This is a genomic window from Bradyrhizobium sp., from assembly GCF_036735945.1.
In the GTDB taxonomy this organism is placed as follows: Bacteria; Pseudomonadota; Alphaproteobacteria; order Rhizobiales; family Xanthobacteraceae; genus Bradyrhizobium.
The window spans coordinates 1-51,450 of record NZ_DAINNI010000031.1; the positions used below are offsets into that span (position 1 = coordinate 1).

General features: G+C 62.9%; 49 protein-coding genes, 1 tRNA gene, 1 pseudogene and 1 CRISPR repeat array. Of the genes and pseudogenes, 21 read left to right on the forward strand and 30 right to left on the reverse strand.

Features of this window, described 5'->3' with window-relative positions:
* Window positions 1-149: 149 nt before the first annotated feature.
* The gene (locus V7E26_RS13295) at window positions 150-1,127 is read right to left on the reverse strand and encodes a Bug family tripartite tricarboxylate transporter substrate binding protein (protein ID WP_324416559.1); all 978 of its coding nucleotides are present in this window, start codon (window positions 1,125-1,127) and stop codon (window positions 150-152) included.
* A gap of 192 nt (window positions 1,128-1,319) precedes the next feature.
* Here V7E26_RS13295 and V7E26_RS13300 point away from each other — a divergent pair, with 192 nt between their 5' ends.
* Window positions 1,320-1,781 carry a carboxymuconolactone decarboxylase family protein gene (locus V7E26_RS13300; protein ID WP_324416656.1) on the forward strand — a complete coding sequence of 154 codons (462 nt, stop codon included), beginning with the start codon at window positions 1,320-1,322 and terminating at the stop codon, window positions 1,779-1,781.
* Between the two features lie 22 nt (window positions 1,782-1,803).
* On the opposite strand, the gene V7E26_RS13305 is transcribed toward V7E26_RS13300, so the two are convergent.
* From V7E26_RS13305 to V7E26_RS13335, 7 genes are all read right to left on the reverse strand, one after another.
* Window positions 1,804-2,661: a D-amino-acid transaminase gene (locus V7E26_RS13305; protein WP_324416561.1), complete on the reverse strand. Its 858-nt coding sequence runs from the start codon at window positions 2,659-2,661 to the stop codon at window positions 1,804-1,806.
* Between the two features lie 147 nt (window positions 2,662-2,808).
* The gene (locus V7E26_RS13310; RefSeq protein WP_324416563.1) at window positions 2,809-3,540 is read right to left on the reverse strand and encodes an amino acid ABC transporter ATP-binding protein; all 732 of its coding nucleotides are present in this window, start codon (window positions 3,538-3,540) and stop codon (window positions 2,809-2,811) included.
* A gap of 6 nt (window positions 3,541-3,546) precedes the next feature.
* Window positions 3,547-4,239 (reverse strand): amino acid ABC transporter permease, encoded by a 693-nt coding sequence (locus V7E26_RS13315; RefSeq protein WP_324416565.1) that lies wholly within the window; start codon window positions 4,237-4,239, stop codon window positions 3,547-3,549.
* A gap of 2 nt (window positions 4,240-4,241) precedes the next feature.
* A complete protein-coding gene (locus V7E26_RS13320; protein ID WP_324416567.1) occupies window positions 4,242-4,973 on the reverse strand; it encodes an amino acid ABC transporter permease in 732 nt (243 codons plus the stop codon).
* Window positions 4,974-5,161: 188 nt separating this feature from the next.
* Window positions 5,162-6,073 (reverse strand): amino acid ABC transporter substrate-binding protein, encoded by a 912-nt coding sequence (locus tag V7E26_RS13325; protein WP_324416569.1) that lies wholly within the window; start codon window positions 6,071-6,073, stop codon window positions 5,162-5,164.
* A 14-nt stretch (window positions 6,074-6,087) separates the two neighbouring features.
* On the reverse strand, window positions 6,088-6,948 hold the full coding sequence (locus tag V7E26_RS13330; RefSeq protein WP_324416571.1) for an alpha/beta fold hydrolase: 861 nt from the start codon (window positions 6,946-6,948) through the stop codon (window positions 6,088-6,090).
* Entirely contained in the window at window positions 6,945-7,361 is a 417-nt protein-coding gene (locus V7E26_RS13335; protein WP_324416573.1) for a hypothetical protein, read from the reverse strand. Before V7E26_RS13335 ends, V7E26_RS13330 begins: the two co-directional genes overlap by 4 nt.
* A 354-nt stretch (window positions 7,362-7,715) precedes the next feature.
* Here V7E26_RS13335 and V7E26_RS13340 point away from each other — a divergent pair, with 354 nt between their 5' ends.
* From V7E26_RS13340 to V7E26_RS13350, 3 genes are all read left to right on the forward strand, one after another.
* Entirely contained in the window at window positions 7,716-8,687 is a 972-nt protein-coding gene (locus V7E26_RS13340; RefSeq protein ID WP_324416575.1) for a Bug family tripartite tricarboxylate transporter substrate binding protein, read from the forward strand.
* Between the two features lie 190 nt (window positions 8,688-8,877).
* On the forward strand, window positions 8,878-9,363 hold the full coding sequence (locus V7E26_RS13345; RefSeq protein ID WP_324416577.1) for a tripartite tricarboxylate transporter TctB family protein: 486 nt from the start codon (window positions 8,878-8,880) through the stop codon (window positions 9,361-9,363).
* Window positions 9,364-9,370: 7 nt separating this feature from the next.
* Window positions 9,371-10,879, forward strand: coding sequence for a tripartite tricarboxylate transporter permease (locus V7E26_RS13350; protein ID WP_324416579.1), 1,509 nt, complete (start codon window positions 9,371-9,373; stop codon window positions 10,877-10,879).
* 65 nt (window positions 10,880-10,944) lie between these two features.
* Here V7E26_RS13350 and V7E26_RS13355 read toward each other — a convergent pair whose 3' ends face one another.
* Entirely contained in the window at window positions 10,945-12,330 is a 1,386-nt protein-coding gene (locus V7E26_RS13355; protein WP_324416580.1) for a M20 family metallopeptidase, read from the reverse strand.
* Between the two features lie 186 nt (window positions 12,331-12,516).
* Here V7E26_RS13355 and V7E26_RS13360 point away from each other — a divergent pair, with 186 nt between their 5' ends.
* Entirely contained in the window at window positions 12,517-13,902 is a 1,386-nt protein-coding gene (locus V7E26_RS13360) for an LLM class flavin-dependent oxidoreductase (RefSeq protein WP_324416582.1), read from the forward strand.
* Between the two features lie 85 nt (window positions 13,903-13,987).
* Here the strand turns inward: V7E26_RS13360 and V7E26_RS13365 are convergent, their stop codons facing one another.
* The 4 genes from V7E26_RS13365 to V7E26_RS13380 form a co-directional block, all read right to left on the reverse strand.
* A complete protein-coding gene (locus V7E26_RS13365; RefSeq protein WP_324416585.1) occupies window positions 13,988-15,124 on the reverse strand; it encodes a mandelate racemase/muconate lactonizing enzyme family protein in 1,137 nt (378 codons plus the stop codon).
* A gap of 12 nt (window positions 15,125-15,136) precedes the next feature.
* Window positions 15,137-16,801, reverse strand: a complete 1,665-nt coding sequence (locus tag V7E26_RS13370; RefSeq protein ID WP_324416587.1) for a thiamine pyrophosphate-binding protein — start codon at window positions 16,799-16,801, stop codon at window positions 15,137-15,139.
* A gap of 168 nt (window positions 16,802-16,969) precedes the next feature.
* A complete protein-coding gene (locus V7E26_RS13375) occupies window positions 16,970-17,482 on the reverse strand; it encodes a GFA family protein (RefSeq protein WP_324416589.1) in 513 nt (170 codons plus the stop codon).
* Between the two features lie 116 nt (window positions 17,483-17,598).
* A complete protein-coding gene (locus tag V7E26_RS13380) occupies window positions 17,599-18,723 on the reverse strand; it encodes an alkene reductase (RefSeq protein ID WP_324416591.1) in 1,125 nt (374 codons plus the stop codon).
* A 106-nt stretch (window positions 18,724-18,829) separates the two neighbouring features.
* Here V7E26_RS13380 and V7E26_RS13385 point away from each other — a divergent pair, with 106 nt between their 5' ends.
* Entirely contained in the window at window positions 18,830-19,213 is a 384-nt protein-coding gene (locus tag V7E26_RS13385; protein ID WP_324416593.1) for a winged helix-turn-helix domain-containing protein, read from the forward strand.
* Window positions 19,214-19,275: 62 nt separating this feature from the next.
* Here the strand turns inward: V7E26_RS13385 and V7E26_RS13390 are convergent, their stop codons facing one another.
* A complete protein-coding gene (locus V7E26_RS13390; RefSeq protein ID WP_324416595.1) occupies window positions 19,276-20,772 on the reverse strand; it encodes an aldehyde dehydrogenase family protein in 1,497 nt (498 codons plus the stop codon).
* Between the two features lie 195 nt (window positions 20,773-20,967).
* Between V7E26_RS13390 and V7E26_RS13395 the strand changes: the two genes are divergently transcribed.
* From V7E26_RS13395 to V7E26_RS13405, 3 genes are all read left to right on the forward strand, one after another.
* On the forward strand, window positions 20,968-21,819 hold the full coding sequence (locus V7E26_RS13395) for an SDR family NAD(P)-dependent oxidoreductase (RefSeq protein WP_324416597.1): 852 nt from the start codon (window positions 20,968-20,970) through the stop codon (window positions 21,817-21,819).
* Between the two features lie 320 nt (window positions 21,820-22,139).
* Window positions 22,140-22,976, forward strand: a complete 837-nt coding sequence (locus V7E26_RS13400; RefSeq protein WP_324416599.1) for a hypothetical protein — start codon at window positions 22,140-22,142, stop codon at window positions 22,974-22,976.
* A gap of 7 nt (window positions 22,977-22,983) precedes the next feature.
* Window positions 22,984-23,505, forward strand: coding sequence for a hypothetical protein (locus tag V7E26_RS13405; protein WP_324416601.1), 522 nt, complete (start codon window positions 22,984-22,986; stop codon window positions 23,503-23,505).
* Between the two features lie 109 nt (window positions 23,506-23,614).
* Here the strand turns inward: V7E26_RS13405 and V7E26_RS13410 are convergent, their stop codons facing one another.
* The 7 genes and pseudogenes from V7E26_RS13410 to V7E26_RS13440 form a co-directional block, all read right to left on the reverse strand.
* Complete coding sequence (locus V7E26_RS13410; RefSeq protein ID WP_324416603.1) at window positions 23,615-23,821, reverse strand: hypothetical protein; 207 nt, start codon at window positions 23,819-23,821, stop codon at window positions 23,615-23,617.
* Window positions 23,822-23,913: 92 nt separating this feature from the next.
* Window positions 23,914-25,113 carry a hypothetical protein gene (locus V7E26_RS13415; RefSeq protein ID WP_324416605.1) on the reverse strand — a complete coding sequence of 400 codons (1,200 nt, stop codon included), beginning with the start codon at window positions 25,111-25,113 and terminating at the stop codon, window positions 23,914-23,916.
* A complete protein-coding gene (locus tag V7E26_RS13420) occupies window positions 25,110-26,159 on the reverse strand; it encodes a hypothetical protein (RefSeq protein WP_324416607.1) in 1,050 nt (349 codons plus the stop codon). Before V7E26_RS13420 ends, V7E26_RS13415 begins: the two co-directional genes overlap by 4 nt.
* Window positions 26,160-26,368: 209 nt before the next feature.
* Window positions 26,369-26,647: a YiaA/YiaB family inner membrane protein gene (locus V7E26_RS13425; protein WP_324416609.1), complete on the reverse strand. Its 279-nt coding sequence runs from the start codon at window positions 26,645-26,647 to the stop codon at window positions 26,369-26,371.
* Between the two features lie 211 nt (window positions 26,648-26,858).
* Window positions 26,859-27,257: a hypothetical protein gene (locus tag V7E26_RS13430; RefSeq protein ID WP_324416611.1), complete on the reverse strand. Its 399-nt coding sequence runs from the start codon at window positions 27,255-27,257 to the stop codon at window positions 26,859-26,861.
* Between the two features lie 130 nt (window positions 27,258-27,387).
* Window positions 27,388-27,664 (reverse strand): annotated as a pseudogene (locus V7E26_RS13435) (YiaA/YiaB family inner membrane protein).
* A gap of 42 nt (window positions 27,665-27,706) precedes the next feature.
* Window positions 27,707-28,402: a PspA/IM30 family protein gene (locus tag V7E26_RS13440; protein ID WP_324416613.1), complete on the reverse strand. Its 696-nt coding sequence runs from the start codon at window positions 28,400-28,402 to the stop codon at window positions 27,707-27,709.
* Window positions 28,403-28,505: 103 nt separating this feature from the next.
* On the opposite strand from V7E26_RS13440, the gene V7E26_RS13445 reads away from it, so the two are divergent.
* Complete coding sequence (locus tag V7E26_RS13445) at window positions 28,506-29,114, forward strand: TetR/AcrR family transcriptional regulator (RefSeq protein ID WP_324416615.1); 609 nt, start codon at window positions 28,506-28,508, stop codon at window positions 29,112-29,114.
* A gap of 8 nt (window positions 29,115-29,122) precedes the next feature.
* On the opposite strand, the gene V7E26_RS13450 is transcribed toward V7E26_RS13445, so the two are convergent.
* The 6 genes from V7E26_RS13450 to V7E26_RS13475 all read right to left on the reverse strand — a co-directional run bounded on the left by V7E26_RS13450 (window position 29,123) and on the right by V7E26_RS13475 (window position 33,599).
* Window positions 29,123-30,097, reverse strand: a complete 975-nt coding sequence (locus tag V7E26_RS13450; RefSeq protein WP_324416617.1) for a quinone oxidoreductase family protein — start codon at window positions 30,095-30,097, stop codon at window positions 29,123-29,125.
* A 45-nt stretch (window positions 30,098-30,142) separates the two neighbouring features.
* A complete protein-coding gene (locus tag V7E26_RS13455; protein ID WP_324416619.1) occupies window positions 30,143-30,556 on the reverse strand; it encodes a Rieske (2Fe-2S) protein in 414 nt (137 codons plus the stop codon).
* A gap of 37 nt (window positions 30,557-30,593) precedes the next feature.
* Window positions 30,594-30,821, reverse strand: coding sequence for a hexameric tyrosine-coordinated heme protein (locus tag V7E26_RS13460; protein WP_324416621.1), 228 nt, complete (start codon window positions 30,819-30,821; stop codon window positions 30,594-30,596).
* Between the two features lie 60 nt (window positions 30,822-30,881).
* Entirely contained in the window at window positions 30,882-31,994 is a 1,113-nt protein-coding gene (locus V7E26_RS13465; RefSeq protein ID WP_324416623.1) for an amidohydrolase family protein, read from the reverse strand.
* A 25-nt stretch (window positions 31,995-32,019) separates the two neighbouring features.
* Window positions 32,020-33,081 (reverse strand): amidohydrolase family protein, encoded by a 1,062-nt coding sequence (locus tag V7E26_RS13470; protein WP_324416625.1) that lies wholly within the window; start codon window positions 33,079-33,081, stop codon window positions 32,020-32,022.
* Between the two features lie 179 nt (window positions 33,082-33,260).
* Window positions 33,261-33,599, reverse strand: a complete 339-nt coding sequence (locus tag V7E26_RS13475; protein ID WP_324416627.1) for a DUF1330 domain-containing protein — start codon at window positions 33,597-33,599, stop codon at window positions 33,261-33,263.
* 205 nt (window positions 33,600-33,804) lie between these two features.
* Between V7E26_RS13475 and V7E26_RS13480 the strand changes: the two genes are divergently transcribed.
* Together V7E26_RS13480 and V7E26_RS13485 are read left to right on the forward strand one after the other, a co-directional pair.
* Window positions 33,805-34,212 carry a GFA family protein gene (locus V7E26_RS13480; protein ID WP_324416629.1) on the forward strand — a complete coding sequence of 136 codons (408 nt, stop codon included), beginning with the start codon at window positions 33,805-33,807 and terminating at the stop codon, window positions 34,210-34,212.
* Between the two features lie 210 nt (window positions 34,213-34,422).
* The gene (locus tag V7E26_RS13485) at window positions 34,423-34,914 is read left to right on the forward strand and encodes a hypothetical protein (protein ID WP_324416631.1); all 492 of its coding nucleotides are present in this window, start codon (window positions 34,423-34,425) and stop codon (window positions 34,912-34,914) included.
* Window positions 34,915-35,061: 147 nt separating this feature from the next.
* Here V7E26_RS13485 and V7E26_RS13490 read toward each other — a convergent pair whose 3' ends face one another.
* Window positions 35,062-35,541: a hypothetical protein gene (locus tag V7E26_RS13490; protein ID WP_324416633.1), complete on the reverse strand. Its 480-nt coding sequence runs from the start codon at window positions 35,539-35,541 to the stop codon at window positions 35,062-35,064.
* A gap of 182 nt (window positions 35,542-35,723) precedes the next feature.
* On the opposite strand from V7E26_RS13490, the gene V7E26_RS13495 reads away from it, so the two are divergent.
* The 5 genes from V7E26_RS13495 to V7E26_RS13515 all read left to right on the forward strand — a co-directional run bounded on the left by V7E26_RS13495 (window position 35,724) and on the right by V7E26_RS13515 (window position 42,323).
* Window positions 35,724-37,493, forward strand: coding sequence for an FAD-dependent oxidoreductase (locus V7E26_RS13495; RefSeq protein WP_324416635.1), 1,770 nt, complete (start codon window positions 35,724-35,726; stop codon window positions 37,491-37,493).
* Window positions 37,494-37,853: 360 nt separating this feature from the next.
* Complete coding sequence (locus V7E26_RS13500; RefSeq protein ID WP_324416636.1) at window positions 37,854-38,990, forward strand: patatin-like phospholipase family protein; 1,137 nt, start codon at window positions 37,854-37,856, stop codon at window positions 38,988-38,990.
* Between the two features lie 3 nt (window positions 38,991-38,993).
* Window positions 38,994-39,185, forward strand: coding sequence for a hypothetical protein (locus V7E26_RS13505; protein ID WP_324416638.1), 192 nt, complete (start codon window positions 38,994-38,996; stop codon window positions 39,183-39,185).
* Window positions 39,133-40,935: a S8 family peptidase gene (locus V7E26_RS13510; RefSeq protein WP_324416640.1), complete on the forward strand. Its 1,803-nt coding sequence runs from the start codon at window positions 39,133-39,135 to the stop codon at window positions 40,933-40,935. The genes V7E26_RS13505 and V7E26_RS13510 overlap by 53 nt, the downstream gene beginning before the upstream one ends.
* An 11-nt stretch (window positions 40,936-40,946) precedes the next feature.
* Window positions 40,947-42,323: an MBL fold metallo-hydrolase gene (locus V7E26_RS13515; protein WP_324416642.1), complete on the forward strand. Its 1,377-nt coding sequence runs from the start codon at window positions 40,947-40,949 to the stop codon at window positions 42,321-42,323.
* A 145-nt stretch (window positions 42,324-42,468) separates the two neighbouring features.
* On the opposite strand, the gene V7E26_RS13520 is transcribed toward V7E26_RS13515, so the two are convergent.
* Together V7E26_RS13520 and cpdR are read right to left on the reverse strand one after the other, a co-directional pair.
* Window positions 42,469-42,543, reverse strand: a tRNA-Val gene (locus tag V7E26_RS13520).
* 104 nt (window positions 42,544-42,647) lie between these two features.
* The gene (gene cpdR / locus V7E26_RS13525) at window positions 42,648-43,007 is read right to left on the reverse strand and encodes a cell cycle two-component system response regulator CpdR (protein ID WP_074823489.1); all 360 of its coding nucleotides are present in this window, start codon (window positions 43,005-43,007) and stop codon (window positions 42,648-42,650) included.
* 320 nt (window positions 43,008-43,327) lie between these two features.
* On the opposite strand from cpdR, the gene V7E26_RS13530 reads away from it, so the two are divergent.
* The 4 genes from V7E26_RS13530 (at window position 43,328) to cas2 (ending at window position 48,908) form a co-directional block, all read left to right on the forward strand.
* Window positions 43,328-44,215, forward strand: coding sequence for an N-formylglutamate amidohydrolase (locus V7E26_RS13530; RefSeq protein ID WP_324416648.1), 888 nt, complete (start codon window positions 43,328-43,330; stop codon window positions 44,213-44,215).
* Between the two features lie 354 nt (window positions 44,216-44,569).
* Window positions 44,570-47,707 (forward strand): type II CRISPR RNA-guided endonuclease Cas9, encoded by a 3,138-nt coding sequence (gene cas9 / locus V7E26_RS13535; protein WP_324416650.1) that lies wholly within the window; start codon window positions 44,570-44,572, stop codon window positions 47,705-47,707.
* The gene (gene cas1, locus V7E26_RS13540; RefSeq protein WP_324416652.1) at window positions 47,683-48,582 is read left to right on the forward strand and encodes a type II CRISPR-associated endonuclease Cas1; all 900 of its coding nucleotides are present in this window, start codon (window positions 47,683-47,685) and stop codon (window positions 48,580-48,582) included. The genes cas9 and cas1 overlap by 25 nt, the downstream gene beginning before the upstream one ends.
* On the forward strand, window positions 48,579-48,908 hold the full coding sequence (gene cas2 / locus V7E26_RS13545) for a CRISPR-associated endonuclease Cas2 (RefSeq protein WP_324416654.1): 330 nt from the start codon (window positions 48,579-48,581) through the stop codon (window positions 48,906-48,908). The genes cas1 and cas2 overlap by 4 nt, the downstream gene beginning before the upstream one ends.
* 58 nt (window positions 48,909-48,966) lie before the next feature.
* A CRISPR array of direct repeats spans window positions 48,967-51,379; the repeat unit is 36 nt; unit sequence AGCCTACCACGGGGAAATCGGTAGGGAAGCCACGGC.
* Window positions 51,380-51,450: the final 71 nt, after the last annotated feature.

The following is a 51,450-nucleotide window of genomic DNA, read 5'->3' on the forward strand; positions in this document are numbered from 1 at the left end:
TCGCGGCCGTGGCAAATGCTCGTTGCCGAAAGATTCTCACACTCTGAGGAGCGCGGAACGCGCGTCTCGAAGGATGAAGGCCCGGCTGGTGGCCTCACCCTTCGAGACGGCCGCTTCGCGGCCTCCTCAGAGTGAGGGGCAACGAGCCCCTACTCGCTCTTGATTCCGGCGTCCTGGATCACCTTGCGCCAGCGCTCTTCCTCGCTGGCAAAATAGCGATCGAGCGCGGCCGGTGGCTCTGCGATCATGACCAGGCCTTCATTGGTTCCCAGCTTCTTGAAGGCCTCGGATTGAACGGCTTTGGCGGCCGACTGGTTGAGGCGGTCGATGATCTCGAGCGGCGTCCTGGCGGGCGCATAGAGGCCGTACCAGGCTTCGGCGGCGTAGCCGGGAACGCCGGCTTCCGACACCGTGGGGAACTTGGGAAATGCCGGCGAACGTTCGGCTGACGTCACGGCGATGGCGCGCAGCTGGCCGCCTTCGACGAGCGGCGCGCAACTTGCCACCGTCGTGAAGATCACGTCGATCTGGCCGCCGATCAGGTCGGTGATCGCGGGCGCCGCGCCCCTGTAGGACACCGTCGTCAGGTTGACGCCGGCCATGTGCTTGAACAGTTCGCCAGCCAGATGCGCTGACGTGCCGATGCCATAGGTGCCGTAGGTGAGCTTGGCGGGAGTGGCCTTTGCCGCGGCGATCAGGTCCGCAATTGACTTGATCGGCGATGCCGGATTGACCACCACGATGTTGAAGGAGCGCGCCAGCAGCGCCACCGCGGCAAAATCCTTGTGCGCGTCGTACGGCAGCTTCGCATTCAGGCTCGGATTGACGGCATTGGCAAACGTTCCCATCAGCAGCGTGTAGCCGTCCGGCGCGCTGGCTGCGACCATCTGGGTGCCGAGAATGGTCCCCGCCCCCGGCTTGTTCTCGATGATGACGGACGTGCCGAGATCCTTTGCCATCTCCTGCGCCAGCACGCGGGCGACGGCGTCCGTGCCGCCGCCGGGTGCAAAGGGAACGACGAGCTTGATGACGCGGTCCGGATAGGCGGCGAGCGCCTGATGGCCCGAAAGCGACAGCGAGCATGCAGCAAGCGCGAACAGAAAAATGATATGTCGGCGATCGAACATCATGGCGCTCAGACCATTCTCACTGCACAAGCGCGCAGCCGTTTCAACGATGACATCCGTCGCCCTCCCATTTGGATCGTTGTTTCGGATCACTTTATTGTATCCGGCCGCGTCGATCCAGATGGTGACTATCGTCCGCCGCCGGCTAGACTGACGGCCGCCTCACCTGAAAACGCCCAGAGAGGAGGAGCCATGAAGCCCCGGATGAATTTCTACCAGGCCGCGCCCGAGACCATCAAAGCGCTCAGTGCGGTGGAAACCCAGATCGTCGCCTCCGGCCTTGAAAAGTCGCTGATCGAACTGGTGAAGACCCGCGCCTCCCAGATCAACGGCTGCGCTTTCTGCATCAACATGCACACCCAGGATGCCCGCAAGCTCGGCGAGACCGAACAGCGGCTCTATCTGCTGAGCGCCTGGCGCGAGTCGCCGCTCTATACCGATCGCGAACGCGCCGCGCTGGCGTGGACCGATGCGGTGACCTTGATCGCCGATACGCACGCGCCCGACGACGTCTACGAAGAGATGCGCGCCCACTTCTCGGAAGCCGAGGCGGTCAATCTGACCATGCTGATCGGGGCCATCAATGCCTGGAACAGGATCGCGATTTCGTTCCGCGCGATCCACCCGGTGAAGGCCAAAGCCGCGGCAGCATAGCCACCGCACAGAGATGGCGCAGCTACACCGCGGTCGCCTTGGCGAAATCGACGTAGATTTCGCGCAGGCGGTTGGTCATCGGTCCGGGCTTGCCGTCGGCGACCTGCTTGCCGTCGATCGACACCACGGCCTGGACGAACACGCTGGCGCTGGTGACGAAGGCCTCCTTCGCAGCCAGCGCCTCCTCGACCGAAAACGCCCGCTCCTCGACGCGAAGCTGCCGCTCTTCGGCCAGCGCGACCACGGCCTTGCGGGTGCAGCCGGGCAGGATCTCGCTGCCGTTCTGCCGTGTCACGATCACATCGTCCTGCGTCAGGATGAAGCACGAGGACGAGCCGCCCTCGGTGACCTTGCCGTCCTCGATCATCCAGGCTTCGCCGGCGCCGGCCACCGCCGCGGCCTGCTTGGCCAGCACCTGCGCGAGCAGCGCCACGCTCTTGATGTCGCGCCGGGTCCAGCGCAGGTCGGGCACCGTGATCACCTTGATGCCGGTCCTGGCCGAAGGCGCGTTGATGATGTCCTTTGTCGACGTGAACATGATCAGCGTCGGCTTGACGCCCTTGGGGAACGCGAAATCGCGCCCGGTATCGGCGCCGCGCGTCACTTCCAGATAGACCATGCCGTTGTCGAGATTGTTGCGGGCGACCAGTTCCTTCTGGATCTCCTGGATGCGCGCCGTCGTTTCCGGCAGCGCCAGCTCGATTTCGCCGACCGAGCGCTCCAGCCGCGCCAGATGCGAGGCGTTGTCGATCAGCTTGCCGTCGAGCACGGCGGCGACCTCATAGATGCCGTCGGCGAACAGGAATCCGCGGTCGAGGATCGAGACCTTCGCCTCTGAGAGGGGGACGAACGAGCCGTTGACGTAAGCGATCTGTTCCAAAGTAGTTCTCCTGGTAGCTATGCCGCCGTGGCGGCGTTGTAGGTTCCGTCATTGCGAGCGAAGCGAAGCAATCCATGCCGCAGCAAAGAAAGAATGGATTGCTTCGTCGCTGCGCTCCTCGCAATGACGCGGATAGGTTGACGCTCCCTAATGCGACAAAATCTTCGACAGGAACTTCTGCGCGCGCTCGCTGCGCGGACTGCCGAAGAAATCGGTCTTCTCCGCGTCCTCGACGATCTCGCCCTTGTCCATGAAGATCACGCGATTCGCGACCTTGCTGGCAAAGCCCATCTCATGGGTGACGACCATCATGGTCATGCCTTCATGGGCAAGATCGACCATGACGTCGAGCACCTCGCTGATCATCTCGGGATCGAGCGCGGACGTCGGCTCATCGAACAGCATCGCGATCGGATCCATGGCGAGCGCCCGTGCGATCGCGACGCGCTGCTGCTGGCCGCCGGATAGCTCGGCCGGATATTTGTTCGCATGCGCCGTCAACCCGACACGCTCGAGCAGCTTGTTGCCCTTGGCGACGGCCTCGGCATGCGAGCGGCCCAACACCTTCTCCTGCGCCAGGCACAAATTCTCGATGATGCGCAGATGCGGGAACAGCTCGAAATGCTGGAACACCATGCCGACGCGGGCACGCAGCTTCGGTAAGTCGGTCCTGGGATCGTTGACCTTGACGCCGTCGAGGATGATCTGGCCTTCCTGAAACGGCTCCAGCGCGTTGACGCATTTGATCAGCGTCGACTTTCCCGAGCCCGAGGGACCGCAGACCACCACCACCTCGCCCTTGGCGACGCTGGTGGTGCAGTCCCTCAGCACCTGGAAACTCGGCCCGTACCATTTATTGACGTGGCTGATTTCGATCATTTGTTATCACCGGACAATGGCAATGCGCGCCTGCAGGCGCCGGACGCCCCAGGACGCGACACAGGAAATCACGAAATAGACCAGGGCGGCGAACAGGTACATCTCGACCAGGCGGCCGTCACGCTGCGCCACCTTGCTGGCGGCGCCAAGAAAATCGGGGATCGACAGCACGTAGACCAGCGACGTGTCCTGGAACAGCACAATGGTCTGCGTCAGCAGCACCGGCAGCATGTTGCGGAACGCCTGCGGCAGCACGATGTAGCGCATGCTCTGGCTGTAGGTCAGGCCGAGCGCGCTGGCCGCCGCCGGCTGTCCCTTGGAGATCGACTGGATGCCGGCGCGCATGATCTCCGAGAAATACGCCGCCTCGAACATGATGAAGGTGACCAGCGAGGAGGCGAACGCACCGACGCGAATGGGCCGCGATGCGCCCGTCAGCCACTGCCCGATATAGGGGACCAGGAAGTAGAACCAGAAGATGACGAGCACCAGCGGCAGCGAACGCATGAAGTCGACATAGAGCCCGGCGATGCGGCCGAGCAGCCTGTAACTGGACAGCCGCATCAGCGCGATCAGCGTGCCGAACACCAGCCCGCCCAGCGCCGACAAGCCGGTCAGCATCAGCGTAAAACTCATGCCGTCGAGGAACAGATAGGGCAGCGAGCGGCGGATGACGTCGAAATCGAGATTGCCGAACATCGTCATTTCCCCGCGATGTAGCCGGGGATCGCCAGGCTGCGTTCGAGGAAGCGCATGCCGGTGACGACGATGATGTTGATGGCGAGATACATCACGGTCGCGGCGGTGAAGGCCTCGAACACCTGGAACGAGAACTCCTGCATCGCGCGTGCCTGGCCGGTGAGCTCGATCAGGCCGATGGTGATCGCGACCGAGGTATTCTTGACGGTGTTGAGGAATTCAGACGTCAGCGGCGGCATGATGATGCGGAACGCCATCGGCAGCAGCACGTAGCGATATCCCTGCGTCAGCGTCAGCCCGAGCGCGGTCGCGGCCTGCTTCTGGCCGCGCGGCAGCGAAGCGATGCCGGCGGCAAGCTGCACCGCGACGCGCGCCGACATGAAGAGGCCAACGCCGATCGCCGCCGTCCAGAACGGCGCATTGGGAAGCTGTTTCAGCCAGAGCCCGGCGGCGCGCGGCAACAGCTCGGGCAGCACGAAGAACCACAGGAACAGCTGCACCAGCAGCGGCATGTTGCGGAAGAATTCGACCCAGATGAAGCCGATCCAGGACGCCGTCTTCGACGGCAGCGAACGCAGGATGCCGATGATCGTGCCGAAGATCAGCGCGATGACCCAGGCCAGCAGCGCCGTCTTGACCGTCAGCCACAGTCCCGACAGCAGCAGGTCGAGATAGGTGCCCGATCCGGTCGGGTTCGGCTCAAGGAAGATGTGCCAGTTCCAGTTGTAGTTCACGAAGGTCCCCGCCCGAAACGTCGGCAACTAAAGCATGAATACCCAATCATGCATACTTAGGCATGCCTGCTAATGCAAAAGTCCGGCCATTCTGCAATGCAAAATGGCCGGACCATTGCTGGCTGGAGACCGTGGCCTCATGGGTTCGAGGCGGCGCGTGCACGCCTCCCCGCTACGAGGACAGGGATTTACTTATACGAGTCCGGATCCGGCGAATCCGACGGCTTCGCGAACTCGTTCTTCAGCTCGGCGCTGATCGGCGTGTTGAGGTTCAGCCCCTTGGGCGGAATCTTCTGCGTGAACCACTTGTCGTAGATCTTCTGGCCCTCGCCGCCGGTGTAGAGCGCAGCGGTTGCCGCATCGACCACCTTCTTGAAGGCCGGATCGTCCTTGCGCAGCATGATGCCGTAGGGCTCCGGCTTGGAGAACGCGTCGCTGGAGATCACGTAATCGGCCGGCGCCTTGGAGCCGGCGACCAGGCTCGCCAGCAGGATATCGTCCATCACGAAGGCCACCGCGCGGTCGGTTTCCACCATCAGGAAGGCTTCGGCATGATCCTTGGCCGGGATGATGTTGATGTTCAGGCTGCGCGCGGCGTTGGCCTCGGTGAGCTGCTTGATGTTGGTGGTGCCGGCGGTGGAGACCACCGACTTGCCCTTGAGTTCGTCGATCGAGTTGATCTTGCTCGCCTTCTTGGTGACGTAGCGGCTCGCGGTCAGGAAGTGGGTATTGGTGTAGGCAATCTGCTTCTGACGCTCGGTATTGTTGGTGGTCGAGCCGCATTCGAGATCGATGGTGCCGTTGGCGAGCAGCGGAATGCGCGTCGACGACGTCACCGGATTGAGCTTGACCTCGAGTTTGTCGAGCTTGAGTTCCTTCTTCACGGCATCGACGATCTTGTAGCAGATGTCCATGGCGTAGCCGATCGGCTTCTGGTTGTCGTCGAGATAGGAGAACGGAATCGAGGAATCGCGGAAGCCGAGCGTGATGGCGCCGGTATCCTTGACGTTCTTCAGTGTCCCGGTGAGTTCCTGGGCGTTGGCCTGGCCCGCCGAGAGCGCTGCAGCCAGCGCGAGGCCCATCATGGTCGTCCGTTTCATACTTCTGCTCCTTGTCAGGTTTGCGTCGATTGCTTGAGGATTTCGCCGAGGACCGGCGAAATGTAACGGCGAAACTGCTCGGGATTCTCGCTCATCGGAAAATGACCGAGCTGCTCCATAATGGTGACACTGGCGCCCCCGATAGCGGCAGCGGTCCGTTCTGTATCTTCCGGCGTGCACGAGAAATCATACTCGCCGGTCAGCAAGAAGAGCGGGCATACTTTAGTATCGATCTTCGCCACCCGGCCGCGCAGATCGCCGTCGACCCGATAGAAATACAGGTCGCCCTTGAAGACGCCGGGCCCGCCCTGCTTGTAGGCCCACAATGTTTCCGTCCTGGAGACTTCAGGGCTTTGCGGCGCGATCAGGCCGGACACCAGCGCGGCGCAGACTTCGCCGCCGTGAACGTCCGGGCGGTTCAGCCAGGTGGTGTCGTACCAGGGCGCCTGGAAGTCCGCGGCTTCGAGGCCGATCAGTGCGCGGAATTCGTCGGCGTGATCGATCGCGAGATTGAGAACGATGCGGCCCCCGATCGAGCAGCCCATGACGACAGGTCTATCCATCTTCAAGGTACGGCAGAACGCGCGGATGGTTTCAGTATAGCGCGCGGTCGTGAGCTGATATTCCGAACCGTCCCAATTCGCCGGCGGATTGGACTTGCCGTGCCAGGGCATGTCGAAGGCGATGATGCGGAAATTCTTCGTGAACTCTTCATCCGCGAGCAGATGCCGCCACTGCCTTCCGTCGGAGCCTGCCGTGTGCAGGCAGACCAGCGGAATGCCCGTGCCGTTTTCCTCGAAATAGATGCGATGCATCTCGCCGCCGATATCGACATGGACATAGCGGCCGACGATCGGCTCGATCGCGCCGTTCATGATCCGGCACCGGCGAAATGATGGCGCGGCAGCGCCAGCAGATCCTTGAAGTACTGCAGATGCGCCATGAACGGATGCAGGTCACCCTCCAGCACTGCCTCGCCGCGCTTGGTCAGCGCCAGCAGATCGTGGAAGCCCGGGCGTGGCGTCGGGCGCCAATACTCGGCCCAGGCCAATGGCGATGCGCGATAGGAAAACCGCCATGACCGCATCAGGACCGGCGCCGGCGTCAGATCCACGACCCGCCCGGCGCGGATCGTTGTGTGAAATGGCTGACTGGTCGGTCCGAGCAGGCACTCGCAATCAAGGAACCGTCCACGTGCCATCAGTTCCGGCGCCCCGTCGAGCAGCGCAGGAATCTCGGTAAACACCTTCGCGATCTCGGCGTCGGTGACATCGGAAGCTGAACTCATGCACCCCAGGCGGTCTACTGCAATGCCGACATTGGCAAGGACACGGAACCGGCCCTCTCGAATAGCCCATATGATGGCCTGAACACCACCCGGTCGGCAAGGTACCCCGATCTTGAGCCGGTCTTGATTAATGCTTTAGGCGAACTTGCCTGCCCAGCGCCGCGACCCCAAAATTCCGCCCGTCGGGATGTCCGGCAGACCAATTGTCGCATGCGCAATTTCCCGGCAAAATGCTGGTGCCATTGCATTTATCGATGTGCTCAATGCTTTTCCCAAGGCGCGTCTTCGGTGAAGATCGCGCGAAACAAACAACACGCCGACCCGGGAAACGGGATCGCAAGGGAGGTTATTGGAATGACTGGACGCAGCCGCTTAACGATCGCTATCGCCGCCGTCGGCATGCTGATATCTGCCGCCGCCGGCGCGCAGGAATATCCGACCAAACCGATCACGCTGATCGTGCCGTGGCCGGCGGGCGGCTCGACCGACATCTCGATGCGGGCGATCGCGGAAAGCGCATCCAAGATACTGGGACAGCCGATTGCGATCGACAACAAGGCCGGCGGCGGTGGTACGATCGGCCCGGCCACCATGGCGGCAGGCGCCAAGCCCGACGGTTACACCATCGCGCAGATTCCGATCACCGTGTTCCGCCTGCCCCTGATGCAGGAGGTCTCGTGGAATCCGGACAAGGATTTCACCTACATCGTCCACCTCACCGGCTACACGTTCGGCGTCACCACCAGCGCCGAGTCCCAGTTCAAGACCTGGCAGGACGTGATCGACTTCGCCAAGCAGAATCCCGGCAAGGTGACCTATGCGACGCCGGGCGCCGGAACCTCTCTGCATATCGGCATGGAGCAGATCTCGACGTTGGCCGGCATCAAGCTGACGCAGGTGCCGTTCAAGGGCGGCGCGGAGACCAACGCCGCGGTGCTGGGGCAGCACACCATGCTGCAGGCGGATTCGACGGGCTGGAGGCCGCTGGTCGACGCCGGCAAGCTCAGGCTGTTGATGGTGTGGACCTCGGAGCGCTCGCCGAATTTTCCGAACGTGCCGACGCTGAAGGAACTCGGCTATCCCATGGTCTACGATTCCCCGTTCGGCATCGCCGGACCGAAGGGCATGGACCCGAAGATCGTCGCCAAGCTGCATGACGCCTTCAAGAAGGCGCTGGACGATCCGGCCGTTGTCGCCACGCTCGCCAAGTTCGACATGGTGCCGAACTACAAGAACACCGAGGACTACAAAAAGTTCGTCACCGAGGTCACCGAATCCGAGCGCAAGGTGATCGAGAAGCTTGGCCTGGCCAGGAAGACGAACTGAACTTCCATCGCGACCGCTAGTCTCATTCCGAGGTCATCCCCGTCATTGCGAGGAGCGATAGCGACGAAGCAATCCATCCATCCGCTATGCCGTACGATGGATTGCTTCGCTTCGCTCGCAATGACGGAATGTGCAGAACACGAGCCTTAATAGTCACGACAAGACCCGCGATATCCGAGAGCATCCCGCCATGAGTAACGACAGCAACGTCAAATTCCGCCTCAACAATTCCGAACTGTGGGGCGGGCTGATCGGGCTCGCGCTCGGCGGCTTCGTGATCTGGTCCGGGCTCAGGCTCAAGCTCGGAACCATCAACGATCCGGGCTCGGGCTACGTCCTGTTCTACACGGGCATCCTGATGTGCCTGTTCTCGGCCACGATCATCTTCGCGGCGGTCACCGAGGGCGGGCCGACCTTCGGTTCGCGCTGGCAGGATGCCCGCTGGACCAAGCCGGTGATCGTCATCGCCTGCCTTGCCGCATTCGCCTTTGCGCTCGATCCGCTCGGCTTCCTGCTGTCGTCGATCCCGCTGATGCTGCTCCTGCTTCGGCTGATCGATCCGGTGCGCTGGTCGCTGGCGATTCCGATCGCGGTCCTGGTGCCGCTCGGCATGTGGTGGGTCCTCAAGCGCCTGCTCCTGATCCAGTTGCCCTCCGGCATGCTCGAAATCGGCTGACCGCACCATGGACACGCTCCTCAACGTCGCGCATGGCTTTGGCGTCGCACTGCTGCCGATCAACCTGCTCTATTGCTTCATCGGCGTCTTCATCGGCACGCTGGTCGGCGTGCTGCCCGGCATCGGGCCGATTTCGGCGATGTCGCTGCTGTTGCCGATCACGCTGTCAGGCACGCCGGAATCCGGCATCATCATGATGGCCGGCATCTATTACGGCTCGATGTATGGCGGCTCGACCACCTCGATCCTGGTCAACATTCCCGGCGAAGCGGCTTCCGTCGTCACCTGCATCGACGGTCACCAGATGGCGAAGCAGGGCCGCGCCGGTCCGGCGCTCGGCATCGCCGCGTTCGGCTCGTTCATCGCCGGCACCTTTGCCCTGGTCGCGCTGATGCTGGTGGCGCCCAGGCTCGCCAGCGTCGCGATCGCATTCGGCCCGGCCGAATATTTCAGCCTGATGGTGCTCGGCCTCGTGGTGCTGACCTTCCTGACCCAGGGCTCGATGGCCAAGGCGCTGCTGATGGCCTGCATCGGCATCGTGCTCGGCCTGATCGGGCTCGACAGCATCACCGCGCAGCCGCGCCTGACCTTCGGCCGCGTCGAACTGATCGACGGCATCGGCCTCGTCCCGGTGGTGATGGGCCTGTTCGGCGTCGCCGAGGTGCTGCTCAACACCGAGCAGATCATCAAGCGCGACATCATCAGCACGAAGATCTCGCATCTACTGCCGAGCCGGGAGGACTGGAAGGCCAGCATCGGCCCGATGTCGCGCGGAACGCTGATGGGATTTTTGCTCGGCATCCTGCCGGGCGGCGGCGCCGTGGTCGCCTCCTTCGGCTCCTACGCGCTCGAGAAGCGGCTGTCGAAGACGCCGGAGCGCTTCGGCAACGGCGCGATCGAGGGCGTGGCCGGCCCCGAGGCTGCCAACAATGCCGCCGCCGGCGGCGCCTTCATTCCGCTGATGACGCTCGGCATTCCCCCGAACGTGGTGATGGCGCTGCTGCTCGGCGCCTTCGTCATTCACGGACTGCAGCCGGGCCCGCTGATGATCACGCAGAACCCCGGCCTGTTCTGGGGAATCGTCGCCAGCATGTATATCGGCAATCTGATGCTGCTGGTGCTCAACCTGCCGATGATCGGCATGTGGGTGCAGTTGCTCAAGCTGCCCTACAATATCCTGTTCCCGCTGATCATCCTGTTCACCATCATCGGCGTCTATTGCTCCAGCAACAACGTGTTCGACGTCTATGTGATGATCGCGTTCGGCATCATCGGCTATTTCATGCGCAAGCTCGGCTACGAGCCGGCGCCGCTGGTGCTGGCCTTCGTGCTCGGACCGATGCTGGAGAACAACCTGCGCAAGTCGCTGATCCTCTCGCAGGGCAATCTGATGACCTTCATCGAGCGGCCGATCTCGGCCGCCTGCCTCGCTCTGGCTGTCGTGCTGCTGATCGGACCGCTGCTGCCGGCGCTGCGCAAGAAGCGCGACATGGTCGCGCTGGACGAGGGGGCGTAAACTCTCCCTCTCCCCGCAAGCGGGGCGAGGTGAAGTCCGTGCCCGCAGCTAATTCACGCGAATCACTACAGCGGCTTCTTCATCTCCCCGAGATCCCAGAACAGCCCCGTCATGATGGCGAGCGCTTCCTCGGTCACCGGCAGGAGAATGTGCTCGTCCGGCGCGTGCTGCGAGCAGCCGGGATAGGAATGCGGCACCCAGATCGTCGGCAGGCCGAGTCCTTCGGCGAACACGTCGTTGGGCAGCGAGCCGCCGAAATTCGGCAGAATCGCCGGCACCTTGCCGGTGGTCTTCCGAATCGAGTTCGCGGTCCAGTTCACCCAGGGACTGTCGACATCGGTGCGCGAGGCGGCGAAGCGCTGCGTGCCGCTGACTTCCACCATCGGAAAGCCGTTGCCATGCAGGTGCGCACGGATGGCGTCGACGACTTCCTCATGTCTGGTGCCGACGACGAAGCGGAGCTGCAGCACGGCATTGGCGCGCCCGGGGATGGCGTTCGCCGGCTTCTCGATATTGCCTGACGACATCGCCAGCACTTCCAGCGTGTTCCAGGCGAACAGCCGCTCGGCCGGCGTCAGCCCCTCCTCGCCCCAATCCGGCGCCAGCGCCGGCTCGTCCGCGGTCGGCTCGATCTTCACATCCGCCAGCGCAGCGCGGACCGCGTTGGAAATCCGCGGCGGCTTGAGCGCGTCGAGCTTCATGCGCCCCTTGCCGTCGACGAGGCTCGCGATGGCGCTGCACAGGATCGTCGCGGGATTGGCGAGCACGCCGCCCCAATTGCCGGAATGGTTGCCGCCTTCGCGCAGGTTGACGTCGAGATGGATGCGGTTGCCGCCGCGGCAGCCGAGAAAGATGGTCGGCCGATCCACCGACAGGCGCGGCCCGTCGGAGGCCAGGAACAAATCGGCCTTCAGCTCCTCGCGATGCGCCTCGCAGACCTGCCGCAGGTCGGGCGAGCCGATCTCCTCGCCGGTCTCGATGATGAATTTCACATTGAAGCCGAGCTTGCCGCCGCGCGTCTCGCGCACGGCGCGCAGGGCCGCGAGGTTGATGCTGTGCTGGCCCTTGTTGTCGGCGGTGCCGCGGCCGTAGACGCGCTCGCCCTTGGTCGTGGTCTTCCAGGGATCGAGATTGTCGCGCCACTCCCCTTCCATGCCGTCGACGACATCGCCATGGCCATAGGTGAGCACGGTCGGCAGCGAGGCATCCTCGCGATAATCCGCCAGCAGATACGGCCCCCTGCCGGTCGGCGATTCGATCAGGCGCGTCGAGAAATCGAGCGCGGCAAACGCCGGTTGCAGGTCCTCGACGAGATAGGCGCGGAGCGCGTCGCCGCGACCGGGGTTCTGGCTTTCGGTCCGGTAACCGACCCTGCGGCCGAGCTCGGCGATAAATGCGCCGGAATTCAGATGCTCACGTACCCGCGCAATCGCGTCGGCTCGATCGGCCATATTTTCTTGTCCTTTGCTTGCTCACAGGGAGCCGCAACCTATCGGGATAAGGCCGCCGCTGGAAGTGGCGCGGCGACCGAATGGGCCTTGCCAAAGCCAGTGAGGATGCAGCAATTTCGGCCCAACAGCCCGGCATCGAACCGGGCGAATGCGCAGGGGACTCCGCGCTATCTTGAGGTGCGTATCATGACAAAACAGATCCGGCTCAACGCCTTCGCCATGAACTGCGTGGCGCATCAATCGCCGGGACTCTGGACCCATCCGCGCGACCGCACGATCGACTACAACCGCCTGCCCTATTGGCTTGATCTGGCAAGGGTGCTGGAGCGCGGCCGGTTCGACGGGCTGTTTCTCGCCGACGTGCTCGGCGTCTACGACGTCTACGGCAACAGCCCGGACGCCGCGCTGCGCAACGCCGCACAGACGCCCGCCAACGAGCCCTTGATGCTGATCCCGGCGATGGCGGCGGTGACGCAGAATCTCGGCTTCGGCGTCACCAGCAATCTCTCCTTCGAGCCGCCCTACCCGTTTGCGCGGCGGATGTCGACGCTCGACCACCTGACCGAAGGCCGCGTCGGCTGGAACGTCGTCACCGGCTATCTCGACAGCGCGGCCCGCGGCGCCGGCAAGGACAGGCAGACCGCGCATGACGACCGCTACGAGATCGCGGACGAATATATGGAGCTGGTCTACAAGCTCTGGGAAGGAAGCTGGGAGGACGGCGCCGTGCTGCGTGACCGCGCGCGCGGCATCTTTGCCGATCCGTCGAAAGTGCATCGGATCGCCCATGAGGGCGCCAACTACCGCCTCAACGCGATCCACCTCAGCGAGCCATCGCCGCAGCGGACGCCCGTGCTGTACCAGGCCGGCACCTCCCCGCGCGGCCGGCAGTTCGCCGCCCAGCACGCCGAATGCGTGTTCATGTCGGGTCCGTCGGCCAAAATCATCGGACCGCGCGTCGCGGCGATCCGTGCGCTGGCGAAGGAGATCGGCCGCGATCCTTCCGAGATCCTGATGTTCTCGATGATGACGATCATCCTCGGCCGCACCGAGGCCGAGGCGAAGACCAAATACGCCGACTATCGCAGGCACATCGCGCCCGAAGGCGCGCTGGCCTTGATGTCAGGCTGGATGGGTATCGACTTCTCGGGCTACGACCTCGAGCAGGAAGTACGCCATGTGCAGAACGATGCCGGCCGCACCGCGCTCGACAACGTCACGCGCGCCGATCCGAACAGGGTCTGGACCGTGCGCGAGGTGGTCGAACATGTCGGCATCGGCGGCGCCGGCCCGGTCGTGGTCGGCACGCCGGAGAAAGTCGCCGACGATATCGAGGCCTGGTTCGAGCAGACCGACGTCGATGGCCTCAACGTAGCCTTCGCCACCTCGCCCGGCGATTTCGAGGATATCGCCGACATGCTGGTGCCCGAACTGACCAGGCGCGGGCGCTACAAGCGCGAATACGCCAGGGGAACGCTGCGGGAAAAGCTGTTCGGCGCGGGACGCGCGCGGCTGACGGAGCAGCATCCGGCGGCGAGGTATCGCCCGCACATCGCAAGAGCAGCAGAATGAATGCGTAGCCCGGATGAGCGCAGCGACATCCGGGAATCTATCAGGCACCGGCCCCGGATATCGCTTCGCTCATCCGGGCTACGAACTACGGTCTAACCGCAAAGCGCGCCAGCGCAGCGCGATCGATCTCGACGCCAAGGCCCGGACCATCAGGCACGCGCACGACTCCTCCCGCGTGCTCGATCGGCTGAAGCAGAATCGATTGACGGACCGGATGTTCGGTCCGGTCGAACTCCAGGATCGGCTGGACCGGCGCGAGCGAGACCGGCGTGTGGGCGGGGATCACGGCCAATAGCTGCAGCGACGCCGCGATCGCGATGCCGGTGCCCCAGACATGCGGGTTGTAGCGAACGCCGAAGGCCTCGGCCATGTCGGCGATCTTCTTGCATTCGCTGAGGCCGCCTGCCGCGCAGGTATCCGGCTGGAGGATGTCGATCGACTGCGATGTCAGCACCTCCCGGAAACCGAAGCGCGTGAACTCGCATTCGCCGCCGGCGACGGGAATCGAGAGTGCTGCTTTCACCGCACGATAGCCGGCCAGATCCTCCGGCGGCACCGGCTCTTCGAACCATCCGATATCGTACGGCTCGATCAGCTTGCCGAGCCGGATCGCAGCAATGGAATCGTAGGCGTGGTTGGCATCGACCATCAGCGCTATGTCGGGCCCGATCGCCTCGCGCACGGCGCGCGTTACCGCCGCATCCTCTTCCACGCCGAAGCCGACCTTCAGCTTCACGGCCCTGAAACCTTCCGCGACATAGAGGGCTGCTTCCTCCGGGAGGTAGCGGAGCGGATCGCCCGACTTGCGCCGGTAAAGACCGGTCGCATAGGCCTGCACCTCGGTGCGGAGCGGGCCGCCCAGCAGGCGGTGCGCCGGCACGCCGAAATGCTTGCCCTTGATGTCCCACAGCGCGATGTCGATCCCGCTGAGGCCTTCGATCACGACGCCCTTCTGGCCGTGGTCGCGGAGCCGCGCATAGATCATCTGCCACAGATAATCGGTCCGCAGCGGATCCTCGCCGGTCAGCCATGGCGCGACGCTCTGGACGACGGCAGCGGTCATCCGCGCAGGACCGTAGCATTCGCCCCAGCCGGTCAGCCCCGTATCGGTCTCGATCTCGACCACCATCGCGGTGCGGGTGTCGTACCAGGCCCGCGAATAGGCGAAGGGCTGCGAGAGCCGGGCTTCGAGGATGTGGGTGCGGACCGCGGTGATGATCATGGGTCGGCCGGTTCAATTCACCGAATTGCTCACCACGACCTCGATCAGCTTCGCACCGGGGCGGCTGAAGGCGGACGACAGCACCGACTTCAACTGGGTAGGATCAGTCACCTTCACAGCTTCCAGCCCGAGCGATCTGGCAACGCCGGTAAAGTCCACCGGCGGATCGATGAAATCCATGCCGACGTAATTGTCGTCGCCGTGGAAAGCGAGCAGCCGCTGCTTGATGATGCGGTAGCCGCCATTGTTGACGATCACGAAGGTCAGCGGCAGCTTGTGGTTCGCCGCGGTCCACAGCGACTGGATCGAATACATCGAGCTGCCGTCGCCGGAATAGCACACCACCGGCCGCTGCGGATTGGCCAGGCTGACGCCGACCGACGCGGGCAATCCCCAGCCGATGCCGCCGGAAGCGAGCGCATGATAGCCGTAGCGGTCGCGATGCGGGCGCAGCGCGATCATCTGCCGCGATGACGTCAGCCCTTCGTCGACCAGGATGGCGTTGTCGGGCATCGCCTCGACCACCTGCAGCGCCAGCCAGTCCGGATCGATCGGCGAGGTATTGGCGTGCTTCGAAATCTGCTCGATCAGCGGCTTGCGCCGTGCCGCCCAGTTCTTCGATACCAGCGCGGCCAATCCCTCCTTTGCCCGCGCTTCAAGGGCGCGGCCGCCGGCCGCCTTCAACGCGGGGACCAGCGCACGCAGGGTTTCCCGCACATCGGCCTTCACCGCGATGTCGGCGCCGTAGTTCTTGGCGATATCCCAATCGACCAGGCCGACCTGGACGATCGAGAGCCCCTCCGGCAGCGGATCGATTTCGCTGTAGACCGACATCCGCAGCGGATCGCCGCCGAGCGCGATGATGAGATCGTAGGGCGCCAGCGCATCGCGCGCGAGCTTCTGGATGCGCGCCAGCGCGCCCATGAAGCACGGGCTCTCCGACAGGAAATGCGCGCCATAGGGCGTCGGGGACTGGTAGGCCGGACAGCCCAGCGTTTCCGCCAGTTGCGCCGCTTCCTGCAACGCATCGCTTTTGACGATCTCGTCGCCGACGATGATGACCGGCCGCTCGGCCTTCAGGATACGTGCGGCGAGCGCCTGCAGCGACTCCTCCGACGGCTTGACGCGGGTATCGATCCTTGTCGAACGGCCAAACTCGATGCCGGCCTCCGAATTGAGGATGTCGCCCGGCAGCGAGATGAAGACCGGCCCGGTCGGCGGCGTGGTCGCGATCTTGGCGGCGCGGCGCACGATCCGCGGCAGATCCTCCAGCCGCGTCACCTCGACCGCCCATTTCACCAAGGGCTCGGCCATCTGCACCAGCGGGCCATAGAGCACCGGCTCGGTCAGGCCGTGGCCCTGCTCCTGCTGGCCGGCGGTGAGGATCAGCGGCGTGCCGGTGAAGCTCGCGTTGTAGAGCGAGCCCATGGCGTTGCCGAGGCCGGGCGCGACATGGACGTTGCAGGCGACCAGCTTGCCCGAGGCGCGGCTGAAGCCGTCGGCCATGGCGACCACAAGGCTTTCCTGCATCGCCATCACATAGGTGAGATCCGGATGGTCCTTCAGCGCGTGCATGATCGGCAGTTCGGTGGTGCCGGGATTGCCGAACAGGTGCGTGACGCCCTCGTCCTTGAGCAGCGCAAGGAATGCCGAACGTCCGGTGATTTTGTTCTTCATTTTTCCTCCCGCCCGCCGCTTCGTCGACGCGCGGGGCGGAAGCAGATGACCAGACTTGACGCGTGTATGCAACGGAGCGCGGTCATGGCTGCCCTGCGCGTGCATTTCTCAGACACAAAATCGCGAAAACAACCCCATGCAAAGTAGGATGGCCCTCAGCTCGCGGCCCTAGACCATCCCTTCACGTTCCGTGCGCTTCTTCGTTTTCGAGCGCTGCCAGACCACGCCGGGATATCCCTTCAGCGGCACCAGCGGCTCGCCGGTATAGGCCCATTCCTGCAATTCCTCGATCGCGATGTGATAGAGCGGCTGGCGCCCGGTGCGCCCCGAAAACAGCGCGCGGGGAATGTTGACCATGTGCGGTGAGCGTGGGCGCTCATAGGCAATCGGCGTGCCGCAATGTGTACAAAAGCTGCGTACCGTCTTGGTGGCCGCGTCCTCATACCGCGTCAGGCCGGTCTTGCCCTTCGTGATACGAAATCGCTTCTTCCAGCTTCCGACATAGGTCGCATAGGCCGCGCCATGGGCGCGGCGGCTTGCCGGCGAATGATCGTGCCAGGCCCAGCGCGCCGGCACGTCGATCTCGAAGGCGACCTTGCCGCACAGGCATTGGCCGGCGGCGGGTTTGCCGAGCGCGACGGCCCTGGTTTTCTTCTGCTCGAATTCCTCTTCTGGAAACATGCGTGCCGCCTTTTGCCGTCATTGCGAGCCCTGTAGCCCGGATGAGCGAAGCGAGATCCGGGACAAGTCTCGCAGTATTCCCGGATGTCGCTTCGCTCATCCGGGCTACGGCACCTTTAAGCCTGCTCCAGCTCGCTGTGTTCCGGATAGTCCGTATATCCCGCCACATCGCCGCCGTAGAAGGTGGCGCGATTGTACGGCGTCAGCGGGAAGCCGCGCTGCAACCGCCGCGGCAAATCCGGATTGGAGATGAAGATGCGGCCGAACGCAATGGCGTCGGCATGGCCGTCCCGGATCGCGGCGTCCGCCGTCTCGCCAGTGAATCCGCCGGCCGTGACCAGCATACCCTTCCAGATCGAACGGAACAGCACCATCGCCGACGGCACGTTCTGATGGTTGACCTCCGCGCGGCCCGCGCCGGAGGAGCGCGGCTCGATGAAATGCAGGTAGGCGAGCCCGAGCGGGTTGAGCTGTTCGACGGCGTAAGTGTAGAGCGGCATCGGGTCCGGCTCACCGCTGCCATTGGCGACGCCATAGGGCGACAGCCGCACGCCGACGCGGTCGGCGCCCCAGACATCGACCACCGCCCTGGTCACTTCCATCAGGAAACGCACCCGGTTCGGAATCGAGCCGCCAAACTGATCGGTACGCAGATTGGTGTGTGACTGCAGGAACTGCTCGATCAGATAGCCATTGGCGCCATGCACCTCGACGCCGTCGAAGCCGGCGGCAAGCGCGTTCTTCGCGGCCTGCCGGTAGGCGTCGACGACACCGGGGATTTCCGACGTCTCCAGCGCACGCGGCGTCTCGTAAGGCACCGCCTTGCCGTCGGCCGTCCCGGTTTTCAGATCCGCGATCGGCACCGCCGACGGCGCAACCGGCAGCGCGCCGCCCGGCTGAAACGAGGAATGCGAAACGCGCCCGACATGCCAAAGCTGCAGGAAGATGATGCCGCCCCTGGCATGCACAGCGTCGACCACCTTGCGCCAGCCCGCGATCTGCTCCTCGGTATAGATGCCGGGTACGCCGGGGCTGCCGAACGCCGTTTCCATCACCGGCGAGGCCTCGGCGATCAGCAATCCGCCCGGCGTCGCGCGCTGCGCATAATATTCGGCGTTGAGCGGCCGCGGCGCCAGCGACGGCTTGGCCGCCCGCATCCGCGTCAACGGCGCCAGCATGAGGCGATGCCTGAGTTGATAGGGGCCGACCTTGAGCGGCGAAAACAACGATGGATAATTCATGTCTCTCCCTGAACCCCGTGTTGATACGGATATGTAACCGCTTCAGCTTGTTCGTAAAAGGAGCGTGACGCAACGTGTAGCCGAGACGCCAGAGAGCACATCTTCCATGCAAAAACCGAACGGCAGGTCGCTTCCTTCGCTGAGCCTCCGCATCGACATCGACGCCGCCGGACGCATCGGCCCGGGCAAGATCGAACTGCTCGAAACGATCCATCGAAGCGGCTCGATTTCGGCCGCCGGCCGCGCCATGGACATGTCCTACAAGCGGGCCTGGGACCTGGTCGACGAGATCAACCGTGTCTGCCGCCAGGCGGCCGTGGAGCGGCAGACCGGCGGCAAGAACGGCGGCGGCGCGGCGCTGACGCCGTTCGGCCTCTCGCTGGTTGCGCGCTATCGCAAGATCGAACGCAACGCTGCAACCGCCGCGCGCAAGGAGCTCGAGGCGCTGCGCAAGGAGATCGGCCGGCCGAAGAAGGCCGCCAGCCGTTAAGCGGCCCGGTCACGACAACGGCGGCCGAAGCCGCCGCCATCGCATCGACGATCTGAGACCTCTCAAGCCGTCTTGATCCAGACCGCCTTGACGTTGAGATATTCCTCGACGTGCTGCTTGCCGGACTCGCGGCCATAGCCACTCATCTTGTAGCCGCCGAACGGCACCGCCGGGTCCATCGCCTGGTAGCAATTCACCCAGACCGAGCCGGCGCGCAGCGCCTTCGCGACCTGGTGCGCCTTGCTGACATTGGTGGTCCAGACGCCGCTGCCGAGGCCGAACGTGGTGGCATTTGCGCGCTTGACCAGTTCGTCGCTGTCCTTGAACGAGATCGCCGAGATCACCGGGCCGAAGATTTCTTCCTGCGCGATCCGCATATTGTCCTGCACATTGGCGAACACGGTCGGCTGCACGAAATAGCCCTTCGCGAGCGCCCCTTCGGTCAGCCGGCCGCCGCCGACCATCGCCCTCGCGCCTTCCTTCTGGCCGATGTCGAGATAGCCGGTGACGCGCTCAAGCTGATCCTTCGACACCAGCGGCCCGATCTGGGTATTCGGATCGATGCCGTTGCCGACCTGCAGCTTCTTGCCGAACTCGGCGACGCGGCCGACGAACTCGTCATAGACCTTCTGCTCGACGAACAGCCGCGTGCCGGCGCTGCAGATCTGCCCCGAGTTGGCGAACACCGCCATCGCAGCGCCCGGCACGGCAGCTTCGAGATCGGCATCGGCGAACACGATGTCGGGCGACTTGCCGCCGAGTTCGAGCGACACGCGCTTGAGGTTGCCGGCGGAGGCGCGGATGATCGACTGTCCCGTGAGGTGCGAGCCGGTGAAGGCAACCTTGTCGACGTCGGGGTGCGAGGCCAGCGCCGCGCCCGCGGTCTCGCCATAGCCGGGCACCACGTTGACGACGCCGGGCGGAACGCCGGCTTCCATGCAGAGTTCGGCAAGCCGCAGCGAGGTCAGCGGCGCTTCCTCGGCCGGCTTCAGCACCACGGTGCAGCCGGTGGCGATCGCAGGCCCGATCTTCCAGACCGTGGCCGCGAGCGGGCCGTTCCAGGGGATGATCGCGCCGACCACGCCGATCGGCTCCTTCAGCGTGTAGGAGAAGATTTCGTCGGGCAGCGAGTTCTCGATGGTCTCGCCATGCAGCACGGTGGCCTGGCCGGCGTAGTAGCGCAGCATGCCGAGCACGCGCAGCCTGTTGCCGCGGGTACGGCTGATCGGTGCGCCCATGTCCAGCGTGTCGAGTTGCGACAGCTCCTCGAAATTCTTTTCGACGAGATCGGCGAGCTTCAACAACAGGCCCTGCCGCTCATACGGCTTGACCTTGCTCCACGGGCCCTCGAAGGCGCGGCGGGCTGCCGCCACGGCGCGGTTGATGTCCTCGGCGTCGCCTTCGGCAACCGTTGCCAGCAGCTCGCCGGTCGCCGGGTTATGGGTCTCGAACCGCTTGCCGGAGGCGGCGTCGATCCACTGACCGTCGATCAGCATCTGCTTGTAGGAGCCATCCGCATAGGGATGACGCGTGATCGGAATCGCCTGGGTGACAGCCATGTTTGCACTCCCTTGAAGTCAGTTGGAATTCTCGTACGTTATATTTTTGCAGATATACCGTTGGCATGAAACATAATGCAGCCGATCGATCGGGGAAAGCGGCCGGCGCGAAGATCTCCCATGCCCGTTCGATCATGCTAGTCTGGGACGCGTGAGCCTGCGAATACATACCCCCTATCTGGCCGGAGAATGACGATGCCCCATCCCGCGATGTCGCCCAATCAGGTTGCCGTGATCACCGGAGGCGCTTCCGGTATCGGGCTCGCCGCCGCGATGCGGTTCGCCGGCCTCGGCATGAAGGTATGCATCGCCGATATCGGCGCGGACCGGCTGGCTGAAGCCGCCGCAAAACTTGCTGGCGTCGCCAAGGGCGGCGCGGCCGACATCATGACCGCAACCGTCGACGTCAGCCGCTTCGACGACCTCGCGAGCCTGGAGGCTGCCGTTCAAAAGCGGTTCGGCGGTACCGACATCCTGATGAACAATGCCGGCATCGGCCCCGACAGCAACAGTTTCGGCCCGCTGGAGAACTGGCAGCGCATCCTCTCGGTGAACCTGTGGGGCGTCATTCACGGCACGCAGGCGTTCGTGCCGCACATGGTCGAACGCGGCCGGCCCGGCCTCGTGATCAACACCGGCTCCAAGCAGGGCATCACGACGCCTCCCGGCAATCCCGCCTACAACGTCTCGAAGGCCGGCGTGAAGGCGCAGACCGAGGCGCTACAGCACGAATTGCGGAACCTGCCGGGCTGCCGGATCAGCGCGCATCTGATGATCCCCGGCCACGTCTTCACGGGATTGACCGCGCGCGGCCGCACCGAGAAGCCGCCGGGCGCCTGGACACCGGAACAGACGATCGACTTCATGATCGAGCGGATCGAGGCCGGCGATTTCTACATTCTATGCCCCGACAACGACGTGCCGCGCCGGCTCGACGAGCGGCGCATGCTGTGGGCGATCGGCGACGTCGTCGAGAACCGCCCCGCGCTGTCGCGCTGGCACCCGGATCATGCGGAGGCGTTCGCGAAGTTTGTGAAGGGGCAGTGAGTGTCCCCCTCTCTCCTTGTGAGAGAGGGCGGATCAATCGAGCTGACAACGCGATTGAGACGGATGAGGGGCTCTCTTCGCGGAGACAGAGCCCTCATCCGGCGCGGATTGCATCCGCGCGCTGTCCGCTGCTGGCCGTATCGTCGCCAACGTGCAGCGCCAACATCTCGACCCGCGCACCGGACACAACGCGTCGGCAAGTAGGACTGACCGCCGGGCGGTCCCTCGCAGCTAACCCTAGACTATTGTCGGCCATAGCGTTTCACACGCACTGCGGGTATAAACGCAACCGAGCATCTTTTAAGGGGATTTAGCTGATCATGGCGCGGCGCAAAAAGGATGCGTTACCCCACATCGTTCTTAACATTGAAACCGATCGGCCAATTGAACTAGGCGATTTTGTCTCCGCATTTTCCTCCATCGCAAGCCAGTACGAGAAGTTTGTGCGGGCGGACTATCCGGAGCTGTCCGGCGACGCCAAAATCTACGTGCGCGAGGTTCGCGCTGGCTCTATCGAGGCCGACCTAATCCCATGGGCGATGCAGGGATTGAGCGCCGTCGTCAATGTAATCGAGCAAATCCAAATCGTTGAAAAATTCGTGCGCCACTATGGCTCGGTGCTCGGCAAATACCTCGGTGGCTCGAAAGAGCCTGATGCCACGCGCTCGGACCTCAAAGACTTCATGGGGTCAGTCGTCGCCATCGCCAACGACCCGAACGGGCACGCCAAGTTGCAGGCGGTCGTGTTCGAGGACGGCAAGAAGAAGGTTAGAGCTGCATTGTCGTTCGACACCTCGCAGGCGCGAGAGGCGCAACGGCAGATCGAGGACCAAAAGCTGCTGCTAGAGTCGTCTTCGACAAGCGCGGATCATCAGCGTGTGCTGATGACTTTCAAACAGTCCAACGTCAAAGACACGGTGATGGGCAAGCGAACCGGCGAGCGCGTCACAATCGAAGATATCTCGCCACGGGATTTACCGCTGATCTATGCGTCGGAGTTGGCCGAACAGCGGATCAAGCACGAGGTTCGCGAGGCCGACGACAACGTCTATAAGAAGGGCTTTATCGTTGACGTGAACGTCCAGTTGTCCGGGGGTCGGCCTGCCGGTTACCGCGTCACCAATCTGCATCAGGTCATCGACCTGCCGGACGAGTGACGGGGCGATGATCCTCACCAGAAACGATCTCAAGAAGGAGGTTGTCGGCGCTGTCGGCCAGGGAGCGCTGATCGCCGCGCTATTTTGGTTTCGCAGCGAGTTCGAGCCCCACATCGGTCAGACAGCGACAAGCTGGGCGCTCAACATCCTGTTGTTGCTCTACCTGCTCTCGCTGATCCGCGTCTTTGGCGGCTGGTGGGACATTGTCAGTTGGGAGCGCAGTGAGCGCAAACTGAAGCAAGAGGACGAAAGGGAATTGGCCGCGTTGGAAAGCGCGCGAGAGCACGAGCGGGCCGAATACGATGCATTCCTCAGATGGGCGAAGCTGAACCCGAGGACCGTTGATCGTCTCTTGGCCATTGTCGAGCACGAGCAGATTGACGACTCCGAGCACTTAAGCTGGCTGAGGGAGCGCCGGGAGACGGAAGGCCCCAATGCTTTGATGGACCTTCCTCGTCTGTTCGAATGGCTCAAGGCGCGTCGCGAACTACAGAAGTTCGGCATCGAGCCGCCCTTGCCGCCGCATTAAACAACAGGGACGTGCCGGACCCGCTACAAGGAACGCAGGACGGTCGCAAATTCCGGTTATCCCTGCGTCTTCTCCCACAAGGGGAGAAGAAGGCGTCGTGCCGTCACGCCTACAGCGTTACCTGCTTGTCGCCGCATTGCTTGCAGACGTATTTGACGCGGGTGGCGCCCTTCTCGGCCTGGACGCGGTTGGGCGCGCCGCATTTGCCGCAGACCGCCTCGATCCTGGTCTGGCCCTGCTTTACGACGAGCGCCTTTTTTTCCATTGTCTCGCGGATCAGCCGCTCGGCCTCCTCGCGCATCGCTTGCTTCGACATCGGCCCTGCCTGTGACATTCGCTACCGGCGCGGTGTTATCACAGCCGCAACGCGTTTCGTAGATCGGGTGTGAAAAATTGCGCGGCTAAATTTCACGCAGCCTCGCGGGCCGACGCCAGCAGGCGACGCACCAGCGCCAGCGCGGTTTCGGTGGCGGGATCGGCCGATATGACCGGAACGGCCAGCACCAGCAGGTCGATCGGATCGTGCGACAGCACGATCACATGGGTGGCCTGGTTCGCCTTCATCAGCGACACCAGGCGCTCGACGGCGGGATCGGCTGCAACAATCCCCCATGGCGCATCGGGGCGGCGCAACACCCGCCGCGTCGACAGGAAGTCGCGCAGCAGCGCGGGATCGTAGGCCAGGAGTTCACCCTCTCGATAGCGCCGCGCGCTCTCGAAGATCGGATGACGCGCAAGTTCCGCGATCAGCGCATCGCGGGTTTGCGCCGGCGACGTCGCCACGGAGTTGAGCACACCCGGCACCTGCGACTCAAAGTGGGCGCGTAGCGCGTCCACCATCAGGCCGATGGCGAGAACGCCTGATATCGCAATGGCGCAGAATCGCATGACCTGCGCCGCATCGACGTCGGTTGTGACGAAGGCGGCGGCGATACCCAGCAGCGCCGAACTGGCGAGGCGCAACACCGTCAACAGCAGCGCCTGGCGCTGGGTCTCGGCGCCGCGCTCCGCGATCAGGATCGCGGTCACGACGAGCAGCGCGCCGAGCGCCCCGAGCCTGACCGGGATATCCGGCATCAGCACCCTGAAATCGGTCAGGATGAAGGGAATGACGAGGATGGCGCCGACGGCGAGGCGCGCGATGCCGCGGTTCTCCGACGCCATCAGCGTGGCCGGGTCACGCGTCGCCAGCAGCCTGGCGCAGATGGCAAAGCCGCCGAGCTGGAACAAAGCGAGCAGGATGGCGGCGGGTGTCACAATGGGTTTGATTCCAGCCGCGCCGGCAAGGCCGATCACGATGCCGCCGGCGAGAATGGCGATCTTGGCGGCGCGCGGGGCGTGCCGCCGCAGGATGCCTTCGGTAACGATCAGGGCGCCGAACGGAATCAGCGCCGCTGGAATGGCCGACAGATTGTTGAGCAGTTCGCTGCCGCTCCACCACGCCATGCCGCGCACCAGGAACAGCAGCGCGATAATGCCGAGCGCGATCAGAAGACGCCGGGTCAGCGGGCCCCTGGGATCGCGCCGGTGCAGCGTCAGCATGGCGACCGTGAGCCCGATCGCGCCGCAGAGATTGACGATGGAATCGGCGATCATGCCCGGCGTCATTTGCCGCTCCCGTTTCCGGGCGTCCGCGGCCGCAAGCTGCCGAACGGGCGCGTATCGTCGAACCAGTGAAACACCGGCAGGATCAGCCGCTGCAACGCCAGCACGGCGGAGGCCGCAAGCAGCGCCGGCAGCGAGCCGGCCGGCACGTCGCGCTGGATGTAGCGGCGGGCGCCGGCGAGATCGATGCGGCCGAGTTGCAGGACGTCGTCGCCCCTGTCGTAATCGAGCTCGCGCGCGCACCAGGCGTTATAGTGCTCCTCGCGATGTCTTGGCGCGACGTCGAAGGATTTCTTCAGCGCGTCAGAGCCGCCGGTATAGGCATCGGTGATGACGAAGCGCTCCTCGTCGAAGCCGGCCTCGCCGCCGACGCCGAACACCGCGCGATGTTCGCGCATGATCCCCCGCGCCAGTTGCAGATGCGCAAAGCTTCGGCGTGCCGTGGCGTCCGGCGATGGGAAGACGTCCGAGAAGGTGTCGCAGACCATGCCGAACACGGCCGGCACCTGCGTGACATTCGAAATCCATTTCGGGCGCAGGCCGTCGCGCGCGAACAGCACCAGCGTGGTCAGGCCGTACAGCACCCAGGACAGCCCCTGCCCCTGCGCGTCGGGATCCACCATCACCAGACCGAGATGGGTGACCTCTTCCACCTCGCCATCAAGCTCGACCGACATCACCGACAGCGCATTGAACGCGATCGGCCGTCCGGTCGCCTCCTCCAAGACCAGCGTGACGATGGCGCGCGACAGCCGCTCGCGCTCGCCGGAAAAGATGCCGTAGGTGAGGTCGCCGGCCGGCAGCGTCTTGCCGGCCACGGTGCGCAATTGAACGACCAGTCGGTCGAGATCGTCCTGCGCAAGCGACAATCCCGGACTTTCGACGATCCGCGTGATCAATCCCGTGTGGGTGCGCAAGGTGAGATCGATGGCCGGCTGGCGAAATGCCTTCAGCCAGAAGGCGGCATAGCTGGTGAGGCGGCCGGCCGCGGAGCGAACCTGCCGCAGGCCGTGACGGATCGCCGAGTTGCCGTTCGTGAAGGACGCCATGCCACCTGCCCGTAACAGGACGGGATTGGTGCGCCGGGCCCGCTTAACGGGCCGTGAGCGCGACATGTTGGGATTTGCGGCAGGGTAAACGATGTATTGGCAGGGTCAAACCGGCCGCAGCACAGGCAAACGGCGAATGCCAGAACATTCGCCGTCCGCCTTCGCCAGCACCGCATCACAGGCTACGCGGCTTTGGAAATCCGGCAGCCTCAGGCCGCGGTCTTGGAAACTTCCATCAACAGCCGTTCGGCCTTGGCGTCCTCGATGCGGTTCACCAGCCGGCTGCTCTCATGCACGTCGCGCACGGTCTTGGTCAGGGTGACGCAGGACTGAATGAGCATCACGATGCCCATGGCGAGGTAGCCCTTGATCCAGAGATCGACCGGCAGGAAGTAGACGCCGAGAGCGACAAGGAAGGCCGAGGCTCCGAACGAGGCGTAGGTGAAGGTGACCCAGGCGTTGCTGTGATGCGGGACAGTCTGATTCATGGCGCGATCCTGCTGGTGATGAAATTCGATGAAGGCTCCTTCGGACGTGACGTCTTGCTTCCGGGTACCGCCAACACGTCCGCAAGGGATTTCTGCGCCCGCGCCAGTTAATGGGCGATGACTCCAGCACTTTCAGGTTGTGGCAGGGTAAACGATACATTGAGCGGCGGCATCAAATGAATCATGACAGGAACGGTGCGCCGCCGGCCTATCACGCGCCGGCCGGCTCAAGGCCATGTCGCGGCCCGCCGCTATAGTCGTTCGACAACAACGAAGACGCGGCCATGAGAATGGCGCCGCAGATCGCCAGCGGCATCATGATCGACGACGGAAACAGGGTGCTGAACACGGCGAGAACCTCCGCCGCAGTCACCGTCGCTCCGACCAGCGCGGTCAGGCACATGCGCAGAGAGACCGGAAGGGCGCGGCCGAGAAATTCATCCGTGATCCAGCCGACCACTGACATCGGCAAGGCGAAGATGGATAGAACCAAGGCCACGAGCGCTGCGAAGTCGAGATATCTCGCCCCCACTATCGCGGCGCCCATGAGCAAGACCGTGAAGAACACCGCCACCGGCGCCAGCACCAGGAATACGAACGCTCGCTTCATCGAAATCATCCTTTGCCATGTGTCGGTTGCTTCCCGGTTACGGACGACGGGTGCTGAGACATCCGCCGCCCGTCCTTGCCGGCACCGCGCCACAGGCAACGCGGCCCCTGCAATCAACCGGCTCTTGAAATCAGGCGGCCTTGTGCACTTCCATCAGCAACCGCTCGGCCTTGGCGTCCTCGATGCGGTTCACCAGTTTGCCGCTCTCGTGCATGTCGCGCACGGTCTTGGTCAGGGTGACGCAGGACTGCACCAGCATCACGATGCCCATGGCGAGGTAGCCCTTGACCCAGAGATCGAGCGGCAGGAAGAACACGCCGACGGCGACCATGAAGGCCGAGGCCGAGAACGAAGCGTAGGTGAAGGTAACCCAGGCACCACTATGGGGGTTGGACGTTCTGGTTCATGACAATCTCCTGTTGAGTTGGGTTGATCGATCGAGTTCAGTTTCAGGCGGCTTGCGTGCGCTTGGCATTCAGCCGCGCGAGCACGTCATCAGCGGTCGATTTCATGCGAGGGCCAAAGCCCTGTTCGGCGAGCTTTTCGGCGGTCGCCAGCGGGCCGCTGGCGGCATCGAGTTCGATCAGGGCATCGGCCGCGGCCTGGGCCTCGACCTGCCGCTCGCGCAGCCGCTTCAACGTGTTCTCCGCTTCCGGCAGCGTGGATTCGTAGGGGCGCGCCGCCTCGATGCCGCCACGGCGCAGCGCACGAACCGCCTCGGCTGCGCGCGCGATCCGGCGACCGCGATCGAGTTCGGTGATCCGTGCCTCGGCATTGGCGACCTGGCGCTTCATGCGGGTGATCTCGGTCGCGAACAGCGTCCGCGCGGTCATCGCGGCGTCGCGGTCGGCTTCGAGATTGGCAATCGCCTGCGCCGCCTCGCGGGCGAGGTCTTCCCGGCCGCCGTCGAGCGCCGCGGTGGCGCGGACTTCGAGGTCGGCGATGCGGGCGTTGGTGGCCTCGAGGCGGCGGCCCTCCTGCTGGTCGCCGGCGATCGCCAGCGCCAGCGAGCGCTTGGAGCGGTCCACCGCCGCGGCGGCATCGCGCATCTGCTGGTCGAGAATGAGCAGCGCCGCGCGGTCTTCCAGTTCTTCACCCGCGATAGCCACGCTGCCCCGGAAAAGCGTCAAAACAGTTTTGAACATTTTCAGCTCCCTGTGTTATGAGCACTGCTCATGAGATGGTTTGTAGCAACGGAATGAGCGTTGCTCAAGAATTATTTTGAGCGTCGCTCAAGATTGGGTAATGATGTCTAAAGCATTGGAGAGACGGGCCAAAAACCGGGAATCGCTGATCGCGGCGGGGGAGCGACGGATTGCCGCAGGAGGGCTGGCCGGCCTGAAAACCCGCGATCTGGCGCGCGATATCGGCGTCGCCAACGGCGCGGTCTACAACCTCGTCGAGGATGTCGACGAACTGATCCTGCGGGTGGGCTCGCACACGCTGGCGCGGCTCGATGCCGCCCTGACATCAGCCGAGGCCGATGGCCCCGCCTCCCCGCGCGAGACGCTGGTGCGCATCGCCGTCGCCTATTGCGATTTCGCCGCCGAGAATATCGAGCTGTGGCGCGCGCTGTTCGAGCACCGCATGGCGCCGGGCAAGCCGGTGCCGGAATGGGCTGTCAGCGAGCAGATGAATCTGTTCCGCCACATCTACCGTCCGCTTGCAGAACTGTTTCCGAAGCGGACGCCGGATGAACTCGGCGTAACCGCGCGCAGTCTTTTTTCGGCCGTTCACGGCATGGTGCTGCTCGGGCTCGAGCAGAAGCTGATCGCGGTGCCGCTCGAAGCGCTGCGCGCGGAGATCGCCGCGATCGTGCGCGCGATGGTCGATGGGCTGACGGCGAACGCTGCCTGATATCGGCGTCACACGGTCAGGACCGTCGACCCCGTGGTCTTGCGCGCGGCGAGGTCGGCGTGCGCCTTCGCCGCGTCCTTCAACGGATAGCTCTGGTGCACCTCGATCCTGACCGCGCCTGATTTCACCACATCGAACAGTTCGTTCGCCATCGCGACGAGGTTGTCGCGTTTGGCGGCATAGGTGTTGAGCGTCGGGCGGGTGACGAACAGCGATCCCTTCTGCGCCAGCAGGCCGAGGTTGAGCGGTTCGACGCCGCCGGAAGATTGCCCGAACAGCGCGGCGACGCCCGTCGGCGCCAGGCAGTCCAGCGATTTCAGGAACGTATCCTTGCCGACGGAATCGTACACGACCGGCACTTTTTTGCCGCCGGTGATCTCGTCGACGCGTTTGACGAAATCCTCGCGCGTATAGACGATGGTGTGGGCGCAGCCGTGCGCCTTGGCGAGCTTTGCCTTTTCGTCGCTGCCGACGGTTCCGATGACGGTCGCGCCGAGATGCTTCGCCCACTGGCCGAGGATGAGGCCGACGCCGCCCGCCGCGGCGTGCAGCAGGATCGTGTCTCCCGCCTTGACCCGGTAGACCTGACGGATCAGGTACTGCGTCGTCAGGCCTTTCAGCATCATCGCCGCCGCCGTCTTGTCGTCGATGCCGTCGGGCAGCTTGAGCAGGCGATCAGCCGGGATCAGCCGCGCTTCCGAATAGGCGCCGATCGGCGCATTGCCATAGGCAATGCGGTCACCCGGCTTGAGATCGGTAACGCCTGCTCCGACCTCCTCGACCACGCCGGCCGCCTCGCCGCCGAGGCCGCTCGGCAATTGGGCCGGATAGACGCCGGAGCGATTATAGATATCGACGAAGTTCAGTCCGACCGCGGTGTGGCGGATGCGCGCCTCGCCCGGACCGGGCTTTCCGACCGCGACTTCCTCCCAGACCAGAACCTCGGGACCGCCGGTTTTGTGAAAGCGAATGGCGTGCGTCATGGCATTGCTCCTTTGCGTGGGATGGTGGGAGGCTTCGTGGACGCCTCAGGTCTCGATGATGACGTAACTGTCCTCGACATGGACCTGAAACGTCTCGGCGACGTATGGCCCCTTCTGCAGTTCCTCGCCGCTTTCGACCGCGACCGGATAGGAGCGCACCTTGACGCGCTTCGGGTCGAACCAGGACTGGCCGTTGCGCATGTCGAACTCCCAGCCGTGCCAGGGGCAGCGCAGCAGTTCGCCGACGCGCGAGCGCTCGTAGACCCCGGGCTCCGGCGAGGTCAGCCGCGCCACGCAGGCGGCCTTTTCCAGCGGCGCGCCTTCATGCGGGCAGCGGTTGAGCAGCGCGAAGAATTCGCCGTTGACGTGGAACACGACGATGTCGCGGCCCTCGACGCCGAACACCTTGTTGCCGCCGGGCGGGATATCCGACGTGCGGGCGACGATATGACGGGTCATGCGGCTACCGCCTCGCTGTTCGCGCTCGGCGCCGCAACTAGCGCCACCAATTGTTCGCCGCCGCGACCGTCTGGAAATGCACGGCGATGACATGCGACGAGGCGATGAGCTGCGCGGTGTCGTGATCATAGGCAGTGCGCAGGCTCGATCTGACCTCGTCGGAAGGCTGGATCAGCTTGACGCCCATGCGCGACAGCTTGACCGCGAGTTCGAAGCCCGCCTGCGGTGTGTCGGTTTTCAACGAAGCAAGCCAAACGTCGCTCATGATTTCTCTCCTCGATATCCGTACACCTGCATCTTGCTGACGATTCCCTGACAACCGGGGCTAAAACCCGTACACCCCGCGCGCGTTGTCGTTGAAGATCTTGCGGCGCTCGGCCTCCGTCAGCGGCGTCTTGAAGGCGTAGCGCGGATCGTCGAAATCCCAGTGCGGGTAGTCCGACGAGAACAGCAGGCGATCGACGCCGACCCATTCGATCAGCGAACGCAGATGCTTGCCCTCGTCGGGCTCGTCGATCGGCTGCGTCGTGAACCAGAAATGCTGCTTCACATATTCGGAGGGCCGGCGCTTGAGATGCGGCACCTCGCTGCGGAAGGCGTCGAAATGGCGGTCCATCCGCCAGGTGGTCGACGGAATCCAGCCGAAGCCGCCTTCGATGAAGACGATCTTCAGGTTCGGGAATCTCTCGGGCACGCCTTCGAGCACGAGGCTCGTGAGTTGCGCCGCCATGGTGTGCGCGTTCGACTGGTGCTCCTCGACATAATAGGACGGCCAGCCGCCGCCGGTCGGCGCATGCCCGCCGTAACCGCCGACATGGATGCCGAGCGGCAGGCCGAGCTCCTGCGCGCGGGCATAGATCGGCCAGTAGCGGCGGCGGCCGAGCGGCTCGTTGGCGCGCGGGCAGACGTTGATCTGCACGTAGCGGCCGATCCTGGCGCAGCGCTCGATCTCGGCGATCGCCAATTCCGTGTCGTCCTGTCCGGCGAGGATCGAGGCCTTCAGCCGCGGGTCGCGGTCGGACCAGAACGCGAGCTGCCAGTCGTTGATGGCGCGCTGGACCGCGGCGCCGAATTCGAGGTTCTGCTGCGAGAAGATGAAGAGGTCGAGCACCTGCAGGATGCCGTATTCGATGTCGAGCGGATCGAGGTGCTGCTTGCGCATGAAATCGAGATCGGAGCCCGGAGGCCCGCCGGTCGGCGGCCAGGCATCGCGCCGCGCGATCAGCGGCGAGGAGCGCGGATACGGCGTGGTGCCGATATAGGGCGTGCGCAGATGGCTGCCATAGGTGCGCAAATGCTCTTGCCAGCGCTTCGGCATGAACTGTTCGACATCGGCATGCGCGTGAATGCTCGGATGCACGTCGCAATCGATGATGCGCAGCCGGCTTTTCGCGGCGGCTTCCTCGGCAAGGATGGGGCGGTCGATGACGTCACTCATGCGATCCTCCTTCGATTTCCAGAACTCATGCGGCGAGCTTCAGCCGCGGAAAGGTTTCAAGCGGGTTGTCGACGCACATCCGCGAGACGATGGCGGCAGGCAGGTGCGGCGGCATCGGATCGTCGCCATCGAACTGCCAGTGCGGATAATCAGATGCAAACAGGAACATCCTGTCGGAGCCGATCTGCTCGATGACGTCGGCAATCCCTGCGGCATCCGGCGGGCCATCAAACGGCTGCATGGTGACGCGGACGTGGTCGCGGATGATCGCGGCCGGCTCGCGCTCGACCCAGGGCACCTCGACGCGCACGCCGCGCCAGGTCTTGTTGGCGCGCCACATGAAGGCCGGCAGCCAGCTCACGCCGGATTCCATCAGCACGACCTTGAGATCGGGGAATTTGCCGAACACGCCCTCATAGACCAGGCTCAGGAGCTGGGCCTGAAACGCCTGCGCTTCGGCGAGATAGTATTCGTAGCGATAGGACGGCCAGCCGATCGAGCTCGGCGCGGCGCGGTAGGCGCTGCCGGCGTGGATCGCGACCGGCAGCTTGTGCTTCGCGGCGGCCTGCCAGACCGGCCAGTAGTGCCGCCGTCCGAGCAGCGTCTCGCCCTGCGCCAGCACCAGCACGGAGACGAAGCGGTTGTCGGCGGCGCGGCGCTCGATTTCTTCGACAGCGAGATCCGGCGCCTGCATCGGCACGACGATCGAGGCGCTGAGCCGCGGATCTTTTGACAGCCATTCGGCTGCAATCCAGTCGTTGATCGCCTTGCAGAAGTCCGCCGCCATGTAGCAATCGAACACCGCCTGCCCGCCATAGATAACGTTGCAGATCGCGTGACTCGACCCGAGCTGGTCGAACGCGCCGCGCTGCACCATCTTGAGGTCGCTGCCCGGCTTGCCGCTCGCCGGCCGCCAGTCGGCGCGGCCGGTAAACGGCATGTTGGGCGGATAGGAATTGAGATCGAGGCCGTCGATCGCGCGGCTGACGACCTGCTCCTTCCAGTGATCGCTGAGATAGGGCAACAGCGTGGTGCGGGTGCCGCCCACGGCCGGATGAATGTCGCAATCGATCCGCGTGGCCGCCATGGAGGTTCCTCGGACTACCGTTTTCGTGGCGGTCTTGCTGCCGCGCCGGCAACTGTGCCGCCGATATGGTGGCGGCGCAAGCGCTTTACTGACGGGCCGCCCTGCCCTGGATGCACGGTGCACGTCCCTTCTCGGAAGAAGAGAAATTGAAAGTCCATCAAGGCCAGAAGCGGAATGGACTAAGGCTGCCGTTTCTTGATGTGCGGCAGACGATCTTCAAGGGGGACCACGCCGCCATCGATGATGAAAAACTCGGCATCCGCGGCGCCGTCCCTATGCTGCTTTGCCTTTTGATATGCCGGACTTTCGTACCAGGCCTTGGCTGCCGCCACATCGGGAAACTCGATCAGCACGACACCTTCAAGCCGCCCCACCGACTCAAGTGGCGTGAGCGGGGTGTAGACGGACAGGAACTTTGCGCCGCGGCCCTCAAAGGTTGGGCCCGCTGCCTTCCAATAGTCCTCGAGTTTTTGTCGATCATGTACGCCCCTGTTCAGGGCAATCATGTAAGCAGGCATTGTTCGCTCCCACGGGTGTGTTTCCAAACCATGCAAGTCCTGGGCTTGACGACCATGCCGCCGGTCGAGGTCCGGTCAGTGGGTATCGCGGACTGGATTTGCTCACGTTGAGTTCTTCGCAGTCTGACCCATTTCAGACCTATCAGCCACTCCGAAGAACCGCTAAATTTCACCGGGTGAACGATGCGACAAGGGGGTAGGCGCCATGAAAATCGACGGGCGTTGTCACTGCGGATACATCACCTTCGAAGCCGAGATCGAGCCGGACAAGACCCTGCTCTGCAATTGCACTGACTGCCAGACGTTCTCCGGCTCCGCGTTCCGCGTGCACGCCTTCACGCGGGAAAACGCTTTCAGGTTGCTCTCGGGCGAACCTAAAATCTACGTCAAGACCGCCGAAAGCGGAAACGAGAGGCCACAGGCGTTTTGCCCCGAATGCGGCACGCATATCTACGCGGCCGCGGCCGGAGCAGGCCCCAAGGTTTACGCCATCCGCATAGGCTCCATTCGTCAACGCGACCAGATCGTCCCCCATACACAGTGGTGGTCTCGCTCCGCTCAGCCATGGGTCACGCACGTCGGGTCGATCCGAAAGTTCGAAAAGCAGCCTTAGATCGATCAAAGCGGCAAGATACCGCTTACTCGATAACCGACGCCGGAGGCAGAGCCTGCTATTCGCCCATCGCGGCGGTTTCGCAATGTCCGCAATCTTTCCGCTCACGAGCGTCAGGCTGACAAAGGGGAGAAGCAAGAACGACCCCGATTGACAGGCCAGGCCATCCGCACCCAAATGTCTGCGATGGGGCGTCGTACGGGGAATGAAATGCACTTGAAATCCGGCAGACTTGCGGTTCTTGCCATCTCGCTGCTCGCATGGAGTGCAACGGGTGCATCGGCGGCTTCCGCAACGGCCAACGGACAGGCCGCGCTGGCACTTGCCGGCATCGTGGCGCTCTATTCGCCGCTAGTGACCTCGGACGAGCGCGAAGCCGTCTCGGCGTTCTTCGTCGGACAAAGCGGCGTGCGCTACGCCAGGAAGATTGCGGTCACCGCCGACAGGATCGTCTGCCGGGTCAGCAATGTCGACATCACCGCCCGCTCCTGCGAGCTGACCTTTAAGGGCGCCAAGCAGACCATCAGCGGACGGCGCGCGAACGAGATCTTTGCCACGCAAGCCATGGCCGGCATTCCCGCCGACGGCGCCGCCGGCTCAGTGTCCGAAAGCCTGTCGAAGCTCAACTGCACGATCGATCCGGCCGAGATCAAGCAAAAGGCCGGCGGCGGCGCTGAATGTTCGTTCGAGACCGGGAATTGAGGGAGCGCTGAGCTACTTCATTGCAACGTAGCCCCTCTTCCTTCTCCTCTTGAGGGAGAAGGTGGCGACCAGGCATGCCTGTCGGTGCACAGCGCTGTCGAGTAACCGCCACCACAGATGCCTTGGAGACGGCTACTCGCAGAAGCATCACTTTAGTTTGTACGTCCCGACCTGATGATTGCAGCCCTGAAACATTCCCTCTTTGATGACCGGGAACGGCCCGAGCAGCTCGACCGTGCCTGTTGTGACCATCCCTTCGTATTTTCCAGTTCCTGCAACGTTCGTCCTCGTTACTTTTCCATCGGCAGTCGAAAAAGATGTAAGTCGCTTTTCGCCGTCCGGATCGATTGACTCACATACGTTGGACCCCGTGATCTTCCCATCAAGCGAGGCATTCATCCCTACGCAGCGAAAAGTACTCTTATCAAATATGCCTCCGGGAGGATTGCTGCGGTTAGTACCCGTCATTTCATAACTGTTTGCCGTGTGGGTCTTGGAGAACGTGATCACGCTGCTAACGCCGGACCAGCAGGAATTGAAGTCGAAGTTGCCTTCCTTTGGCAGTTCGGCTGCAAATGCAGAAACTGGAGAAGCAACGATGAGCAAGGCTAATGCATACCTCTGCATGGCATTCCCCTCCTGAGATCGTTTTAAATGTCTGCCCCCGTTTGCCAGCCTATTTCGCATCCGAGCCACCACTTTGATCTAGATCATCCGGATCCCGTGTGAGAAGGGAGTAGCCGCGCGATTGACAGGCCGCTCGATCCCCATCCAAATGCCTGCGTTGAAACGAGAATGAGGCGCAACGCGTGACGGGCGGCGAACAGGAAACCTACCAATGCGACGTGCTGGTGGTCGGATCGGGATGCGGCGGCCTGTCGGCCGCGGTCACCGCCGGGCACCACGGCCTCGATGTTCTCGTCGCCGAGAAAGAGCCGCGCTTCGGCGGCACCACCGCACGCTCCGGCGGCTGGCTGTGGATTCCCGGCACCTCGCTGGCGAAGGCGTGGGGCATCGAGGAAAGCCCCGAACAGGCAAAGACCTATCTGCGGCACGAAGCCGGCAACAGTTTCGACGCCGCGCGCGTCGACGCGTTCCTGAGCGAGGGACCGAAAGCGGTCGACTTCTTCACCAGCAAGACGGCGGTGCGCTTCGACATGCCGCTGACGTTTCCGGATTATCATGCCGAAGCGCCCGGCGGCGCGCAGGGCGGCCGCTCGATGGTGACGCGCCCGTTCGACGGCCGTGAACTCGGCAGCCACGTCAAGGATATCGGCAGCGCCCTGCCCGAACTCACGGTGTTCGGCATGATGCTGGGCTCCGGCAAGGACATCGTCCATTTCATGCGCGCGACCAGATCGCTGACGTCGGCGATCTATGTCGCAAAGCGCCTGTCGAAGCATGCGATGGACGTCTTGCGCCACGGCCGCGGCATGACGCTGACCAACGGCAATGCGCTGGCCGGACGTCTGGCGAAATCCGCGTTCGACCTGAACATTCCGCTGTGGCTGTCGTCACCCGTGCATGAACTGATCGTCGAGGACGGCGCGGTGCGCGGCGCGGTCATCGAACGCCAGGGCAGGCTGATCCGCGTCGATACCAGGCGCGGCGTCGTGCTCGCCTGCGGCGGCTTTCCGCACGATATCGCACGGCGCAAGGCGATGTTCCCGCACGCGCCCAGCGGCGCCGAGCACTTCTCACCCGGCCCCGTCGGCAACACCGGTGACGGCCTGCGTCTGGCGGAAGCCGCCGGCGGCGGCGTCGAGGATACGCTGCCGCATGCCGCGGCCTGGGTGCCGGTCTCGATCACCGAGCGCAAGGACGGCTCCAAGGGCGTGATGCCGCATTTCATCGACCGCGCCAAACCCGGCGTCATCGCGGTGCTGCGCGACGGCAGGCGCTTTGCCAATGAAGGCAATTCCTACCACGATTTCGTGCAAGCGATGGTGAAGGCGGCAAAGCCGGGCGAAGAGGTCACGGCGTTCCTGGTCTGCGACCACCGCGCGCTCCGGAGATATGGCCTCGGATGCGTGCCGCCGTTTCCGATGCCGCTGCGCCATCATCTCGCCACCGGCTATCTCAAGCGCGGCACCACGCTTGCCGAACTCGCCGACCGCACCGGCGTCGATCCACAAGGGCTCGCGGCGACGGTCGAGGAGTTCAACGCGTCAGCCGCGGAAGGACGCGATCCCGCCTTCGGCAAGGGATCGCGCGCCTACAACCGCTATCAGGGCGATGCGCTGCACGGCCCGAACCCCTGCATCGCGTCAATCAAGGACGGACCGTTCTATGCGATCAAGCTGGTGGTCGGCGATCTCGGCACCTACGCCGGCATCAAGACCGATGAACATGCGCGTGCGCTGGATGAACACGGCCAGCCAATCCCGGGCCTCTATGCCGCCGGCAACGACATGGCGAGCATCATGGGCGGCAACTATCCCGGCGCCGGCATCACGCTGGGGCCGGCGCTGACGTTCGGCTACATCGCGGGGAAACATCTCGCTGCAGGTGCTTCCGAGGCTCACGCGATGAACGGCCCGATCGGCGGGAGCCGACGAGAACGACACGACGAGAGCTGAAGCTCCGCCAGCGGCCGAACTGCGTCATGTGACGGCAAAAATTCCGGACGAAATGTGTGAGACACCACATTGACAATCAACCCTTCATGGCGCTCAATCAAAGGAATTATTGTTTATCGATACAACCGCGTACCATTTCAGTTGGTAGTGGGGCAGGTATTCCATGCTCCTTCCGCATACACATAGCCACGCGATCTCATCCGGCATGCGACGGTGCAAGCGCGCGGGATTCCGCAACACTTTGCCACCCCTGGAGCCGGACGACGCATCCCTCGAACCGCAACGCATGACCGGCGGCGACCGCCTGCGGCGGCGTCCTTTCGATGGCGCCGGACCGCAGCAACCCGAGGGCGGACTTCGATGGTAGACGACCCCGTACACGCCATTGGCGACGAAGCGGACACGGGTGGCCCGCAGGACGGCATCGCACTCTGCCTGTCGGGCGGAGGCTACCGCGCGATGATTTTTCATATCGGCGTGCTTTGGCGCCTCTATGAAACAGGCATCCTGCAGAGGGTGGATCGCATATCGAGCGTTTCCGGCGGCTCGATCACCGCAGGCCTGCTTGCCCTCAAATGGAACAGGCTGGCGGGCAGCCAGACGGCGAACATGCAGCTCTTTCGCCAGGAATTTGTCGAACCGCTGCGGGCGCTCGGACGAACGACCATCGATGTCAAGGCCGTCATCCTGGGCCTGGTGCTGCCCGGACGCGTGAGCGACCGCGTCGTCGCAGCCTATGAGAAGTACCTGTTCGGTTCGGCGACGCTGCAGGATCTTCCGGACCAGCCGCGTTTTGTCATCAATGCGACCAGCGTGCAGTCCGGCGCATTGTGGCGCTTTTCCAAGCCGTACATGCGCGACTACCGGGTCGGCGAGGTCGTGAAACCCACCATCAGACTGTCGCAAGCCGTTGCAGCTTCCTCCGCGTTTCCGCCGGTGCTGTCTCCGGTCGAGATCGAGCTGAACGATAGCGCATTCACGCCCGGGTCAGGATCCGACCTGCAGCGGCCTCCGTTCACGACGAAAGTCATTCTCGCCGATGGCGGCGTCTACGACAATCTGGGTCTCGAAACCACGTGGAAGCGCTACCGCACCATCCTCGTAAGCGACGCCGGCGGAAAGCTGCAGCCCGAGGAAAGTCCGAAAGCCGATTGGGGCAATCATGCCTATCGCGTGCTCGATCTCGTCGATAACCAGGTGCGATCCCTGCGGAAGCGCCAGGTGATCGATTCCTTCAAACAACATACTCGTTCGGGAGCCTACTGGGGAATTCGGACCAACGTGCTCGATTACGGGCTGGCAGATGCCTTGCCTTGTCCGTTCGACGCGACCATGCGGCTCGCCGAAACGCCCACGCGCCTGCAGGCGATGGGCGATCAATTGCAGGAGCGATTGATCAATTGGGGCTATGCGGTGTGCGACGCCGCGGTCCGGAAACATCTGCAGCCTGCGCCTCCAGCGCCTGCCGGTTTTCCCTTTCCCGCGTCAAGGGTCTGAGCCATGACGGCGCACATTCCCAGACTCCTGGCCGATTACATCCTGCTTGGACCGACCGGTGACCGCCGCCAACTGCAGGACTCGCCGATCTTGGGCGACGTCTGGATTGCCTTTGCGAGCGAAACCCGGACCGCAGGAACTGTTGATTACGCCGCACAAGACGAAGACTGCGGCCACCGTCGCAAACTGGATTGATGACGAAGTCGAGCAAGATCGACAGGCGCGCAAGGAGAGTGGGCGGGAGTCCCGACAAATCGCCTATTTGCAGGGTGTCGTCGCCGCCCGGCTGTACTTTGACGAGGTGCTGCGCGTCATCGTTCCGACGACGAGTTGGTGGAGCAGCCCACGCATCAAAAGCGATATGGCGGTTTATCTGCAGGCCACAACCGGCAGTCAGCGCATCAACGCCGTTCTGGATACAGTTCAGCAAATGGCGGAAGACTGGAGCAACCCCAAGGCAGTCAGGAAATCCGAAGGACGGCTGACCGCACTCGATCGCTATGCGGCGCTCGCCGGCATTATTCTCTGGGCGGCCCAAACCACCACGATCGGACCGGATGCAAAGCCGGCAGAACTGGTCGCCGCGATCAAGGCAGGAAAAAGCGACATTGCAGCCCTGCTGACCAGGTTGTTTTCCGAGATTCTCTCTCGCCAGCAACAGGACGACGCAGACCGGCGCAAGCCGTGGACAGGATCGCTGGTCTATCAGGTCTCACTCAATCGGCGCGCCGACATGGCCGTCGCTCAATCCGTCCCTTCAGTCAAGGCGGACGCCGCCCGCCTGCTCTTCACTGTCGATTGCGCCAAGATCGCGTGGGCCGTCATCGATTCCGGGATTCAGGGCGATCACGTTTGCTTCAAGGACGCAGCCGGGAAGGAATCCAGGGTCGTTGCCAGTTTCGATTTCAGCAACTTTCGCAGGATCGTCAACCTCGACAATCTCAGGATCTTTGGCAAAAACGCCGATTCCGAAACACAAAAGACCAAGCTCAAGGAACTTCTGCCTGAAGGCCAGAAACTGAAGCAGGCCGGCGACAAGCTGATCTCATACCTCGTTGAACTGTCCCAGGACGCAAGGGCGCAACGCCCGATTCATTGGGAATTGGTCGAACCGTTCATCGAAATCAAGATCGATACACGTCCATCGGTGAGCGATCATGGCACGCACGTCGCGGGCATCATTGGCGCCAGGGCGCCTCAAAAGCGAAACAAGTCGATTCCGGAAGAAGACAGGCTCAACGGAATGTGTCCGGATATTCAACTGTACGATTTCAGGGTGCTGTCGCCAAACAGCGACGAGAAAGATACCGAGTTCGCGATCATCGCCGCCTTGCAGTACATCAGGCATTTGAACGAGCGGAACGACTATATCTCCGTTCACGGAGCAAACCTCAGTCTGTCGATCAAGCACGATGTGCGAAATTACGCCTGCGGCCGAACGCCGATTTGCGATGAGTGCGAGCATCTCGTCGAAAGTGGCGTGGTAGTGGTGGCCGCCGCCGGAAACTACGGATATCAGAGCTTTACGACGACCGATGGCGCGTTCGAAAGCTATGCGGCGTTCAGCATCACCGATCCCGGAAATGCGGACGGCGTGATCACGGTCGGATCGACGCATCGATCACTGCCGCATACCTACGGCGTCAGCTTTTTCTCGAGCCGCGGTCCGACCGGCGATGGGAGATTGAAGCCCGATCTCGTTGCACCGGGCGAGCGCATCCACGGTCCGTTCCGGGACGGCTGGGGCGATCTCGATGGCACGAGCATGGCAGCCCCGCACGTCAGCGGCGCCGCCGCGATGCTGATGGCGCGTTATCCGGAATTCATCAAGCAGCCGCGCAAGATCAAGAAGATATTGTGCGAAACCGCGACCGACCTCGGTCGCGAACGCAGTTTTCAGGGCAGCGGGCTGCTCGACGTGCTCAGGGCTTTTCAGAGTATTTGAGGAGGCTTGCCATGATCTTCAGTCTGGACGTCCGGCGGGCGCGCAAGGGCGATTGCCTGCTGCTGCACTTCGGCACCAAGCAGGAGCCCGGCCTCGTCATGATCGACGGCGGACCCAAGGCGGTCTATTCGCCGCATCTGAAACCGAGATTGATGAAGATCCGCGAGGCGCGCGAGATCAAGAAGAACGATCCGCTGCCGGTCGACGTTCTGATGATCAGTCATGTGGACGACGATCACATCCAGGGAATTCTGGATTTGACCAAGGAAGAGATCGCCAATGCGGCTGCGCACAGGCCGCTCATGCTGAATGTCTTCAGTCTGTGGCACAACAGTTTCGACGAGATCATCGGCAGTCAGCCGGCAGAATTGACGGCGAAGGTCAATGCGACGTTCAAGACCGAGGCGAGCACCGGCACGGTCGACTTGTCCGACGAAAAGGTCGGCAGCGTGGAAGAGATATTCATCGACAAGAACCCCGGAGGCAACGAGGCAGCGGACGCGGAGGTGGTCGGCAGTTCCTTGAAGGTGCTTGCCAGCATCGCACAGGGCTTTCGGCTCAGAAAGGATGCCGATCGGCTGGGTTATGGCCGCAACACGGAATTCGGCGGCGAACTCATCGTCGCGGCACAGGGCAAGGCGCCGACCACGATAGCCGACACGCTGGACGTCACTGTGATCGGTCCCATGCTTGAAGAGATTCAAGCCCTGCACAAGGATCACCAGAAATGGCTCGAGGATCTCAAGAAACAGGGCAAGACGCCCGAGGAGGCCCTCGCCGCCTATGTCGACAAATCCGTTCCCAATCTCTCGAGCATCGTCGTGCTCGTGGAGGCGGACAAGAAGCGCATGCTGCTGACCGGGGACGCGAGGGGCGACAAAATTCTGGAAGGGCTGCAATTGGCGGGCAAGCTCGGCCAGGGTGACAACACGACGATCGAGATCGATCTCCTCAAGGTGCCGCATCACGGCAGTTCCAACAACCTCGACGAGGATTTCTTCGAGCGGATCATCGCCAGGCACTATGTATTCTCGGGCGACGGCGAACACGGAAACCCCGAACGGGAAAGCCTGGAGATGCTGCTGAAGGCGCGAAAGGACGAGAATTACGCGATCCATCTGACTTATCCTTTGCCGGACATAGACCGGCTGCGCGAAGCAGACTGGAACAAGGAGCGCAACAAGCAGATCGCGCGCAGGAAGAAGAGCGGAAAGGGCGAGGTGCGCGAGGAATGGTCGCCGGAAGATCACGGTCTGGTGGCGTTTTTCGATGCCAATCCCGGCTTCAAGAAGAAATTGAGAATTGTCGACAAGGCGGAGCCGCATATCATCGATTTGGGCGATCCTCTTGCGGCGGCCTGGCCAAAGCTCGCCGAGCCGTCCCCGTGACGCACGCGCCGGCGCGGCAGCCTTCGCCTGCTTCGCTACGACACTACGGAGTGTGGCTTGCCAAGCCGAAGCTCGCGATGCACAGCCCGCCTTCGCCCGTTGGGCTACGGCGCGGCATCCTTGCGCTCGCTTCGCGAGCGAAGGATGGTGGGCACGACAGGGATCGAACCTGTGACCCCTACCATGTCAAGGTAGTGCTCTCCCGCTGAGCTACGTGCCCTGGAGTCCAACTCGGGTGGGGTCCGTATATCGGCTCCAAAGCGCCCCTGCAAGGATGCAGGCACGTAAATTTCTGGAGCGATCTTGACGGAAATGGCGGCCGAATCAGGCCGCCAGCATCTTGTTCACTTCGCTGACCAGCTCGCGCAGGTGGACCGGCTTGGCCAGCACCTTGGCGTTCTTGGGCGCCTCCGAATCGGAATTCAGGGCGACGGCGGCAAAGCCGGTGATGAACATGATCTTGATGTCGGGGTCGAGTTCCGAGGCGCGGCGCGCCAGCTCGATGCCGTCCATTTCCGGCATCACGATATCGGTCAGCAGCATCTCGAACGGCTCCTCGCGCAGCCGCTGATAGGCCGACAGGCCGTTGTCGTGGGGCGAGACCTGAAACCCGGCGTTTTCCAGCGCCTTGACGAGGAAGCGGCGCATGTCGTTGTCGTCTTCGGCGAGAAGGATCTTGTGCATGGCGGTCAGTCGTCGAGCCCGGCTTGGAGGATCATTGCGCCCACTAAGCCCGACAGAGGGTAAATTTCGGGTGAAAGGTAACGACGTCTGGCAATCGGGGGCGGCGCTATTTCCGTAGCGCCCCGTATCAGGAGGCAAACAAGGCGGCGCTTTTCGGGCGTTTGCGACGACTTCCGGGCGAACCGCGGCCTTTTTTCGCTTGGCAGAATGATTACGATTACGGACAATGCATCCTTACAAAACCTGCCCGCCGCCGGCCGAATCGATCGGATGATCGATCGCCCCGGAAGGGAAATGTGGACAAGGGACGGCGCCCGACGATGACCCAGTTTGATGGCGAGCTGTCGCCGCCGTTCGAGATCGTGGAGCCGGAGCACTGGCGGGCGCCGATCATCTTCAACTCGCCCCATTCGGGCTCGGTCTACCCGCTCGAATTTCTCAACGCATCCCGGATCGACCTCGCGGCGCTGCGCCGCTCCGAGGATTCGTTCATGGACGAACTGATCGCCGATCTGAGCGCGCAGGGCTTCCCGACCGTCCGGGTCAATTTCCCCCGCTCCTATGTCGACGTGAACCGGGAGCCCTATGAACTCGATCCGCGCATGTTCACCGGGCGCCTGCCGAGCTTTGCCAATACCCGCTCGATGCGGGTGGCCGGCGGCCTCGGCACCATCCCGCGGGTGGTCGGCGACGGCCAGGAGATCTATCGCGAGCGGCTTTCGGTCGACGAGGCGCTGGGACGGATCGAGGCGCTCTACAAGCCCTATCACCGCGCGCTGCGACGGCTGATCAACAAGGCCCATCAGGCCTTCGGCACCGTGATCCTGGTCGACTGCCATTCGATGCCGTCGGTCGGGGTGTCCAGGGACGAGCCGCGGCGGCCCGATATCGTGATCGGCGACCGCTACGGCACCAGTTGCGCGAGCCTGTTGCCCGACGTCGTCGAGGAGGTCATGAGCAAGCTCGGCTACTCGACCGGGCGCAACAAGCCCTATGCCGGCGGCTTCATCACCGAGCATTACGGCAACCCCGCCAGCGGGCTGCACGCCGTGCAGCTCGAGCTCAACCGCGCGATCTACATGGACGAGCGGCGGCGCGAGCGCAGCCCGCGCTTTGCGCAGGTGGGCGCCGACTTCATCAAGCTGGCGGACGCACTCGCGCAGGTTCCGTTCGGCGATCTCGGTCCGTTCCAGGCGGCGGCGGAGTAGCTGCCAGACCGATCAGCCGCATCGTCTCGGCCAACGCGTTCACGTGCGTCCTTTGGTCACCCTGGGCCGCGGGCCGCAGGGCCGAATCAAAAAATCTTGAAATCAACCCCATGCAAAGAAGGGTTCGCCGGCCTGAGGCTGCCCTCGTCGAACCAAAACGGTAATTTGATACCTTTCTTGAGCCAAATGAATCCCCCCGCTGCGTTTCCGCAACGGGGGTAATCCTTCGCAACAGAAACCGAGGCTTCCGTTGCTTGCCGTGGCTTTCCAACCGATTTCCCACCTTATGTTTGCTGAACTCCGAAAGGCGGTCAATAATCAATTTTTGGTTGTCCGCGTCTTTCAGGTGGAGTGATGGGTCGTCCGATTGCCCGGCGTATTCTTGGAATCGATCTTGGTATAGCGTCCTGCGGATGGGGGATCATTGAGGTAGGCGAGGCTGCAGGAAACATCGTTGCCGCCGGCGTTCGGTGTTTCGACGCCCCTCTGGTCGACAAAACCGGCGAACCGAAGAGTGCGACGCGTCGGACTGCGCGGGGGCAGCGTCGAATCGTCCGCCGCCGCCGTCAACGCATGAACGCCATCCGTCAATTGCTTCACAAGCATGGAGTGCTGCCCGATCAGTCGCCGGACACCCTGCACCATGCACTGCGCCGAATCCCGCCCGACGCTGCGGGATCGCAAGTCACGCCATGGACACTCCGAGCTGCCGCTCACCAGCGTCTTTTGACCAACGATGAACTGGCAGTTGTTCTCGGTCATATCGCCCGGCATCGCGGCTTCCGCTCCAACTCGAAGAGTGAGGCTGGCGCGAATGCGGCCGATGAAACGTCACGGATGAAGAAGGCCATGGAGGCCACGCGCGAAGGCCTCGCAAAATATCCCTCGTTCGGCGCCATGATCGCCTGCGATCCGAAATTCAAGGATCGAAAGCGCAATCGTGACGGAGATTACTCGCACACCGCGAAACGTTCCGATCTCGAAGATGAAGTCCGCGCGATCTCTCGTGCCCAGATTCGATTTGGGAGCCAGATCGCGAGCGAGAAGTTCTCGCAAGCATTTTCGGATGTAGCATTTTTCCAACGTCCGCTGCAGGACAGCGAAGACAAGGTTGGAGATTGTCCGTTTGAGTCCGGCCAGAAGCGAACCGCCCGCCGCGCACCTTCGTTCGAATTGTTCCGCTTCCTGTCACGCCTGGCAAATCTCAAGTTGGCTTCTGGCCGGTCGCCCGAGCGAAATTTGACGCAGGAGGAAATTGCTCTCGCAGTGAACGGATTCGGCGAAAGCAAGAAAACCATCACGTTCAAGTCCCTGCGCGAAACGCTCGATCTCGATCCTAACATCCGCTTTGCGGGCATCGCGAAGGAAAAAGAAAGTACGCTTGATATTGCGGCACGCACCGGAGGCGCGGCTTACGGAACCAAGACGCTGAAGGATGCTCTTGGCGAGGCGCCGTGGAGATCCTTGTTGCGAACGCCCGAAAAGCTTGACCGGATCGCGGAAGTCTTGTCGTTCCGTGAGGATATGCATTCGATCCGCGCCGGTCTTGATGAGATTGGTCTCGACGCCGTGGTTGTCGACGTTCTGTTGCAAGCGGCCGCCAACGGCGATTTCAGGGATTTTACCAAGGCGGCGCATATTTCGGCGCTCGCGGCGCGTAACATCGTTCCCGGGCTTCGCGAGGGGCTGGTCTATTCAGACGCTTGCGCGCGCGTCGGTTACGACCACGCTGCACGCCCCTCCGTTTCCCTTGAGCAGATTGGCAGCCCTGTCACGCGCAAGGCGTTTGGCGAGGCCATCAAGCAGGTCAGGGCCGTCGCGAGGGAGTACGGCCCGATTGATTTCGTTCACATCGAACTCGCCCGATCTGTCGGCAAGAGCGCGGAAGAGCGCGCAAAGCTGACACGAGGCCTTGACGACCGCACCGCGGTGAAGGAAAGGCGGCGCCGGGACGCGGCCGAGCATCTTGGACGTGCGGTCAGCGATGACGAACTCTTGCGATATGAACTTGCCCATGAGCAGGGCTTCAAATGCATCTATTCGGGCGATGCGATCGATCCGGCCGGCATCTCGGCAAACGACAGCCGGTATCAGGTTGACCATATTTTGCCGTGGAGCCGCTTCGGTGACGACTCGTTTCTGAACAAGACGCTTTGTACTGCCAAGGCCAATCAAGACAAGCGCGGGCGAACCCCCTTCGAATGGTTCGATGCCGACAAGACAGAACCCGAGTGGATGGAGTTTGTCGCCCGCGTCGAAGGCTTGAAGGAGGTCAAAGGACGCAAGAAACGCAACTACTGCATCAAGGATGCGGCGAGCATCGAGGATAGATTCAAGGCGCGCAACCTGACCGACACACAATGGGCAACCCGATTGCTGGCCGACGAACTCAAGCGCATGTTTCCCGCGCCGGATGGGGAGCGGCGGATATTTACGCGTCCCGGCGCGATCACGTCCAAGCTGAGGCGCGCATGGGGACTTGAGGGCCTCAAAAAGCTGGATGGAAAAAGAACTGAGGACGACCGACATCACGCGGTCGATGCGGCTGTGCTGGCCGCCACCACCGAAAGTCTACTGAACCGTCTGACGTTGGAAGTCCAGAAGCGCGAACGTGAGGGACGTCAGGACGATATCTTCCATTGCAGTCCGCCGTGGCCGGGATTCCGGGTCGATGTCAAACGCGCGATTTATGGTTCCGACGGCGCGCCCGGCATTTTCGTCTCACGCGCCGAACGTCGCCGTGCGCGCGGCAAGGCACACGATGCCACCATCAAGCAAGTCCGGGAGATTAATGACGACAGGCTCGTCTTTGAACGCAAGCCGATCGCGAAACTTACGGAAAGGGATCTGGAGAAAATCCCGGTCCCGCAGCCTTACGGAAAGATCGCCGATCCGGGGAGATTGCGCGACGAATTGGTGGAGAACCTTCGCGCGTGGATCGCCGCCGGCAAGCCAAAAGACAAACCGCCGCTTTCGCCAAAGGGCGACATCATTCGCAAGGTGCGCGTTGAGACCAAAGACAAAGTCGCGGTCGAAATAAACGGTGGCACTGTCGATCGCGGCGATATGGCACGCGTGGATGTCTTTAGAAAAAGGAGCAGAAAAGGCGCGTGGGAATATTTCGTCGTGCCCATCTACCCGCACCAAATCGTCTCGTCTGCATCGCCACCCAACAGGGCTGTCGTCGCCTACAAGGCGGAGAGTGACTGGACTTCTATCGATGACAGTTTTGAGTTCGCCTGGTCGCTCAACCCCATGAGTTACCTTGAACTCGTGAAATCAAGTGGCGAATTGATCGAAGGATATTATCGAAGCATGGATCGGACGACGGGCGCAATTAACCTGTCGCCGATGGCAACCAATTCGGAGACGATCCGAAGCATTGGTGTCAAGACACTTTCCAGCTTTCGGAAATTCGCTATCGACCGTCTTGGGCGTAAGTTTGAAGTACCGCGTGAGGTGCGTACATGGCGTGGCGAGGCCTCCACCTGACGCAGGCAGCGAGGCTTTCACTCGCGGACAGTCAGATTTGCGTGAAGCAAGACGCTGGCGAGGTTCGGCTCGCCCTCGAGGATGTGGCCTGGATCGTCATCGACACGCCGCAAGCAACGCTGTCGAGCGCCCTGATGAGCGCCTGCATGGAAGCTGGAATAGCGCTGGTCTTTACGGATGAGCGACATACCCCTTCCGGCCTGACGTTGCCTTTTCATCGACACCATCGGCAAGGTGCCATTGCAAGACTTCAGGTTGATGCGAAAGACGGCGTAAAAAAGCGGCTCTGGCAAGCGATCGTTCGGCGCAAAATACTCAATCAGGCCGCTTCGCTTTCGGCTCTCGATCGCGAGAACGCCGAGACATTGAAGGAAATCGCCCGCCACGTGGAGCCCGGCGATCCGGAAAATGTCGAGGCTCGCGCTGCACGTTTCTATTGGGGCCGCCTGTTCGCGGATTTCGTCCGGGATGACGATAGCGACCGCCGCAACAAAATGCTGAACTATGGTTATGCCGTTGTTCGCGCCGGTGTTGCCCGTGCGCTCGTTGCTTCGGGCTTTCTGCCGGCATTCGGCCTCAAACATGATGGAGCGGCAAACGCCTTCAATCTTGCGGACGATCTCGTTGAACCTTTTCGGCCCTTTGTCGATGTACTGGCCTGGAAGACTTTCTCGAACGGCGCAGACAAGAATGGCGATCTGAGCCTGGAAGATCGCCGCGCCATGGCTGGCGCGTTGCTCCTCAACAGCACTGTCGGCGATGGCAAGGTTTCGCTTCTGGTAGCGGCTGAGATGGCCGCCGCCAGCCTGGCGCGCGCCCTGGAATTCGAAAAGCCGGCTTTTCTCGAAATGCCGGAATTGGAGCGAGACTCGTGAAGAGCGAGGAGGTGCGTTTCGTGTGGATGTTTGTCTTTTTCGATCTACCCGTCGGTACGAAGACCGATCGCCGCAACGCTACTCGCTTCAGAAAATTTCTGAAGGACGATGGATTCATGATGCTGCAATGGTCGGTCTACTCCCGCGTTTGTCGCGGCGACGACGCTGCGGAAAAGCACGGGCAACGGGTGACAAGAAACTTGCCGCCGCGCGGCAGTGTCCGTACCCTTCAGGTCACAGACCGTCAGTATGCGCGAATGAGGCTGTTGCTTGGCGAATCGACCTTCAACGAGAAAAAGGCATCTCAGCAACTGGTCTTGCTCTGATTCCCGCCTGACGAATCAGACGAGAATCAGAGTGTTTTCAGCAGCTTGTAGCGCTCGCAGCCTACCACGGGGAAATCGGTAGGGAAGCCACGGCCAACCGTACGGCCGGCCCGGATGTAGCCGTAGCCTACCACGGGGAAATCGGTAGGGAAGCCACGGCCGTCAGGGTCGCGCTGGTGTTGACGGCGGCAGCCTACCACGGGGAAATCGGTAGGGAAGCCACGGCCTCCTTGAGATCCTTCTGCACTTCACGAATAGCCTACCACGGGGAAATCGGTAGGGAAGCCACGGCAGCGGCGCAATGCGCTCTTCGGTGCGGCGAAGCCTACCACGGGGAAATCGGTAGGGAAGCCACGGCTGAAATGGCAGACCCCAACAAGGCCGTCGAAGCCTACCACGGGGAAATCGGTAGGGAAGCCACGGCGAGCAGCCGCGCGGCCGCGGAGGGCGCCGCAGCCTACCACGGGGAAATCGGTAGGGAAGCCACGGCCCGAACGCGAAGCCAACGCAAAGCATTTTGAGCCTACCACGGGGAAATCGGTAGGGAAGCCACGGCGGTTCGCTCGATTTCCACCCGATGGGTGCAAGCCTACCACGGGGAAATCGGTAGGGAAGCCACGGCGAAGGGCTGCGAGTATAGCTGGCGGCGCGCAGCCTACCACGGGGAAATCGGTAGGGAAGCCACGGCGGCGCGCGCCTGCGATCACTGCGCGCCATCAGCCTACCACGGGGAAATCGGTAGGGAAGCCACGGCACAACTATCACGTCAACCACCATGCCTAATAGCCTACCACGGGGAAATCGGTAGGGAAGCCACGGCTGGTGTGCCCCGCGTGCGTTGGCGGCGGGTAGCCTACCACGGGGAAATCGGTAGGGAAGCCACGGCACGCAAATGGCGGTGAAGCTGTTCTATCCGAGCCTACCACGGGGAAATCGGTAGGGAAGCCACGGCTTTCGGCTTGCGCGCGTGCCGCATTCAAAAAGCCTACCACGGGGAAATCGGTAGGGAAGCCACGGCGATCGCTTTGCGGCGGGCCATTGTATGTTCAGCCTACCACGGGGAAATCGGTAGGGAAGCCACGGCCGTCGGCGTCAACACATACAAGCCCGCTACAGCCTACCACGGGGAAATCGGTAGGGAAGCCACGGCAAACGGACGCGTCCCATTGCCAGCCGTTCGCAGCCTACCACGGGGAAATCGGTAGGGAAGCCACGGCAGGACCTGCTGTGCTGGCGTGGGGCACCGAAGCCTACCACGGGGAAATCGGTAGGGAAGCCACGGCATCCACGAGAAACAGGATCAGCAGCACTGGAGCCTACCACGGGGAAATCGGTAGGGAAGCCACGGCGCACGGGCGTCACGGCCTCGCGGATCTCGGAGCCTACCACGGGGAAATCGGTAGGGAAGCCACGGCCTGCCGATGTCTGCCCGAAACATTCCCGTAAGCCTACCACGGGGAAATCGGTAGGGAAGCCACGGCTGTACGCATCAAGGAGTTGATCGAGTCGAAAGCCTACCACGGGGAAATCGGTAGGGAAGCCACGGCTTCGATGCGCTCCTTGCGCTTGGCTTCAAAAGCCTACCACGGGGAAATCGGTAGGGAAGCCACGGCCCGTGATGTAGGCCATCGTTATGTTACCGTAGCCTACCACGGGGAAATCGGTAGGGAAGCCACGGCGTTTCATCGGCGACGGAAACGAAGGCACTCAGCCTACCACGGGGAAATCGGTAGGGAAGCCACGGCGGCTTGTACTTGCATACGGCTGGGGATGTGAGCCTACCACGGGGAAATCGGTAGGGAAGCCACGGCATCGATGGAGTAAGTCATGAGCAACCTTCAAGCCTACCACGGGGAAATCGGTAGGGAAGCCACGGCACCGCGATGGCCAAGCGCTACCGTGAACGCAGCCTACCACGGGGAAATCGGTAGGGAAGCCACGGCGAGCCACGCCTTGAAGGTATCGACGGAGGAAGCCTACCACGGGGAAATCGGTAGGGAAGCCACGGCAGCCTTCGCCACCATGTCGAGCAGGTCGGTAGCCTACCACGGGGAAATCGGTAGGGAAGCCACGGCACAGCAAGGGCGCTTGCGCCGAACACGCCAAGCCTACCACGGGGAAATCGGTAGGGAAGCCACGGCTTCAGGTTCGCCAGCATGTCGTTCATCTTGAGCCTACCACGGGGAAATCGGTAGGGAAGCCACGGCTTAGGCCGGCGTGATGGTTCTCTCGCCCGCAGCCTACCACGGGGAAATCGGTAGGGAAGCCACGGCAAACTCGTTGATCTCGTGTCTGCCGACAGAAGCCTACCACGGGGAAATCGGTAGGGAAGCCACGGCGAGCCTGCGACTGCACTCCGCTTGGAGAAGAGCCTACCACGGGGAAATCGGTAGGGAAGCCACGGCGTCAGTAGCGGCCTAACCGCTAGACCGGCCAGCCTACCACGGGGAAATCGGTAGGGAAGCCACGGCACCGCGGGGGGGGGGGAGAAAAAAGGGCCGCTTGAATGAACAAGCGGCCCAAGTCTAGGGAGGAAACGCCC

What these genes read in the sequence shown, in the direction of transcription:
- V7E26_RS13330 (WP_324416571.1), bottom strand. Translation starts at nt 6,948, where the DNA reads ATGAACGGCGCGATCGAGCCGATCGTCGGCCGCTATGTCCATGTCGAT.
- V7E26_RS13395 (WP_324416597.1), top strand. Translation starts at nt 20,968, where the DNA reads ATGCCCCATCCCGCGATGTCGCCCAATCAGGTTGCCGTGATCACCGGA.
- V7E26_RS13440 (WP_324416613.1), bottom strand. Translation starts at nt 28,402, where the DNA reads ATGTTCAAAACTGTTTTGACGCTTTTCCGGGGCAGCGTGGCTATCGCG.
- V7E26_RS13310 (WP_324416563.1), bottom strand. Translation starts at nt 3,540, where the DNA reads ATGATCGAAATCAGCCACGTCAATAAATGGTACGGGCCGAGTTTCCAG.
- V7E26_RS13325 (WP_324416569.1), bottom strand. Translation starts at nt 6,073, where the DNA reads ATGAAACGGACGACCATGATGGGCCTCGCGCTGGCTGCAGCGCTCTCG.
- V7E26_RS13470 (WP_324416625.1), bottom strand. Translation starts at nt 33,081, where the DNA reads ATGGCGGCCACGCGGATCGATTGCGACATTCATCCGGCCGTGGGCGGC.
- V7E26_RS13485 (WP_324416631.1), top strand. Translation starts at nt 34,423, where the DNA reads ATGCACTTGAAATCCGGCAGACTTGCGGTTCTTGCCATCTCGCTGCTC.
- V7E26_RS13360 (WP_324416582.1), top strand. Translation starts at nt 12,517, where the DNA reads ATGACAAAACAGATCCGGCTCAACGCCTTCGCCATGAACTGCGTGGCG.
- V7E26_RS13400 (WP_324416599.1), top strand. Translation starts at nt 22,140, where the DNA reads ATGGCGCGGCGCAAAAAGGATGCGTTACCCCACATCGTTCTTAACATT.
- V7E26_RS13480 (WP_324416629.1), top strand. Translation starts at nt 33,805, where the DNA reads ATGAAAATCGACGGGCGTTGTCACTGCGGATACATCACCTTCGAAGCC.
- V7E26_RS13490 (WP_324416633.1), bottom strand. Translation starts at nt 35,541, where the DNA reads ATGCAGAGGTATGCATTAGCCTTGCTCATCGTTGCTTCTCCAGTTTCT.
- V7E26_RS13475 (WP_324416627.1), bottom strand. Translation starts at nt 33,599, where the DNA reads ATGCCTGCTTACATGATTGCCCTGAACAGGGGCGTACATGATCGACAA.
- V7E26_RS13355 (WP_324416580.1), bottom strand. Translation starts at nt 12,330, where the DNA reads ATGGCCGATCGAGCCGACGCGATTGCGCGGGTACGTGAGCATCTGAAT.
- cas1 (WP_324416652.1), top strand. Translation starts at nt 47,683, where the DNA reads ATGGCGTGGCGAGGCCTCCACCTGACGCAGGCAGCGAGGCTTTCACTC.
- cas9 (WP_324416650.1), top strand. Translation starts at nt 44,570, where the DNA reads ATGGGTCGTCCGATTGCCCGGCGTATTCTTGGAATCGATCTTGGTATA.
- V7E26_RS13420 (WP_324416607.1), bottom strand. Translation starts at nt 26,159, where the DNA reads ATGGCGTCCTTCACGAACGGCAACTCGGCGATCCGTCACGGCCTGCGG.
- V7E26_RS13390 (WP_324416595.1), bottom strand. Translation starts at nt 20,772, where the DNA reads ATGGCTGTCACCCAGGCGATTCCGATCACGCGTCATCCCTATGCGGAT.
- V7E26_RS13500 (WP_324416636.1), top strand. Translation starts at nt 37,854, where the DNA reads ATGGTAGACGACCCCGTACACGCCATTGGCGACGAAGCGGACACGGGT.
- V7E26_RS13505 (WP_324416638.1), top strand. Translation starts at nt 38,994, where the DNA reads ATGACGGCGCACATTCCCAGACTCCTGGCCGATTACATCCTGCTTGGA.
- V7E26_RS13515 (WP_324416642.1), top strand. Translation starts at nt 40,947, where the DNA reads ATGATCTTCAGTCTGGACGTCCGGCGGGCGCGCAAGGGCGATTGCCTG.
- V7E26_RS13380 (WP_324416591.1), bottom strand. Translation starts at nt 18,723, where the DNA reads ATGAATTATCCATCGTTGTTTTCGCCGCTCAAGGTCGGCCCCTATCAA.
- V7E26_RS13430 (WP_324416611.1), bottom strand. Translation starts at nt 27,257, where the DNA reads ATGAAGCGAGCGTTCGTATTCCTGGTGCTGGCGCCGGTGGCGGTGTTC.
- V7E26_RS13370 (WP_324416587.1), bottom strand. Translation starts at nt 16,801, where the DNA reads ATGAAGAACAAAATCACCGGACGTTCGGCATTCCTTGCGCTGCTCAAG.
- V7E26_RS13410 (WP_324416603.1), bottom strand. Translation starts at nt 23,821, where the DNA reads ATGTCGAAGCAAGCGATGCGCGAGGAGGCCGAGCGGCTGATCCGCGAG.
- V7E26_RS13385 (WP_324416593.1), top strand. Translation starts at nt 18,830, where the DNA reads ATGCAAAAACCGAACGGCAGGTCGCTTCCTTCGCTGAGCCTCCGCATC.
- V7E26_RS13350 (WP_324416579.1), top strand. Translation starts at nt 9,371, where the DNA reads ATGGACACGCTCCTCAACGTCGCGCATGGCTTTGGCGTCGCACTGCTG.
- V7E26_RS13530 (WP_324416648.1), top strand. Translation starts at nt 43,328, where the DNA reads ATGACCCAGTTTGATGGCGAGCTGTCGCCGCCGTTCGAGATCGTGGAG.
- V7E26_RS13465 (WP_324416623.1), bottom strand. Translation starts at nt 31,994, where the DNA reads ATGAGTGACGTCATCGACCGCCCCATCCTTGCCGAGGAAGCCGCCGCG.
- cpdR (WP_074823489.1), bottom strand. Translation starts at nt 43,007, where the DNA reads ATGCACAAGATCCTTCTCGCCGAAGACGACAACGACATGCGCCGCTTC.
- V7E26_RS13425 (WP_324416609.1), bottom strand. Translation starts at nt 26,647, where the DNA reads ATGAATCAGACTGTCCCGCATCACAGCAACGCCTGGGTCACCTTCACC.
- V7E26_RS13445 (WP_324416615.1), top strand. Translation starts at nt 28,506, where the DNA reads ATGTCTAAAGCATTGGAGAGACGGGCCAAAAACCGGGAATCGCTGATC.
- V7E26_RS13340 (WP_324416575.1), top strand. Translation starts at nt 7,716, where the DNA reads ATGACTGGACGCAGCCGCTTAACGATCGCTATCGCCGCCGTCGGCATG.
- V7E26_RS13335 (WP_324416573.1), bottom strand. Translation starts at nt 7,361, where the DNA reads ATGAGTTCAGCTTCCGATGTCACCGACGCCGAGATCGCGAAGGTGTTT.
- V7E26_RS13405 (WP_324416601.1), top strand. Translation starts at nt 22,984, where the DNA reads ATGATCCTCACCAGAAACGATCTCAAGAAGGAGGTTGTCGGCGCTGTC.
- V7E26_RS13295 (WP_324416559.1), bottom strand. Translation starts at nt 1,127, where the DNA reads ATGTTCGATCGCCGACATATCATTTTTCTGTTCGCGCTTGCTGCATGC.
- V7E26_RS13450 (WP_324416617.1), bottom strand. Translation starts at nt 30,097, where the DNA reads ATGACGCACGCCATTCGCTTTCACAAAACCGGCGGTCCCGAGGTTCTG.
- V7E26_RS13315 (WP_324416565.1), bottom strand. Translation starts at nt 4,239, where the DNA reads ATGTTCGGCAATCTCGATTTCGACGTCATCCGCCGCTCGCTGCCCTAT.
- V7E26_RS13455 (WP_324416619.1), bottom strand. Translation starts at nt 30,556, where the DNA reads ATGACCCGTCATATCGTCGCCCGCACGTCGGATATCCCGCCCGGCGGC.
- V7E26_RS13415 (WP_324416605.1), bottom strand. Translation starts at nt 25,113, where the DNA reads ATGACGCCGGGCATGATCGCCGATTCCATCGTCAATCTCTGCGGCGCG.
- V7E26_RS13300 (WP_324416656.1), top strand. Translation starts at nt 1,320, where the DNA reads ATGAAGCCCCGGATGAATTTCTACCAGGCCGCGCCCGAGACCATCAAA.
- V7E26_RS13365 (WP_324416585.1), bottom strand. Translation starts at nt 15,124, where the DNA reads ATGATCATCACCGCGGTCCGCACCCACATCCTCGAAGCCCGGCTCTCG.
- V7E26_RS13375 (WP_324416589.1), bottom strand. Translation starts at nt 17,482, where the DNA reads ATGTTTCCAGAAGAGGAATTCGAGCAGAAGAAAACCAGGGCCGTCGCG.
- V7E26_RS13345 (WP_324416577.1), top strand. Translation starts at nt 8,878, where the DNA reads ATGAGTAACGACAGCAACGTCAAATTCCGCCTCAACAATTCCGAACTG.
- V7E26_RS13460 (WP_324416621.1), bottom strand. Translation starts at nt 30,821, where the DNA reads ATGAGCGACGTTTGGCTTGCTTCGTTGAAAACCGACACACCGCAGGCG.